This window comes from Pimelobacter sp. 30-1, assembly GCF_018831735.1.
GTDB lineage: Bacteria > Actinomycetota > Actinomycetes > Propionibacteriales > Nocardioidaceae > Nocardioides.
In genome coordinates this window covers 221948-275896 of record NZ_NHTS01000007.1, presented here as the reverse complement: position 1 = coordinate 275896, position 53949 = coordinate 221948, and the positions used below count along the sequence as shown (strand labels likewise).

Here is a 53949-nt window from a genome sequence, read left to right as displayed (position 1 = left end):
TCGAGGTGCTCGAGGCGCTCGACTACCTCGTCGGGGACGACGTCACCGAGCGTGGCCGCGGCCTGATGCGGATCTACTCCGACCTCGACCTGGTCGCGGCCGAGTCGCTGCGCACGGGCCTGTGGGACGACCTCTCACCGGCCCAGCTCGGCGCGGTGCTCTCCGCCCTCGTCTACGAGGCCCGCCGGCCCGAGGAGGGCCCGCCGAACGTCCCGGGCGGCGCGATCCAGGTGACCATCGACGCGATGACGCGGCTGTGGGGCGAGCTGGAGCGCCTGGAGCGCGACCACCGCCTCGACTTCCTCCGCAAGCCCGACCCGGGCTTCGCCTGGACGGCGTACCGCTGGGCCGAGGGTCAGGACCTCGACGAGGTGATCACCCGCAACGACCAGACCGCCGGTGACTTCGTGCGCCAGATGAAGCAGCTCATCGACTTCGCCGGCCAGATCGCCGACGCGGCGGCGGGGACGCCGGTGCGCGACACCGCGCGCCAGCTGGTCAAGCTCCTGCGCCGCGGGATCGTGGCGAGCGAGTGAGCGCCGGCCTCGTCGTCGCCGCGGCCGCCGTGCTGCGCGAGCGGCGCCTGCTCGTGGTCAGCAAGCACGCGGCGCCCGACGTGTTCTACCTGCCCGGCGGCAAGCTCGAGCCGGGGGAGTCGTTCGAGGACGCCATGCGCCGCGAGGTCCACGAGGAGCTCGGTGTCGTCGTGCGCGAGGCCGAGCACTTCCTGGACGTCGAGGCACCCGCCGCGATCGAGCGGGTCCCGATGCGGCTCACCGTCTTCGTGGTGAGCATCGACGGCGAGCCGGCCCTCCACGCCGAGCTCGCCGCGCTCGACTGGGTCGCGGACGCGGCCAAGCCCGGCCTCGGGCCGGCGATCCGGGACCACGTGATCCCGGCGCTCGTCGACGCGGGCCTGCTCGGCCCTGAGGGCGTCCCGGGCGCGTCCTAGCCCTCGGCGCGCGCCAGGATGCCGGTCAGCCGCTCGACCGCCGAGGACAGCGACCAGCGCTCCACCAGGTCGGCGAGGGCGTCCGGGTCGGCCGGCGTCACCGGGAGGGCCAGATGCTCGCGCGGCAGGTCGATGTCACGCGCGACCGCCACGACGGTCGGGGCCACGTCCAGGTAGGGCGCCGCGTCCTTGAGCTTGAGCCGCGGGCCCGGGCCGAGGTCGCTGGCCGGGTCCTCGGCAGCGGCGCGGATGCCGGCCAGGTCGCCGTACTTCTGGAGCATCGAGGCCGCGGTCTTCTCGCCGACGCCCTTGACGCCCGGCAGGCCGTCGGAGGCGTCGCCGCGCAGGGTGGCGAAGTCGGCGTACTGGTCGGCGCGGACGCCGTACTTGTCGAGCACCCAGGTCTCGTCGACGCGCTCGTGGCGGCCGACGCCGCGCCCGACGTACAGGACCCGGACGGCGGCCTCGTCGTCGACGAGCTGGAACAGGTCGCGGTCGCCGGTGACGACGTCGACCGGCATGCCGGCCCCGGTCGCGAGCGTGCCGATCACGTCGTCGGCCTCGTAGCCGGGCGCACCGACCACCGCGATGCCGAACGCCGCGAGCACGTCGCGGATGATCGGCACCTGGAGCTCGAGCGGGTCGGGCACCTCCTCGACGTCCGGTGCGCCGGCGACCTCGGTCACGACCCGGTGCGCCTTGTAGGTCGGGATCAGGTCGACCCGCCACTGGGGACGCCAGTCGTCGTCCCAGCAGCAGGCCAGGTGGGTGGGCTCATACTGCTCGACGAGCTGGGAGATGTAGCCGAGCAGACCGCGCACGGCGTTCACGTTGGTGCCGTCGGGCGCGAGGATCTCCGGCGAGCCGAAGTAGGCCCGGAAGTAGAGGCTGGCCGTATCGAGGAGTAGAAGGCGCTGAGTCATCAGGGCAGAGCCTATTAGGCTGCACGTTGTGAGTCAGAGCACCAATCCCGCGGTCGAGGCGACCGACCGGCAGATCCTGGAGCTTCTGGCCAAGGACGGGCGCATGTCGTACACCGATCTCGGGCGGGCCACGGGGCTCTCGACCTCGGCCGTGCACCAGCGGGTCAAGCGCCTCGAGCAGCGCGGCCTCATCCTCGGCTACGGCGCCACCGTCAACTACGCCGAGATCGGTCTGCCGCTGACCGCGTTCATCGCGATCCGCCCGATCGACCCCTCGCAGCCCGACGACTGCCCCGACCGGCTCGTCGACCTGCCCGAGATCGAGTCGTGCTGGTCGGTGGCCGGTGAGGAGTCCTACCTCCTCAAGGTCCGGATCACCACGCCCTTCGAGCTCGAGGGCCTGCTGAGCCGGATCCGCTCGGTCGCCAACGTGTCGACCCGGACCACGATCGTGCTCTCGACCTACTACGAGAACCGGCCCGTCAGCACCTGAGCCCGGCGCGTCGCCCGGCGACACGCCGTGGGCGCCGACTTTTTTCGGACTTTTTCGAGGGCCCGGCGGCCCCTTCTGACCTGCGAGAACGCGGATCGCCGCAGGTCAGCGGACGGTTGACAGTGCGGGTAAGGCTCACCAGAGTACGGAGACGTTCGCTCGTGCAGGTCGTGGCCGGCGGACCGACGTCCGAGTGGCCGTACGTTCGGGGGAGTAGCACCAGCTCCACCCGACCACGGTTCGCGGAGGTCGGTTCGCTCCTCGAGGGCGGACCGGAAGGGTCCGGGGCTCCCTAGACAACGTCGCTGCTTCTGCAGCCAGCCGGCGTCGCGATGGTCCGAAGGCGCCCCCGACCCTTCCGTCCTGCAGGGGAGGCCCGGCCGACTAGGCTCTGCGCGTGGTGCAACGCTTGTTCCTCGCGGCTCTCGGCGGCGCCCTGCTGACCGCGTCGTTCGAGCCGGTCGCGATGGGGTGGCTGCTGCCCCTCGGCGTCGCGCTCTACGCGCTCGCACTGCGCGACCTCAGCGTGCGCCGCTCCTTCCTCGTCGGGCTCGTCTTCGGCGTCGTCTTCTACTACAGCCACATCGCCTGGATGCGCGCCTCGATCGGCACCGACGCCTGGCTGGCGCTCTCGGCCGCCGAGGCGCTGTTCTACGGCCTGCTGGGCCTCGCCGTGCCCCTGCTGCGCCGGCTGCCGGCCTGGCCGCTGTGGCTGGCCGCGGCGTGGACCAGCATGGAGACGATCCGCAGCGGCTGGCCGTTCAGCGGGATGCCCTGGGGACGGCTGGCGTTCGCCGCGGTCGACACCCCGGCGGCCAACATGGTCGCCTACGTCGGGATGACCGGGCTCTCGTTCCTGCTGGCCCTGACCGGGTTCGCCCTGGCCCACCTGGTCGAGGCCCTGCTCGCGCGGCGCCGCGACACCACGGTGCCGTGGCGGCTGCCCGCGCTCGGCGCGGTCGGCGTCCTGGCGCTGCTGGTGACGCCCGCCGTCGTGCCCTACGACATCCCCCAGACCGGGACCGCGACCGTGGCCGTCGTCCAGGGCAACGTGCCCGGGCCGGGCAACGACATCCTCTGGGACTACCTCGGCGTCACCCGCAACCACGTCGACGCCACGGTCGAGCTCGCCGCCCAGGTCTCGGCGGGGGAGCGGCCGCGGCCCGACTTCGTGCTCTGGCCCGAGAACTCCACGGCGGTCGACCCGTTCGAGCCCGGCGAGGTCAACACCGGGATCACCGAGGCGGTCGCCGCGATCGGCGTACCGGTGGTGGTCGGCGGGATCGTCGACGACGGCCCGAAGCACGTCCTCAACCAGGGCATCGTCTGGGACCCGGAGACCGGGCCGGGGGACCGCTACACCAAGCACCACCCGGTGCCCTACGGCGAGTACATCCCGTTCCGCGACATCTGGAACCCCAAGTTCGGCAAGCTCGCGCTCATCTCGCGCGACATGCGGGCCGGCACCCGCACCACGCCGCTGCGGGTGGCCGGGATCGAGGTGGCCGACGCGATCTGCTTCGACGTCGCGTACGACGGCGTGCTGCCCCCGCAGGTCCGCTCGGGCGCCCAGCTGCTCACGGTCCAGACCAGCAACGCCAGCTTCATCTTCACCCACCAGATCGAGCAGCAGTTCGCGATCACCCGGCTGCGCGCCATCGAGGCGGGCCGCTGGCTGACGGTGGCCTCGACCAACGGCCGCACCGGCGTGATCGCCTCCGACGGCACCGTGGTCGCCTCGCTGACGCCGCGGACCACCGGGGTGCTCGACGAGGAGGTCGGCCTGGCCACGGCGCTGACCCCGGCGATGCGCCTGGGCCCCTGGCCGGCCCGGATGTTCACCCTCCTGACGCTCGGCGCTCTCGTGTCAGGTGCCCTCGCGTACCGTCGACGGCGAGAGTTCGATGGCCCTGCGCGGGTGAGCTCCACCGAGGGCGACCCCGCGCCGACCCCCACCACGAACACGAGCGAGGCATCCGTTGGCTGACACCGATCTCACCCTGGGCCGCACGGTGATGGTGATCCCCACGTACAACGAGGCGGACAACCTCGCCTGGATCGTCGACCGGCTGCGCACCGCCCAGCCCACCGTCGACGTCCTCGTGGTCGACGACGGCTCGCCCGACGGCACCGGCGCCATCGCCGACCGGCTCGCCGCGGCCGACCCCCAGGTCCACGTGCTGCACCGCACCGCCAAGGGCGGGCTCGGGGCGGCGTACCTCGCCGGGTTCGGTTGGGCCCTGGAGCAGGGCTACGACGTCATCGGCGAGATGGACGCCGACGGCTCCCACCAGCCCGAGCAGCTCCACCGCCTGCTCACCGCCCTGCGCGACGCCGACCTGGTGATCGGCTCGCGCTGGGTCCCCGGCGGCTCGGTCGTCAACTGGCCCTGGCAGCGCGAGGCGCTCTCGCGCGGCGGCAACCTCTACGTCCGGGTGCTGCTCGGCATCGACGTGCGCGACGCGACCGCCGGCTTCCGGCTCTTCCGGCGCACGACCCTGGCGAAGCTGCGCCTCGACGAGGTGCGCTCCACGGGCTACGTCTTCCAGACCGACCTCGTCTCGCGGACCCTGCGCGCCGGCCTGACCGTGCGCGAGGTGCCCATCGAGTTCGTCGAGCGGGTGCGCGGCGAGTCCAAGATGAGCGGCCAGGTGGCCGTGGAGTCGCTCAAGCGGATCACCGAGTGGGGTCTGCGCGAGCGGTGGGCGCGGCTGCGCAGCGAGCGCGGCCCGGCAGTGGCGGAGCGGGAGCTGCAACGACGATGAGGGAGAGACGCCGATGAGCAGGCGCGGACGCCGGACACTGGCCCTGGTGCTGCTGGGCTTCGGCCTCGTGGTGGCCCTCGAGGTGGTCGTGCTGGCCGCCGTGGGCCGGAGCATCGGCGTGGGCTGGACCGTGCTCCTGCTGTTCCTCGACGTCGTCCTCGGCATCGCGGTGATCCGGCGCGCCGGACGCCGCGCAGTCGACGCCCTGCGCACCCGGCTCGAGACCGGTCAGCTGCCCGACCGCGAGGTCGGCGACCGGGGGCTGGTCGTGGTCGCGGGCGTGCTGCTCGCCGTCCCGGGGTTCGTCAGCGACCTGCTCGCGCTGCTGCTCATCGTCCCGTTCACCCGGCCGCTGTTCCGCGGGCTGGTCGCCGGGCTCGCCGTACGGCGGGTCGGGACGTTCAGCGGCCCCTTCGGCCCGGCCGGCCCCGGAGACGCCACTCGCCCCGGACCAGTGGTGGTCCGGGGCGAGGTGATCGACGAGTCCGAGGACTGATCCTCGGTTCGTGGGCCGAGCGTCAGGCCTTGGCAGCCTTGCGCTTGCGGGCGTTGGCCCGGTGCAGGTGCGCCGGTCCGATCTCGCCGCCGCGCAGGAGCTCCAGGCGCTCGGTGAGGATCTCCTCGAGCTCCTTCTCCGAGCGACGCTCCAGCAGCATGTCCCAGTGGGTCCGCTGGGGCTTCTCCGCCTTGACCTCACGCTGGATGCCGGCCGTGGACTCGGCCTCGAGCCCGCATCGGGGGCACTCCCAGATGGCGGGCACCTCCGCCTCGATCGACATCGTGATCTCGAAATCGTGCCCCTGGGGACAGCGGTAGCCGACCTGCTGGCGAGCAGCGAACTCGATCCCCCGCTCGTCCTCGAACGACTGGCCGCCCAGTCGGGCACCGCGCAGTGTGCGCTCCGCCATGAGAACCTCACCTCCCGTGTTTCGCCTCTGGTCCTTTCAACGCTACCCACCGGTAAAAGGTTCCAAGCCTCGATGAGGCGCCTGACACCATCTGTCTGTACCAGTGCGTCACCGGAGCGCACCGGTCAGATGACCGCCGGCCGCTCGTTGCCAGCGTCCCGGATCCCACGCTCCGTGTCGACCCGCAGGAGCAGCAGCCCGCCCAGGACGAAGAACGCGATGAGGGCGAAGATCGCCGGCCGGTAGGAGTCGGTGATCTGGTAGACGATGCCGAAGGTCAGCGTGCCGAACCACGAGGTCCCGCGGTCCATGGCGTGGTAGAGGCTGAAGTACTCGGCCTCCTTGCCGCGCGGGATGAACAGCGAGAAGTACGAGCGGGCCAGCGCCTGGGTGCCCCCGAGGACGACACCGATGGCGACGCCGAGGACCAGGAAGGGCACCAGCTGCCCGTCCGGTACGACGAGCGCGACGCTCACGATGGCCATCCAGCCGACGAGCCCGGCCAGGATGACCTTCTTGGCGCCGTGGCGCGCGGCGGCCCGGCCGAAGCCGATCGCGCCGAACATCGCCACGAACTGCACGAGCAGGTAGGTGCCGAGCACGGTGCCCTCGCCGAAGCCGAGCTCCTCGATGCCGAAGGTCGAGGCGGAGGCGATGACGGTCTGGATGCCGTCGTTGAAGAACAGGTAGGCGACCAGGAAGGTCAGCGCGACCGGGTAGTTGCGCAGGTCGCGCAGGGTCGCGGCGAGCTGGCCGAAGGAGCGGGACATCAGGCCGCCGGCGACGTCCTCGACGTCGACCGGGGGGTGCTGCTTGATCCGGCGCCAGGGGATGACCATGAACGCCGCCCACCAGATCGCGGCCGAGAGCAGGGAGAGGCGCACGGCCATCTCCTTGTCGAGGCCGAGGGCGTCGTGGAAGGTGACGACGGCGAAGTTGACGGCGAGCAGGAGGCCGCCGCCGGCGTACCCGTAGGCCCAGCCGACCGACGAGACGCGGTCGCGCTCCTTCTCGTCGGAGATGAGGGGCAGGATCGAGTCGCTGACCACGATCGCGGCGCCACCGGCGAGGTTGGCGACCATGAACGCGATGCTGCCGAAGAGCCAGTTCTCGCCGCTCATGAAGAACAGCAGGCCCGCGGCGACCGCGCCGATCCAGGACAGGCCGACCAGCAGGTCGGGCTTGCGGGCGGTGCGATCGGCGATCGCGCCGACGAGGGGGAAGATCAGGGCGCTCAGGAGCGTCGACACCGTGATCACGTACGACGGCAGCGAGCCCGGCGCGATCGCCAGCCCGAGCACGTGGATCCGCCCGTGCTCGCCGACGGCGTTCTCGGCCACCGAGATCAGGTAGGGCGCGAAGAGCACGCCGGCGACGGTCGTCTGGAACGCCGAGGCGGCCCAGTCGGTGAAATACCAGGCGCGCTGCTCGCGGGCCCGGTTGAGCGGGCCCAGGTCCGCGATCGTCATGTCGTGCCTCCCCGCGCGGACCACCACTGGCCACGTCGCTGCAGCACATCCTTGAGCACGTCGGTGCGGTCCGTGAAGAGCCCGTCGACACCGCGGTCGAGGAGCGTGTGCATCTCGGCGGGCTCGTCGATGGTCCAGACGTGGACCTGGAGGCCGGCCGCGTGGGCGCGGCGCACGAAACTGGGCGTGGTCACCACGAACCGGCCGCGCCGGTGGGGCACCTGGAAGGCGGCGAAGCGCCCTCCGGCGAGGAGCCGGGCCAGCCGGACGCTGGGGGAGAGCCGAAAGGCGACGATCTGCCAGGGGTCGGCCGCGGTCGGCACCCGGCCGCCGGTGAGCTCGCGGAAGCGGCCGATCCGGCGGCGCGAGAACGAGGCGACGAGCAGCCGGTCCCACAGGTCGCGCTCGCGGACGAGCGCGGCGAGCGCCTCGGCCGCGCCCTCGGACTTGAGGTCGATGTTGAACCGCGCCTCGGGGAAGGCGTCGAGGAGGTCGACCAGGGTCGGTACCTCCTCGCGCCCGCCGATCCGGGCGCGGCGTACCTCGGCGAGGGTGAGCTCGCGGATCGCGCCCTGCTGGTCGGTGACCCGGTCGAGGACCTCGTCGTGGAACGCCAGCAGCACGCCGTCGGCGGTCAGGTGGACGTCGGTCTCGAGGTAGTCGTAGCCGAGCGCCGCGGCGTGCCGGAACGCGGCCAGCGTGTTCTCCAGGCCCTCGATCTCGGGGTGGTAGGCACCGCCGCGGTGCGCGAAAGCGAGGACCCTGCCGGGCTCCAGGTACATGGGGTGGCCTCTCAGAGGGTGCTGGGCCGCTCGGCCGGCAGCGCGGCGGGAGACGCCTCCCGGCAGCTCGCTGCCTCCCTGGCGGCGGAGACGCGCTCGGCCCATCGAGCTCAGATGTCGCGGAAGGTCTCGATCTCGGCGCCCAGCGAGCTGAGCCTCTCGGCGAGGTCCTCGTAGCCGCGGTGGATCACGTAGGTGCTCCGCAGCACCGAGGTGCCCTTGCTCGCCAGCATCGCCAGCAGGACGACGACCGCGGGCCGCAGCGCCGGCGGGCACACCAGCTCGGTGCCGGTCCAGGAGGTCGGGCCCTCGATCTGGATCCGGTGCGGGTCGAGCAGGGTGACCCGGCCGCCGAGCTTGTTGAGCTCGGTGAGGTAGATCGCCCGGTTGTCGTAGACCCAGTCGTGCAGGTAGGTCTGGCCCTCGGCGACCGCGCCGATGATGGCGAAGAACGGCAGGTTGTCGATGTTGAGACCGGGGAACGGCATCGGGTGGATCTTGTCGCGGGGGGCGACGAGGTCGGAGGGGTGCGTGGTGATGTCGACCAGGCGGGTCCGGCCGTTGGCCGCGAGGTACTCCTCGGTGCGGTCGTAGCGGAAGCCCATCTCCTCGAGCACCGCGAGCTCGATCTCGAGGAACTCGATCGGCGCGCGCCGGATGGTGATCTCGGAGCGGGTCACGATCGCGGCGGCGAGCAGCGACATCGCCTCGATCGGGTCCTCGCTGGGGGAGTAGTCGACGTCGACGTCGATGCTCTCGCGGCCGGTGACGGTCAGGGTGGTGGTGCCGATGCCCTCGACCTCGACGCCGAGCGCCTGGAGGTAGAAGCAGAGGTCCTGGACCATGTAGTTGGACGAGGCGTTGCGGATCACGGTCGTGCCGGGGTGCAGCGCGGCGGCCATGAGCGCGTTCTCGGTGACCGTGTCGCCGCGCTCGGTGAGCACGATCGGGCGGCCGGGGACGATCGCCCGGTTGAGCTGGGCGTGGTACCAGCCGTCGGTCGCCTTGACCTCGAGGCCGAACGGGCGCAGCGCGGACATGTGCGGCTCGACCGTGCGGGTGCCGAGGTTGCAGCCGCCGGCGTAGGGCAGCTCGAAGGTGTCGGCGCGGTGCAGCAGCGGGCCGAGGAACATGATCACCGAGCGGGTACGCCGCGCGGCCTCCTCGTCGATGCGGGTCAGGTCGATGTCCTTGGGCGGGATGATCTCGAGGTCGTTCTCGCCGTTGATCCAGCGGGTCTGCACGCCGATGCTGTCGAGCACCTCGAGGAGCCGGTTGACCTCCTCGATGCGCGCGACCTTGCGCAGCGTGGTGCGGCCCCGGTTGAGCAGCGAGGCGCACAGGAGCGCGACGCCGGCGTTCTTGGAGGTCTTGACGTCGATGCTGCCGGTCAGCGTCGTGGGTCCCTTGACCCGCAGGTGGGTCGGGCCCGCGCCGAGCGCGACGATCTCGGAGTCGAGCGCGCTGCCGATCCGGGCGAGCATCTCGAGCGAGAGGTTCTGGTGGCCCTTCTCGATCCGGTTGATCGCGCTCTGGCTGGTGCCGAGGCGCTCGGCCAGCTGCGCCTGGGTCAGCTCACGGTGCTTGCGAGCGTCCCGGATGAGGTTCCCGATCCGGCCCTTGTAGTCGTCGGTCGGCTCGTCGGAAGTCATGCCTCGACGGTAACTCATATATGAGATAAGGCAAGCACGCGGCGCCCCGGCGCGGCGGTTCCGGCCCAGGTGGAAGACTGCGGGACATGCGCGCGACGACGATCCACGGGACCCGTGACATCCGGGTCGACGAGGTCCCGGACCCTCAGCTCAAGCGTCCCACCGACGCCATCGTCAAGGTCACCGCCGGCTGCATCTGCGGCTCGGACCTGTGGCCCTACCGCGGGGAGAACCCGATCCGTCCCGGCGCCACCATCGGCCACGAGTGCATCGGCGTGGTCGAGGAGGTCGGTACCGAGGTGCGCGACTTCCGGGCCGGCGACTACGTGATCGTGCCGTTCTGCCACTGCGACAACACCTGCGCCCACTGCCGCAACGGCGCGCAGTCGGCGTGCGTCAACCTGTCGATGACCTCCAGCGGCCAGGCCGAGTACGCCCGGGTCGGCCAGGCCGACGGCAGCCTCGTCACCACCGGCGGTACGCCGCCTGAGGACCTGCTCGCCTCGGTGCTCGCGCTCACCGACGTGATGCCGACCGGGTGGCACGCCGCGGTCTGCGCGGGCGTCAAGCCGGGCGACACCGCGGTGGTGGTCGGCGACGGCGCGGTCGGTCTGTGCGCCGTGATCGCGGCCAAGGCGATGGGCGCCGAGCGGATCGTCGCGATGTCGCGGCACGCCCCGCGCCAGGAGCTGGCCCGGGCGTTCGGGGCGACCCACGTGGTCGCCGCCCGCGGCAAGGAGGCGATCGCCGAGGTGCTCGAGCTCACCGACGGCGTGGGCGCCGACGCGGCGCTCGAGTGCGTGGGCACCGGTGACGCGATGACGACCGCGATCGGGGTCACCCGGCCCGGCGGCGGCGTCGGGTACGTCGGCGTACCGCACGGGGTCGAGCTGCCCGTGCGCAAGCTCTTCGAGACCAACATCGGCCTGCGCGGCGGCATCGCCCCCGTGCGCCGCTACCTGCCCGACCTGCTGCGGCTGGTCCAGGACCGGGCCATCGACCCGGGCCGGGTCTTCGACCTGACCCTGCCGATGGAGGAATCGCCCGAGGGGTACCGGGCGATGGACGAGCGGCGCGCGATCAAGGTCATGCTTCGTCCATGACCCTTCTCGGCCCTGACGCCTACCTCGACCACATCCGCACCGAGTCCGCCCGGTTCGCCGACGTCCTCGCGACCTGCCCGCCCGACGCACGGGTGCCCTCGTGCCCCGACTGGACCGCCGCGGACCTGGTGGCCCACCTGAGCGGGGTCCAGCACTTCTGGACCGGCATCATCGCCGGCCGGCCGGTGGCGCCCGTCGACGAGGACGCCGAGGGGCGCGCCCCCCTCGCGTCGTACGACGACGAGCTGGCGCGCTTCCGGAGCACCCACGACACCTTCGTCGCCACGCTGGCGGCAGCCGACCCGGCCGAGCCGGCCTGGTCATGGTCGGGTCCGGACGACCAGAAGGTCGCCTTCACCTACCGCCGCCAGGCCCACGAGGCGCTGATCCACCGCCTCGACGCCGAGCTGGCCGCCGGACAGGTGACCCCGCTGCCCGCGGCGCTGGCCACCGACGGGGTCCACGAGGCCCTCGACGTGATGTACGGCGGCCTGCCCGACTGGGGCCGGTTCACCCCCGGCGAGCACGTCGTCGAGTACCGGATGACCGACACCGCGACCTCGATCTGGACCCGCCTCGGCACGTTCGCGGGCACCTCGCCCGAGGGCAAGGTCTACGCCGACGAGCCCGACCAGCACGTCGTGGCCGACCCGGGCACCGCGCCTGCGCTCGTGGTCGCCGCGACGGCCTCCGACCTCGACGCGTGGTTGTGGCACCGCGGCGACGACGCGCGGGTCGCGATCAGCGGGGACGACGCCGTCCGGGCGCTGGTGACCGGGCTGCTGGGCCAGTCGATCGACTGAGGTCTCAGGCGGGGTGGGTCGGGCCGTGGCCCGCCCCGCGCACCTGGGCGCGGCTGCTGGACCGCCCGGCCCAGTAGACGACCCCGAAGAGCGCGCCGACGGCGAGCGCGGCGACGACCAGGACGGCGACCAAGGTGAGGATCAGCGCGAGGCTCATGGCCTCACTCTGGCATGACCTGCGTCACACCCGGTCTATGACGTGCGTCACACGCCGGGTGATCGGGGCCGGCTCAGGACCGGGTCCGGACCTCGCAGCCGCAGTCGTGGTCGCACGGCAGGTAGTAGTGCCCGGCGTGCCCGCAGTAGGGGCAGGGCCGGTCGTGGGACAGGTGGCCCTGGTCGATGACGTTGGATTCCCGCATGGTGTGTCTCCCGGTGCTCTTCCTTCTTCGATCGGTCGGGCGAGGGCCGACCTGAGGCACCGGCGATCCCCGACCGTGGGAGGAAGACAGCCCGTCGTCACGACGGCGAGGATGCGGGCATGAGCGAGCTGCGCGGCAAGACCTTCCTGGTGTCCGGCGCCAACACCGGGATCGGCAAGGAGACGGTGCGGGTGCTGGCCGGGCGTGGTGCGCGGGTGGTGCTCGCCGGGCGCTCCGAGGACAAGACCCGGGCGGCGATCCGCGAGATCGCCGACGAGACCGGCAACACCGACCTGGACTACCTGCCGCTGGACCTGGGCGACCTCGCGTCGGTCCGGGCGGCGGCCGCGACCTTCCTCGCCTCGGGCGAGCGGCTCGACGTCCTGCTCAACAACGCCGGGCTGGCCGGCAAGCGGGGGATGACCGCGAGCGGCTTCGAGCTGGCCTTCGGCACCAACCACGTCGGGACGTTCCTGCTCACCGAGCTGCTCCGCGACCACGTCGCGGCGACCGGGCCGGGGCGGATCGTCAACGTCGCGAGCACCGGGCACTACCGCGCCAAGGGCATCGACTGGGACGCCGTGCGGCGCCCGAGCGTGACGCGCACGGCGTTCGACGAGTACTGCGTCTCCAAGCTCGCCAACGTGCTCCACGCGCGTGAGCTCGCCCGCCGGATGGAGGGCACCGGGGTCACGACGTACTCGCTGCACCCGGGGGCGATCGCCTCGGACGTGTGGCGCGAGGTGCCGTTCGGCGTGCGCCACGTGATGAAGCTCTTCATGAAGTCGACCGCCGACGGGGCCCGGACCTCGCTCTACTGCGCCACGTCGCCGGACGTGGCGGGCGAGAGCGGGCGCTACTACGACGACGAGCGGGTCAAGGAGCCGTCGCGGGTGGTGACCGACGAGCTGGCGGCCGAGCTCTGGTCGCGCAGCGAGGCGTGGGTGGCGGAGCCCGCGGCGTCCTGACGGCGGTCGACCCACTCGACGTACCCGCTGCCGGTGCACTGCGCACCGCGCCAGGTCGTCTCGTGCCGGAAGGCCGAGACGTAGCCGGTGCCGTGGCCGTAGCGGTACGGCGCGTCGACCTCGGCGTCCATCCGGAGCACCTCGGCGGCGCCGTCGCGGACGGTCCAGCGCATCCGGAGCGGCACCCGCATCGGGCGCCCGGCGGGGTCGCGGCGCGGCTCGGGATCCCAGGCGGTGACCTCGAACCGGACGTCGTCGTAGACCTCGGCGGCGCCACCGCGGGTGCGCACGTGGAGCAGCCGGCAGGCGGTGACGCCGTGGGCGCTGACGTCGGTCAGCAGCAGCTGGGTGTCGGCGTCGAGGTTGACGATCTGGTAGGTGAAGAAGTCGATCGGCAGCTTGGCCCAGCCGGGCAGCGGGCGCCGCAGGAGCGACTGCGGGGAGAGGCTGCGGGCGTACTCGACGGTGCCGAGTCCCGCGAAGGTGTGCTCGGTCGCGTCGTGACGCACGGTGGCGCGGTAGGGCGCGAGCAGGCTGACGTGGTCGTACGCCGGGCTGCGGACGAACCAGGACGCGAGGTCGGTGACGTCCAGCTCGACGTCGGCCTCGAAGGCCGCGTAGCGACCGGCGACGCGCACGCGGGGGAGGTCGACCTCGACGGTGAGGTCCTCGCCCCAGCGCAGCGGCCCGGCCTCGGCGAACGAGCACTCCGTGGCCGCGTCGTAGCCGGCGTGGTGGTGCTGCTCGCCGTGCGCGGTCGCGGAGAGCACCATCGCGGTGTCGCGGGCGTCGGGCGCGGCGATCCGGTCGTCGTCGAAGCAGGTGGTGCCGGTCGCGCCGATGAACGTCATCGTGTTGAGGAAGCGGTAGGGCGCCGGCAGGTCGGGCAGGAAGACGCCGACGTGGGTCCAGGCCCAGGTGCGCGAGCGGAGGTGCGGGCGGAAGAGGTCGGTCCGGCGGAACGGCTCGGTCGAGGCCTGCAGACGGCGGTCGGTGCGCAGGAGCGCGGGCACGAGGAGCGGCGCCGCGTGGCGCAGGAGGTTCACACCAGCACCCCGGGGTTGAGGACGCCGGCCGGGTCGAGCGCGGTCTTGGCCGCGCGCACCGCCTGGGCGAAGGGCTCGGGGCGCTGGGCGTCGTACCAGGGGCGGTGGTCGCGGCCGACCGCGTGGTGGTGGGTGATGGTGCCGCCGTGGGCGATGATCGCGTCGGAGACGGCGGCCTTGATCTCGTCCCACTGGGCCAGGGTGCTGCCCCAGCGGCCGCCCGCGTAGACGCCGTAGTAGGGCGCCGGTCCGTCGGGGTAGACGTGGGTGAACCGGCACGTGACGACGCCCTGGCCGCCGCAGACCCGGGCGATCGCGTCGGTGGCCGCGGCAGTGACGGCCGCGTGGAGGTCCGGGAACGCCGCCCAGGTGCACGCGGTCTCGAAGGTCTCCACGACCATCGCGCGGCGGGCGAGGGCGTCGCGCTGGTAGGGCATCCGGATGAACGCCGAGCGCCACGCCTGGGAGGCATCGCCGGCCTCGGTGGTCGCGCCGTGGTCGCCGGCGTCCGTGGCCCGGTCCCGGGTGGCGAGGACGGTGCCGCCGTGGTCGGCGACCAGCTCGAGGGCCCGGCCGAGCCAGGCGTCGACCGGGTGGTCCGCGGACTCGAAGGCGAGGATGAGCAGGCCGCCGTCGACCGCGGTCCCGGCGTTGATGAGGGCCTCGGCCGGGTCGAGGAGGCGGCAGTTGGCCGGGTGCAGGCCGGACTGGGCGATCGCGCGGGTGGCGGCGACCGCGGCGGCATACGAGGTGAACGCGACGGTGGCGGTGCGCTGCCAGGTGGGGCGCAGCTGGAGGCGCATCCACGCCTCGGTGATCACGCCGAGCGCCCCCTCGGAGCCGAGGAACATCCGGTCCGGCGAGGGGCCCGCGCCGGAGCCGGGCAGGCGGCGCGACTCGCTGGTGCCCGCGGGGGTGACCACGCGCAGCGACGCGGTGAGGTCGTCGATGTGGGTGGCGAGCGTGGCGAAGTGGCCGCCGGCCCGGGTCGCGAGCCAGCCCCCGAGCGTGGAGAACTCGAAGGACTGGGGGAAGTGGCGCAGGGTCAGCCCGTGCGGGCGCAGCTGGGCCTCGAGCGCGGGGCCGTAGGTGCCGGCCTGGATCCGTGCCGCGCGGCTGGTGGCGTCGATCTCGACGACCTGGTCGAGGTGCTCCAGGTCGAGGCTGACGGCCGGGCCCTCGAAGCGGGGCTCGACGCCGCCGACGACCGAGCTGCCGCCGCCGTAGGGGACGACGGGGGTGGCCGTCGAGGTGCACCAGTCGAGCACGTCGACGACGTCCTGCTCGGTGCGCGGGCGGACGACGAGGTCGGGCATCGGGCCGCGGACGCCGGTGAGGTTGCGGACCACGTCGCGGAAGGCCTTGCCGCGGGCGTGCGCGAGCCGGTCGACGGGATCGGCCGAGCAGAGCGCGGCGAGTGCCGCGGGCGGCGCGACCCGGGGCGCCGGTACGGCGAACGCGGCCGGGTCCGGCGGGGCGTGGTCGGTGAGGTCGTGGCCGGGCAGCAGCGCCGCCACGCGCCCGGCGAGGGTGTCGGCCTCGGCGGCCGTGAGCTGTCGGCCCTCGGTGCCCCAGCCCCACCAGGAGCGTCGGTCGGGAACGGTCATCGGTGGGTCTCCTGCTCGTCGAGCGCCGGGGTGCGGGACAGGGCGAGGAGCGCGCGGCGTCCGCGCTCGGTCATCTCGGCGGCGGAGCGGTCGGGGTGGCGCAGCCACCAGCCGACGAGCGCCGAGACGCTGCCCATCCAGATGTCGGTGAGGATCTCGAGGTCGTCGGCGTCGGCGACCGCGTCGAGCGCGGCGAGGGTCCCGACGCCCGAGCGGGCCTGCTCGGCGATCCGGACCCGCGCGGTCCGCGCCGCCCGGTGCGCGGCGGAGCCGGCCGGCGTGGTCCGGTCGTTGAGGACGTTCCAGTCGTGGGGCCGGGGCGCGAGCGCGGTGAAGATGGCCGCGAGCGTGCCCTCGGCCAGCGTGAGCGGCGGCCCGCCCGCGGCGAGGACGGCGTCGATCCGGTCGGCGATCGAGGCGCCGGCCCGGTCGGCGCAGGCGGCGAAGAGGGCGTCCTTGGAGCCGAAGTAGCCGAGGACGAGCTGCTTGGAGACGCCGGCGCCCGCCGCGATCGCAGACAGCGAGGCGCCCGCATGGCCGTAGCGGCCGAACTCGGCCGTCGCGGCGTCGAGGATGAGCTCCTCGCGCTGGGCGCGCGGGACGCGCTTGCTGCCGGGCATGGCGGACCTCCGTGGTTGACCGATCGGTAATTTACCGATCGGTCAACGAACGTCAACCCCCAGGCTCAGGACGCCAGCGCCGCGACCGCGATCAGCCCGAAGAGCAGGGCGAACAGCACCACCAGGCCGGCGATCAGCGGGACCAGGCCCGGCGTGCGCTGCTTCTCGAACCCGATCCGGCCGCTGATGAACGTCAGCGCCGGCGCCGCGTAGAAGACGTCGGCGGTCTGCCCCGGCGCCACCTGGAACTGCTGCTCGGCGTGGCCGTAGCGCCACATCCACTGCGCGTGGCCCGAGACCCGGTGCGGTCCGGGGGCGATCGGGTAGACGTTCTGGCCGTACTGCGCCGCGACCGGGTAGCCGTCGATCTGGATGCTCGGCGTGATCATCGCCAGCATCCGGTTGCCCTGGACGGTCAGGCGCAGGTACCCGGGCGGCGGCGGAGGGGGCGGCGGCATCTGGCTCATGGACTCACCCTAGGAAACCCGGCGCGCGGGCCGGGGAGGCGGGCGCACTACAGTTGTAGTGTGGCTGGTGCGCAGGGGCGTCTGCAGGACCGGAGGGCGACCGCGCTGGTGGCGGCGATCGACCTGCTGGCCGGCGGGGGAGCGCGCGCACTGACCCACCGGGCGGTGGACGAGCGGGCAGGACTGGCGCCGGGCTCGACGTCGAACTACTTCCGGACCCGGGCGAGCCTCGTCGCCGGCGTGGTCCAGCAGCTCCTCGACGAGGACCTGGCCCTGCTGGCCGGCCTCGGTCCGCTGCCGGCGGAGCGGGACGTCGCGCCCTTCCTGGTCGGCTACGTCGAGCTGAGCCGCACTCGGCGGCGGACCGCGGCGCTGGCCCGGCTGGCACTGCTCGCCGATCCCGACGCGGGCGAGCTCGCGGCCGGCCGGAGCCGGTTGCTCGAGGCTGCCACGAGCGCGCTGGCCGGGCTCGGGCTCGCCGATCCCCGCGCGACGGCCGGCGTCCTGGTCGACCTCGTCGACGGCGCGATCGCCGGCGCCGTCGCCTACGGCCACCCGACCTCCGCGGCCGCCCTCGGCCGCGCGATCGACGCCATCGTGACCACCGCCTCCGAGGAGCCGACATGACCACTACCTGCCGCACTGCCGCCTGCCGTACCGCGGGGTGGGGGCTCGCCGCCGCCGGAGCGCTCCACCTCCTCTGGGCGAGCGGGAGCCCGTGGCCGGCCGGCTCGCGCGAGGTATTGGCCGACGCCGTAACCGGGTCGCGTGCGGGCCTGCCGCCGGCGCCGCTCACGGTCGCCGTCGGCGCGGGGCTCATCGGCGCCGGCGTCGCGTCGGCGACGACCTCGGCCGGCGGGGACGCTCGCGCGCGCAACGTGCTGCGCGGGGTGGTCGGCGCCGGCCTGCTCGCCCGGGCGGTCCTCGGCGGACGCCGCGCGACCCAGGTGCTCGGGATGGCGGAGCCGTCGGAGAGGTTCCTCGGCCTGGACCGGCGCTGCTACCGGCCCCTCGTGGGCGTGCTCGGCGCCGGGGTGCTCGCGGGGATCGAGCGCGGCGGCCGCTAGCGGGTGGGTGCGACCAGGGCGAGCAGGGCGTCCCAGGCGGCTGCGCCGAGCCGGCGATCGGCCTCCTCGGTGCCGCCGCGGGCCATCCGCTGGCCGGCGGCCACGACGTCCTCGCCGGGCAGGATCGCGCGGTGCCCGGCCTCGGGGTCGGCGACGAGCGTCGTCGCCAGCCCGTACGACGCCCGCCGCAGCACGATCTCCTCGGCCTGCTCGCGAGCCGGCCAGACCTGGTCGTCGTCGCCCGCGACCACCAGGAGCTCGGGGATCCGCTCGACGGGGAGGGCCGCGGCGGCCACGCCGTCGGGATCGAGGGCGCGTGAGGCCCGGTAGAGCCCTACGTACGACGGCGGGTCGGCGTCCGGCGTCCAGCGCTCGTCGTAGCGAACGTGGGGGAGCGGCACGCCGTCCAGGGTCCAGTGCGCGGTCTGCCGCCCATCGGCGTCGAGACCCGCCCACATCACGTCGGTCGGGGCGAACGCCGCGACTGCGGCGACGGGCGCGTCGGTCAGGCACGCGGTCGCCAGCGCCGCCTCGGCGCCGTACGAGACGCCCGCGACGACGACCCGGTCGCACGCGGCGGCGAGCGCCGTGACCCGGGCCGCGAAGGTCTCGAGCGGGATCTCCCACGGGCCCTCGTGCTGCCCGGGCCCGCCGAACCACTGGATCGACTCGGCGAGCACGCCCTGCTCGGCCAGCAGGCGGGCGCGCTGCTCGTCGACGCGGCCGCTGGAGCCGCCGAGGACGAGCGCGCCCACGCCGTGGTGGGTGCCGGGGGTCCAGCGGACGCCGGCCGGGTCGCTCAGCTCGGTGCGGTGCACGTCACCGACCCTACGCACCTCTTTAGTGGCAGGATCTGCCACTAAAGGAGTACGCTGGAGCCATGGCCCGACGCCCTCCCGGCACCGCGACCCTGCTGGGGATCGCCCGGGCGTGCGCCGACGTGTTCGTCGCGGCTGGCGACTCCAGCCCGACCGTGGCCACCCTCGTCGCCGCGTCCGGGGTCTCCGAGCGCAGCTTCCACCGCTACTTCCCGACCAAGCCGGACTGCCTGCGCCCGCTGTTCGACGACGGCAACGCGGCCTATGCCGCCGCGCTCGCCGCACAGCCCGCGGACCTGCCGCTGGGGGAGGCGGTGACCCGCGCGTTCGTCGCCGCGAACCACACCATGAGCGACGCCGACTCCCGCGCGTTCATGCGCACGGTCTTCGGTGACCTCGCGCTGCGCCGGGTCTGGCTCGAAGCGAGCTATGCGACCGCCGCGGTGCTGCGGCCCGCCGTCGCCGCCCGGATCGGCGCCCCCGAGCACGCCGTCGCCACGACCGTCGCGTGCGGTCAGGCGATCGTGCTCGCCATCTCCGCCCTCGCCCACATGGTCGAGGACGGTCTCACCGCCCACGAGGCGGCGGCCGCGGCCGGCGCGGCACTCTTCGCCGGCGTACGCCACGAGTAAGCGGCGCCATCGCGCCGCAGGGAAAGGAAGCACCATGGATCTGCAGGACAAGGTCGTCCTCGTCACCGGAGGCGCCCGGGGTCTCGGCGCCGCGTTCGCCCGCGGCATCGTCGCCGCCGGCGGCCGGGTCGTGATCGGGGACCTGCTCGACGACGAGGGCGCTGCTGTTGCCGCCGAGCTCGGCGAGGCCGCCCGCTACGTGCACCTCGACGTCACCAGTGAGGAGTCCTGGGCCGCCGCTGTCGCCGCGAGCACCGACGCCTTCGGCCGCCTCGACGGGCTGGTCAACAACGCCGGCATCTCCGCCACCGGTCAGCTGACCGCCGACGAGCCGACGGACGTCTTCCGCCGGATCATCGAGATCAACCTGATCGCCGTGCACACCGGACTGCGCGCGGTCGTCCCCGCGATGCGCACCGCCGGCGGCGGCTCGATCGTCAACATCTCCTCGGCCGCGGGCCTGATGGGCATGGCGATGACGAGCGGCTACGGCGCCGCGAAGTGGGGCGTGCGCGGGCTCAGCAAGATCGCCGCGGTCGAGCTCGGCCGGGACCGTATCCGGGTCAACTCGGTGCACCCCGGCATGGTGCTGACGCCGATGACCGCGCCGACCGGGATCGTCGCCGACGAGGGCGCCTTCCCCAACAACCCCTACCAGCGTGTGGGCCGGCCCGAGGAGCTCGTCGGTGCCGTCGTCTACCTGCTCAGCGACGCCGCGTCGTACACGACCGGCGCCGAGCTGGCCGTCGACGGCGGCTGGACCGCCGGTCCGTCGGTGGAGTACATCGCCGGTCAGTGACCCCCGGAGCGAGGGACCGGTCGCTCCATCCAGACGTTGTCCGGTCCGCCGATCTCGTCGGCGGACCGGTGCGTCTCGGTGAAGCCCTGGCGCTCGTAGAACGCCCGCGCCGCCGTGTTGCCGTCCATGTGCGCCAGGCGCACCACCCGCAGACCCGCGGCGGGGCCGGTCGTCACGGCCTCGAGCAGCGCGTGCCCGGCGCCGGTCCCGTGCGCCTCCGGCACGACGTAGAGCCGCCACAGGTCGAGCGCGTCGCCCTCGACCGTGTACGCCGCCATGCCGACCACCGCGCCGTCCCGCTCCGCGACGAGCACCCGCCCCGCGGCGATCGACTGCGCCGTGCGCTCGCGGCTCCACCACTGCTCCAGCCCGGTCCGGACGTAGTCGGCCCCCGCGATCGGCGTGTACGTCGGCGGCCAGGTCCGGTGCCCGACCTCGCGCACCGCGTCGACGTCGTCGGCCTGGGCGGTGCGGACGGTGACGGGCTCCCGAGTCATGGCGCCACGCTATCCCCGTCGGCACGCGGGTTTGCGACAATGTCCGCGTGGCCAGCGAGACCCCGGGCATCGACCCCGAGCGGCTGCGCACGCTCGCGCTGCTGCGCAAGGTGCGCGACCGGATCGACCGCGAGTACGCCCAGCCGCTCGACGTCGACGCGCTGGCCCGCGACGTGCACCTGTCCTCGGGACACCTGAGCCGGGAGTTCAAGCGGGCCTACGGCGAGCCGCCGTACTCCTACCTGATGACGCGGCGCATCGAGCGGGCGATGGCGCTGCTGCGCCGCGGCGACCTCAGCGTCACCGACGTCTGCTTCGAGGTCGGCTTCTCCTCGCTCGGCACGTTCAGCACCCGGTTCACCGAGCTCGTCGGCATGGCGCCCAGCGCCTACCGCGACGAGGTCGCCAGCCGTGACGCGGCCCACGAGGGCGTGGTCGCCGAGCCGCCCTCGTGCGTCACCAAGAAGGTCACCCGACCGATCAGGAATCAAGAAGCGGACCCGTTCCCCACGCGACTAGCGTGACGGACATGGAGATCAGCATTCAGCACAGCTTCCTTCCACAGACCGACCCCGAGGCATCGCTGGCGTTCTACCGCGACGTGCTCGGCTTCGAGGTCCTCAACGACGTCGGCTACGGCGACATGCGGTGGATCACCGTCGCGCCCCAGGGGCAGTCCGGCCCGTCGGTGGTCCTCGCGCCGCCGGCCGCCGACCCCGGCATCACCGACGACGAGAAGCGCGTCATCGCCGAGATGATGGCCAAGGGCACCTACGCCACGCTGGTCCTCAGCACGCCCGACCTCGACGCGACCTTCGAGCAGATCCAGGCGACCGGCGCCGAGGTCATCCAGGAGCCCATCGACCAGCCCTACGGCGTGCGCGACTGCGCGTTCCGCGACCCGGCCGGCAACCACGTCCGTATCAACCAGGCCGTCTGAGCGCACGTGGCCGACCTGCCTCCCGCCCGCGACGGCGCCACCCGTCGTACCGACAGCCTGGCGCTGCTGAGCACCCCCGCGATCGACGTGTGGGTGGCGACGGCGTCCGCGGACGGCCTGCCGCACCTGGTGCCGGTGTCGCTGGCCTGGGCGGGGGAGCGGGTCGTGCTCGCGGTCGACGGCGCCTCGCTCACCGCGCGCAACCTGCAGGCCTCCGGCCGGGCCCGCCTCGGCGTCGGCCCGACGCGCGACGTCGTCATGATCGACGCGGTCCTGGAGCGCACCGCCGGGGTGGACGCCGACGCGGCGCTCGGCGAGGCCTACGCCGCCCAGGCCGACTGGGACCCGCGCGGCCTCGCCGGCTACGTCTTCCTCGTGCTGCGACCGGAGCGGCTCCAGGCGTGGCGCGAGGCCAACGAGACGGCCGGGCGGACCCTGCTCCGCGACGGCACGTGGGTCGTGTGAGCCTTTCCGGCGGAGGCTCTTCCTAGACTCACCCGGGTGAGTCACGAGTTCGTCCTCATCGCGGCCGCCGGCCTGGCGATCAGCATCGTCGCGTCGGTGTTCTCCCGGCGTACGGGCGTCGCGGCGCCGCTGCTGCTCGTCGCGCTCGGCATCGGCACGAGCTTCATCCCCGCGACCCCGCACCTCGAGCTGGAGCCCGAGCTCATCCTGGCCGGCGTCCTGCCACCGCTGCTCTACGCCTCGGCCGTGCAGCTGCCGGTGATCGACCTGCGCCGCAACCTCTCGCTCATCACGTGGCTCTCGGTGGTCATGGTGATCGTGTCGGCGGTCGTGGTCGGACTGCTGGTGCACCTGGTCTTCCCGGCGATCCCGCTCGCGCTCGGCATCGCGCTCGGCGCGGTGGTGAGCCCGACCGACGCGGTCGCCGCGACCGCCGTCGGGCGCCGGGTGGGCCTGCCACCCCGCCTGGTGACGGTGCTCGAGGGCGAGAGCCTGGTCAACGACGCGTCCGCGCTCGTCGTCCTGCGCTCGGCGATCGTCGCGGTCGGCGTGACCGGTGCGTTCAGCCTCGGCGAGACCTCGGTCGACTTCGTGTGGGCGGTCGTGGGCGCCGGGCTGGCCGGCTGGTTCGTGGCCTGGGTGACGGTGCTGGTGCGCGAGCGGCTCGACGACCCGGTGCTCAACACGACGATCTCGTTCGTGACGCCCTTCCTTGCCTACGTGCCGGCCGAGGAGATGCACGCCTCCGGCGTCCTGGCGGTCGTGGTGGCCGGCCTGGTCACCGGCGCGATGGGGGCCAAGCGGTTCAGCGCCCGCGACCGGCAGACCCAGACGACGACCTGGGCGACGATCAACTTCATCCTCGAGAACGGCGTCTTCCTGGCGCTCGGCTACCAGCTGCCCATGCTCATCGACGACGCGAAGGCCGAGACCAGCACCGGCGAGGTCGTCGGCATGGTCGCGCTCGTCCTGGCCGCACTGGTCGCGCTGCGCTTCGCCGGTCTCGCCTGGCCCGCCCTGGTCGGTCGCTACGGACCCTCCGACCGCAGCGAGCGGGTCCGCGAGCGGCTCGACCAGATCGAGCAGCGCGTCGACACCTGGGAGCCCAAGGACGACCGCGAGGAGACCCGCCTGCGCTGGGCCCGCCGCCGGATCGCGCGGGCCAGCGCCGACATCGCCTTCGAGGAGCGCGAGCCCATCACGGCCCGCGGCTACGTCGTCCTCGCCTGGGCCGGGATGCGCGGTGTGGTCACGCTCGCGGCCGCCCAGACCATCCCGAGCGGGACGCCGCACCGCGACACCGTCGTCCTCGTGGCGTGCCTGGTGGCCATGGTCTCGCTCGCCCTGTTCGGGCTCACCCTGCCCGCGCTGATCCGGCGGATGGACTTCCCCTCGGCCGATCCCGCCGAGCGCCGCGACGACCTGCTCACCCTGATGCGCCAGATCGCCGAGGACGCCACCGACACCCTCGGCCCGCTCGACGAGCAGCGCGTCGACGGCGAGCCGCTCGACCCCGCCGTCGTCGAGTCCCTCAAGGAGCGCTTCCTGCCGATGCTCCTCGCCGGCGTCCACCGCGCCGCCGAGAGCAAGCCGGGCCAGCGCGAGCAGGCGTTCATCGTGCAGCGCCGCTACCTCGACGCGATGCGCGAGGCCCTGCTCAAGGAGCGCTCCATCGGCGCCTTCAGCACCGAGACGTTCAAGCAGGTCGAGGGATTCCTCGACCGCGAGGAGCAGCGCTTCTCGGGCCAGCCCGGCTAGCCCGGCCAGCTCACAGCAGCGTCGCGAGGACCTGCGCGACACCCTCGTCCGCGCACGGCGGCGCGACGTGGTCGGCCACCTCCCGGACGCTCTCGTGCGCGTCCGCCATCGCGTACGACGTCCCCGCCCACGCCAGCATCGGGATGTCGTTCGGCATGTCCCCGAACGCCACCACGTCGGCAGCCTCCACCCCCAGCCCCGCGCACAGCGCGACCAGCGCGCTGGCCTTGGTCACGCCCGTGGCGCTGATCTCCATGAGGCCCGGCACCGACCAGGTCGGCGTGGCCAGGTCGCCGACCGCCGCGACGACCCCGTCGCGCAGTACGTCGGCGCTGCTGCCCGGCGCGCGCACCAGGAGCTTGACGGCGGTCGCGTCCCACACCTCGGCCAGCGGACCGCGGACCGCGTCCGCCGGCAGGTGGTAGGGCTCCTCCCAGTGCGGGTCCTGCCGGATCCCGTCGAGGCACTCCACCGCGAAGGACGCACCGGGCACGCTCTCGGCGATGGCCGCGACGAGCTCCAGGCCGGGGCCGGGGTCGATCCCGCTGACGGCCACGGGCGTGCGCCGGTGGACGTCGTACGTGATGGCGCCGTTGGACACGATGGCCCGGCCGTGCTCGCCGACGTAGCGCCACAACGGCTCCATCCAGCGCAGCGGCCGGGCCGTCACGAAGACGATCGGCACCCCGGCGGCGTCGGCGCGGCGCAGCACCTCGGCGGTGTACGGCGGCACGGAGTCGCTGTCGTAGGGGAGCAGGGTCCCGTCGAGGTCGGTCGCGACGAGGAGGCTCATCCGCGGAAGCCTAGACCGCACCGCGCGGCCACTAGCGTGGCGGCCATGATCCTGCCGCCGGTCCGGGACCCCCGGTTCACGACCCTGCGCCGGGGCGGGTCGCTGACCGACACCGACCACCACCTGCTCGCGCAGTGGGCCGCGGAGTGCGCCGAGCACGTCCTGCCGCTCTTCGAGGCGGCGCAGCCCGACGACCCCCGGCCACGCGCGGCGATCGCGGCGGTCCGCGCCTGGACCCGCGGCGAGATCACGATGACCGCCTCCCGCACCGCCGGAGGTCACGCGATGGGCGCGGCCCGGGACCTGCGCGGGGCGCCCCGGCACGCCGCCTACGCCGCCGGGCAGGCGGCGGTCGTCGCCCACGTCGCCGCGCACGAGCTCGGTGCGGCCGCCTACGCGATCAAGGCCGCGCGGGCCGCCGTACCGGACGAGAAGGGCGTGCCGGGCGAGGAGGCACGGCGGCGCGAGTGCGCCTGGCAGCGCTCGCGGTTGCCGGAGGCGATCCGGTACCTGGTCCTCGACGACCAGCGGCTGCGCAACGACCTGTGCTGGTCGGTGTTCGACGTCTGAGCCGGCCCGGCCCTAGCCGCCGGACGTCAGGTGCGCGGCGAGCCAGGCGTCGATCTCGGCCGTCGCCGCCGCGGCCAGGGGCGTCGGGTGCACGGTGAACCCGTGGGGCGCCTCGGGATAGATGCTCAGCGCGACGTCGACCCCGGCCGCGGCGAGCCGTCCGGCCATCGCCAGGTTGTCCTCGAGCAGGACGTCCTCCGCGCCGACGACGAGCAGCACCGGAGGCAGCCCGGTCAGGTCGGCATAGACGGGGGAGAGGTCGGGGTGGGTCCGGTCGGCGGCCGCGCCGGCATAGGCGTCGAGGAAGTACTCGTCCGCGATCCGGCGTCCGGCCGGGGTCTGCCCGCTGAGGTCGAAGGTGCCGAACTGCAGCACCGCCGTACGAAAGGGTGCGAGCCCGCGCTCGCGCATCCGGAGCAGGGTGGCCGCGGCCAGCGTCGAGCCCGCGGAGAAGCCGAGCAGTGCCAGCTCGGTGGTCCCGAAGCGGTCCGCGGCGTGCTCGGCGAGCCAGAGCGCGACGCTCGCGCAGTCGTCCGGAGCGGCCGGCCAGGGGTGCTCGGGGGCGAGGCGGTAGTCCACGCTCGCCACCACGACACCGAGTGCGTCGGCGAGCCGTCGGTTGCGGACGTCGCTCGCCGCGGCCGAGCCCAGGTAGAAGCCGCCGCCGTGCAGCTCGAGCACCACACCCGCGGGCGGTACGCCGGCCGGCAGGTGGATCCGCACGGGCACGGTGTGGCCGTCGGCACCGACGAGCTCGGTGAGCGGAGGCGGGTCCGCCGGGACGGGCACGGGCACCGCGGCGCGGAGGGCGTCGAGCTCGGCCGGGCCGGACGGACCGCGGCCCGGCACCCGGCCGTCGTAGAAGGCGCGGGACTGCTCCGCGAGCGGGAGCAACCGGGGGTCGACCAGGTGGGCGAGCCCGAGCCTCACCGGGCCTCCTCGCTGAGGAGGGCGGCCACCACGTGGGGGATGACGGTGTCGATCGCGTGGCGCACGGTGCCGTCGGTGTCTCCGGTCAGCAGCGCTCGTCGTACGGCGTCGTTGTAGATGCCGATGATCGTGTCGGCCAGCTCGGCGACCGGCAGCGACGCGGACGCGCCGGCCGCGGCCAGCACCTCGGTCGCGACCTCCTCGACGGCGGCGCGCATCGCGCGGTCGAGGTCGGCGATGGCCGCGCGCACGTGGGGCTGGTCGAGGCTGTGCACCTCGAACTCGGTGGTGAGCCGGAACCACGCGGGATCGAGCCGGAAGGTCGCCGCGACCGCACGGGCGAGGTGCTGGGTGAGCACGACCGGGTCGGGTGCGCGCTCCGGCGCGCCGAGGACGCCGGCGACGGCCTCGCGCAGCCGGCGTACCTGCTCGTCGGACTCGATCCGGTAGAGCTCGAGGAAGAGCTCCTCCTTGCTCGCGTGGTTGGAGTAGAACGCCCCGCGGGTGAACCCGGCGCGAGCGCAGATGGCGCTGACGCTGGCGCCCCGGATGCCGTGCTCGGCGAACACCTCGCGGGCCGCCGCGACCAGGCGCTGCTGGGTGTCGGCACGGCTGCGCATGGCGAGCAGTCTAGGTCGATCGGGCGTGCCTCTTCCCGTCGCCGCGCCTGCTCGATACATTGTGTATCCAATTCGCGGAGGGCAGGGGAGCGACATGAGGACTCGGGTGTGGCGGGGCTGAGCAGGCGCGCGTTCGTGCACGGGGTCGGGGCGCTCGCGGCCGCCGGCGGTCTCCAGGCGGACGCCTTCGGAGCCCAGGTCGCCCGGCGACTGGCCGCGGTCGGTCCGGCGGCGCGCCTCGACGACATCCCGTCGACGCTCCAGCAGACGTTGCTGCGCGGCTCGGTCGTGCAGGGGGAGTACCGCCGGCTCACGACCGGCGCCGGCGAGCCCTACCTGCCGCGCCTCGACCTGCTCCGCCGTACGCCGGACGCGGGCCGGGTGAAGGATCGCCGGTCGCTGCTCTACCTCGCGCACCTCTCGGACCTGCACCTCATCGATGCCCAGTCGCCGTGCCGCATGGAGCCGATGATCGTGCAGAGCGAGTCGACCTGGGCCGGCGCCTTCCGGCCGCACGAACAGCTCACCGTGGCGACCGTCGCGGCGATGGTCGACGGCTTCCACCAGGCTCGGTTCAGCCCGCTCACCCGGGCGCCGATGGGCGCCGCGGTGGTCACCGGCGACAGCGCCGACATGCTGTCGAACCTCGAGCTGCGCTGGTACATCGACCTGCTCGACGGCGGCACCGTCGACCCCGGCTCCGGCGGCGACCGCTACCACGGCGTCCAGGCGTGGGCGGACGCCGACTGGGCCTACCGTCCCGACGACCCGAAGGGCAGCGCGTACGCCCGCTACGGCTACCCGCGCCTGCCCGGCCTGCTCGACCAGGCCGTGGGCCGCAAGGTCCGCTCGATCGGCCTCGCCGCGCCCTGGTACGCCGTCTTCGGCAACCACGACGTCCTGCTGTTCGGCGCCTTCGGCGTGACCGAGCAGATGGAGCGGATGGCCGTCGGGAGCCGCAAGTCCTACTCGATGCCGACGACGCTCTCGACGATGCTGACCGACTACGCCGCCCAGAACAGCGCCTGGACGCAGGCCGGTAGCGTCGCCCGCGAGCTGCTCGGCGCGCCCGGCACGAAGTCGGTGCCGGCGAACCCGGAGCGCCGGCTCTTCGACCAGAAGGCCTTCATGGCCGAGCACTTCCGCACGGCCTCGCGCCCCGGCCCGGTCGGCCACGGCTTCACCGAGCGCAACCTGCGCACCGGCGAGACCTGGTGGCGTGCCGACCTCAGCAGCACCGTCCGGCTGCTCGGGCTCGACACCTGCAACGCCGTCGCCGGCCCGGACGGCGCCGTCGTCGAGAGCCAGCTCCAGTGGCTCGAGCGCGAGCTCCAGCAGGCCGAGCGCGACCACCGGCTCGTGCTCGTCGCCTCGCACCACAACAGCCGCACCCTCGACAACCCGTCGCACCGGCCCGGCGCGACCGAGCGCCTGCACCACTCGTCCGACGTGGTCGAGCTGCTGCTGCGGCACCCGGTCGCGATCGCCTGGCTCAACGGGCACACCCACGTCAACCAGATCCTCGCCCACCGATCGGGGGAGAGCGGGTTCTGGGAGATCACGACCGCCTCGTGCATCGACTTCCCCCAGCAGCAGCAGACCGTCGAGATCGTCGACAACCGCGACGGGACGCTGTCGCTCTTCACCACCGTCATCGACCACGCGTCTCCCGCCGTACCGACGGGGGACGGGTTGGCCGTGGACCTCGCCTCGCGCAGCCGCGAGCTCGCCCTCAACGACTGGGTCGAGTCACCCCTGATGCGCCGCGGCTCGCCGCTCGACCGCAACACCGAGCTGCTCCTGCCCGCGCCGTTCCCCCTCGACGGCGTCACCGACGCCACGCTCGAGGCGGAGCGGATGACCCACCTGGCCCGGATCACCGCGCACGAGCAGGCGGCCGGCCGATGAGCACCGCACCCTGGCCGGTCCGCGCCCTCGTCGCCGTCGCCGAGCGCGTGCCGCACACCCCGCGCGCCCGGCGCGCGATCCTCGCCGTCGCCGGACTGGCGACCGTCGGTGCGGTCGCCGTGGCCGCGAGCTCGGTCGACTCGGTGTACGAGGGTCTCGCGCCCGTCAGCGGCGACCGGGCCTCGAACGTCCGGGTCGCGACCATCGACTTCCTGCTCGCCGCGGAGACCTCGTTCCTGGTCGTCCCGGACTGCATCGCGTCGGCCGCCGGCGAGGTCACCTGCACCGGGACGACCGTCGACGGCGAGGTCCTCAGCTCGCGCTCGCCGGCCGACGACCCGGACGTCGTGGAGATCCGGGTGGGGGAGAAGGTCGTCTACGCGGGCTCGATCGCGGACGTGCTCGCGGACGCGGCGGAGGGCCGATGAACGCCGACACCGCCGCCACCGCCGCCACCACCGCCCGGCTGCCGATCGCCGGCGTCACGCTGACCCTGACCGCGCTGGTGCAGGCCGCGAGCGTCGTCCCGGCGCTGGGGCGGGGCCCCGGCGGCCTCCTGGTCCCGGCGCTCGTCGCCGGCCTCGCGATCGTGCTGTCCCTGGCGGTCACCGCATCCTGGACCGCCGCGCCCTCGGCCGCCGCCTGGACCGGACCCGACCTGCGGCTCCTGGCGTGGTCCGCCGGGTCCGTCGTCGCGGTCAGCGCCCTGCTCGTCGTGCTCCCACCCGCGGCGCTCCTCCTGCTGGCCGTGCTGCCGGGACCCCTGATGACCGTCGCCGCCGGACACCCGGTCCGGCGCGCGGGGGAGGCGTGGCGTCGTACGCCGGGGCGGGCGGTGGGCCGCACGCTCCTGACGCTCGCGCTGGCCGTCGTGGTCTGGCTGCTCGCCGTCGTCCTCGGGCTCGTCGACGCGGGTGTCGCGGGGGCGTTCGCGTGGTGGGTCGTCGCGGGCGTGGTCCAGGTGCGGGTGCTGCGGATGTGGTCGCGCGGCGCCTAGGGTGCTGACATGGCCGAGGTACTGCTGTTCCACCACATCCAGGGCCTGACCGACGGCGTACGGTCGTTCGCGGACGACCTGCGCGAGTCCGGCCACACCGTGCACACGCCCGACCTGTTCGACGGGCGCACCTTCGCCAGCATCGACGACGGCTTCGCCCACGCCCGCGACGCCGGCTTCGACGCGCTCCGCGCCCGCGGACTCGCCGCCGCCGACCCACTCGGCCCGGACCTCGTCTACGCGGGCTTCTCCTTCGGCGTCACCATCGCCCAACGCCTCGCCCAGACCCGCCCCGGCGCCCGCGGCGCGCTCCTCATGTACTCCTGCCTGCCTGTGGGGGAGTTCGGCAGCGCGTGGCCGGACGGCGTACCGGTGCAGGTGCACGGCAAGGAGGGCGACGAGTTCTTCGACGAGGACCTCCCGGCCGCCCGCGAGCTCGCCGCCTCGACACCTGACGCCGAGCTGTTCGTGTACCCGGGGGAGCAGCACCTCTTCGCCGACTCCTCGCTCGACGCCTACGACCCGGAGGCGGCCGCGTTGCTGCTCGATCGGGTGCGAACGTTCCTGGCGCTGCGTCCGCGCTAGGTCACGGCCGCCATTCCTTCCGGGGCGGCTTGTCCTTGTGCAGGATGAGGTAGGGGCCGTCGGCCGCGCCCGACCTGCCGGACGTGACCAAGGTCTGCACGAGCGTCCAGCCCTCGTTCTCCGCACCGTTGAGCAGTTCCTGGACGCGACTCTCGAAGGTGCCCACGCCGGGCACGTTCTCCAGATCGACAACTCGGTACGGCATCTCGTGCTCCTCTCGGTAGCGGATCCCGTCGGATCCCGCTGAAGACTAGCGACGCCGCCCCGCACCGCGAGGCGCCCGAGGAAGGCCAGGTCATGGCAGGCTGTCGTGGGTGAGCGGCAACTCGGGAGAAGGCACCGTCGGCTCGGAGTCCGGTCTGGCGGACGACGCCTACTCTCCGAAATGGACGGACGACGACCGCCCGCGCATCCCGCGCGTGGCCGGTGAGCGCGAGGCGCTGTCGGCGTACCTGGACCACTACAGGGCGACCGTGGAGCTCAAGTGCCGCGGCTTGACCTCAGAGCAGGCGCGCACCAGGTCCATGCCGCCGTCCACCATGTCGCTGCACGGCCTGGTCCGCCATCTCGCCGCGTGCGAGCGCTGGTGGTTCCAACAGAACTTCGAGCGACGCGACGTCCCGTTCCTGTTCTTCACCGAGGACAACCCGAACCTCGACTTCGACCTGCCCGCGGACGCCGATCTCGACGCCGACCTGGAGACCTGGCGCGCCGAGTGCGCGACCTCCCGCGAGATCATGGCGGCTCACGAGCTCGACGACACCGCGCGCCCGCTCGATTGGTACGAGGACGTCGACCTGCGCTGGCTTGTGCTCCGCATGATCACCGAGTACGCGCAGCACTGCGGTCATGCGGACCTGCTGCGGGAGGGGATCGACGGGCGGACCGGAGTCTGAGCAGCCCGTCGAGGAGTCCCTGACCAAACTGGCATGAACGGGAGCTGATAGGCAGGGAGTAGCGGTGCCGGACTCACCCGGATCGCGGCAGAGTCGGGCGACCGTGGGCCGCCCTCTGTGCGGCAAGCTGTGCGGCAAGCTGTGCGGTGATCAGCGGGCGCTACGCTGAGGCGCGTCCGTGCGTGACCTGGTTGAACCAGTGCGCAGCTACCTGCGCGGCTTGCTCGGCTGAGGAAACGCTCGCGACCAAGCCGTCTGGCGGCTCGAGGCTCATCCCTGTTGCGCGGCCTCGAACGCCGTCGTCCCAGTTCAGGTACGCGGGGCTCTTCCCGCCGACCAGTTCCAGCCCGTCAAAGTCGATGCGCCACGTGGCAGCCAGGACGCCGTCGATCATGTCGTCGTACGAGGCAGTCATCCAGAGTGTCCCGTCGTGGTCGACGTGATACCAGTCCTGAGCGTCCCGAACGAGCGCGCTGAGACGGTCGAAGAACTCCGACTCGCTTGCGGTTGGTGGGGCTTCACGCACGGCTACGAGTCTCTCAGGTGTCGACGGGAATCCTGGCTCTCGGAGAGTTTGATGCCCCGCAACTTCAGCAGCGGGCACCTACTCTTACCCTCGTTCCCTCGTCGCCGATAAGTGACATTATGTCATGTAGTGAAGGTTGAGCACTCCTGAGATTTGCCCCCGGGTCCCCTGGCCAGGTTCCGCTCGCTGCCTCTCCCTGAGGTACGCCGACCCGCTGGGACGGCCACGTCAAGTCTCTCGGCATCGCACTGAGCCCCGAGGACGGCGCCCCGTCGTTCGTTCTGACAGCGCCGTCCTACGGCATGTGCCGCGTCGACATCACGCCCGTGGACGGCGAGGTTCCCGGAGCGGGCGTCTCAGTGAAGCGGGCAGCCGACGCGGCCACCCACGACCACGCACGGCATCCGCACCCACGCCATGGCGGTCTAGGCCCGGACATGAGCGGCGATCGCGTCGACCACGACCCGTTCCGCGGCCTCGTGGCCCTGCAGCAAGCCGTCCGGCTCCCCGGTCCGGAGCCACTCCAGCACCTGCGCCGGCGCACAGTGCCAGCCGGCCTCCCACTGCGCCTCGACCAGGTCGAGCGGCTCCTCGCCGTCGGGCATTCGTGACCACCCCAGTCCCCCGTCGGCCGTGACGTAGACGAGCCAGGTCGGCGCATCGTCCATCGTCACGCAGGCGCAGATCCACAGCGCGTGCTCCACCGGGAGCCGGCGGCCGTCGGTGGGCAGCTCCGGCGCGGGCGAACGTGCGGCTGCCCGGCTGAGGGTCGCCTCGACCGGGGCCACGTCAGGGTCCTGCACGGGCCCACCCTAGGCCGCCCGAGGGTCCCGATCGCACCCGAATTCCCGCCGAGTCCCTTCCGCTCTCCCTGTGACGTGTGCAACACTCCCGTCCACCGAGCGATCGCTCGGTCGGCCCGATCAGGGCCGTCGAGGTCCACAAGGAGGGACTCACGTGAGGGTTGACACCGACTCGTCACCTGACGAGGTGAAGGCGGCCTTCCAGGCTTGGCTCACGGACTTCGCGGAGGCGATGGAGACGGCGGACACCGCCGCGGCCACGGCACTGCTCGACGCGGGCTGCTGGTGGCGCGACCTCCTCGCGCTCAGCTGGGACCTCGGGACCTACCACGGCACCGACAAGATCGCCGGGCTGCTCGACGAGCACCTCGCGGCGGCGAAGGTGACCGGGGTGCGGCTGGTGAGCGACTTCGGTCCGCGCTTCGTCGCCGAGGAGGGCGGCGGGGGCTCGATCGAGGGCTTCTTCGCGTTCGAGACGGCGGGTGCCTGGTGCCGTGGGGTGGCGCGCATCCGGCAGGAGGACGGCGGGTGGCGCGCCTGGACCGTGATGACGGGTGCCGAGGACGTCAAGGGCCACGAGCGGGCGCTGGGCGGACGGCGTCCGACCGGGCCGCGGCACGAGGTCGGCGCGACGACGCAGCGCAACTGGAAGGACAAGCGCGAGGACGCGCTGGCCTACGCCGACCGAGAGCCCGACGTGGTGATCCTGGGTGCGGGCCAGGGTGGGCTCGCGCTGGCGGCCAACCTGCGGCTGATGGGCGTCGACGCCCTGATCCTGGAGAAGAGCGAGCGGATCGGCGACGGCTGGCGCCGGCGCTACCACTCACTGGTGCTGCACGACCCGGTCTGGGCCGACCACCTGCCCTACCTGCCGTTCCCGCAGTCGTGGCCGATCTACTCCCCCAAGGACAAGATCGCCGACTGGTTCGAGTTCTACGCCCAGGCGATGGAGCTCAACGTGTGGTGCTCGGCCGAGATGACCGACGCCGTGTACGACGACCAGGCCGGCGCCTGGACCCTGTCGGTCCGGACCAAGGACGGCGAGCGCACCCTGCGTCCGCGCAACGTGGTGCTGGCGACCGGTGCGGCCGGCGAGCCCAACATCCCCGACTTCCCGGGGCGCGACGGCTTCGCGGGCACGGTCTACCACTCCAGCAAGCACGGCGCCGGCGGCAGCTGGGCCGGCAAGAAGGCGATCGTCGTCGGTGCCTGCAACAGCGGTCACGACATCGCCCAGGACCTGCACGAGGCCGGTGCGGACGTGACGCTGGTGCAGCGCTCGTCGACCCACATCATCAGCCAGAAGAACGGCATCCCGGCGATCTTCGGGGCCAATTTCACCGAGTCCGGTCCGCCCACCGAGTACGCCGACCTGCTGGCGAGCGCCTACCCCTGGCCGCTCGTGCTCCAGGACGCCAAGGAGGGCGTCAAGCGCACCGCCGAGCTCGACAAGGACCTGCTCGCCTCGCTCGAGGCGGTCGGTTTCCAGCTCAACGACGGCCCCGACGGCACCGGCCTCATGGGCTTCGCGCTGGCGAAGGGCGGCGGCTACTACATCGACGTCGGTGCGTCCGGCCTCATCGCCGAGGGCAAGATCGGGCTCGCCCAGGGCGCCGGCCTCGCGGAGTTCACGTCGCACGGGATCCGGCTCGACGACGGGCGCGAGCTCGACGCCGACCTGGTCGTCCTGGCGACGGGCTACTCCAACATGCGCGAGACCGCGCGTCGTCTCTTCGGCGACGTCGTCGCCGACAAGCTCCCCACCGTGCTGGGCATCGGTGAGGACGGAGAGATCGGCGGGCTCTACCGCCGTACCGGCCAGCCGGGGTTCTGGTTCATGGGCGGCCCGCTGGCGTGGGTCCGCGTCTACTCCAAGCACCTCGCGCTCCAGATCACGGCCGACCTGCACGACGTACGCCCCTGACCACTCCCGGTCACCGCACCCCACGAGTCGGCTCGGGCGCTCTGGGCGACACCCTCGAAGGAGAAAACAGATGCAAGGCAGTAGAAAGGCCCGGGCCAAGATCGGTCTGGTCGCGATCGTGGCGGGGCTCAGCCTGGTGACGGCGGCCTGCGCCGACGACGGCGGCTCCGGGGGCGACTCGTCCTCCGGCAAGAAGCTCGTCTACTTCATGGCGCCCAACACGACGCCGACCCGCTACATCCAGCAGGACGGACCGGACTTCGAGAAGGCCATCAAGGCCCTCGACCCCGACGTCGAGGTGAAGTTCGTCAACGGTGGCGGCGACTCCGCGACCCAGCTGTCGCAGGCGAACGCCGCCATCGCGGCCGGCGCCAAGGCGCTCGTCGTCGTCGCGGCCGACCCCAACACCAGCGCGGGTCTGCTCCAGGCCGCCGCGACGGCGAAGGTCCCGGTGATCGGCTACGAGAACCCGCCGCTCAACGGCCCGCTCTACGCCCAGGTGATCTTCGACCCCTACAAGGTCGGCATCCAGCAGGCGGAGTACTTCAAGAGCCAGGTCGAGGCCGGCGCGTTCGGCAGCGGCTCGGTCGACCTCGCCCGCCAGTACGGCAACAAGGGCGACGTCTACACGACCGAGATGCTCAAGGGTCAGGACGAGGTGCTCAAGCCCCTCATCGACGACGGCACGCTCAACGTGGTCTGCGAGGACTACATCAAGGACTGGGCGCCCGACAACGCCCAGAAGGCGGCCGAGCAGTGCCTGACCAAGACCCAGGGCAAGATCGACGCCTTCCTCGGGTTCTACGACGGCAACGCGTCCGGCATCATCGCCGCGCTCAAGGGCAAGAACGCCGACATCCCCGTCTACGGCGGGCAGAACCCCGAGCTGACCGGTCTGCAGTACCTGCTGACCGGTGACCAGCAGGACACCGTCCTCAAGGCGTTCTCGGTCGAGGCCGAGGCCGCGGCGAAGATCGCGCTGGCCGCGATGAAGGGCGAGGACCCGCCGTCCGACCTGGTCAAGGACGAGGTCAACAACGGGACCGACGACATCCCGACCGCCAAGCTCGACACCACGCTGATCCACCTCGAGGACGGCAAGGACCCGGGCGAGATCGTCCAGCAGGCCGTCGACCTCGGCATCTTCACGTGGGAGCAGATCTGCGACGGCGGTCCCGCCGCGAGCACGCCCACCTGCAAGGCGAAGGTCGGCTGACCGACCGTCCACGTCAGGAGTGCGGCCGCCGATCCACCCATCCGGCGGACCGGCGGCCGCACCCCACCCGAACCACCCCTACTCAGGGAGGAAATCCCCCATGCCTGACGCCGGTGAGCTGCTGCTGCAGCTGAGCCAGGTCTCGAAGTACTTCGGTGGCGTGCGTGCGCTCCACGAGGTCGACCTCGAGCTCCACCGCGGTGAGGTCGTCGCCCTCGTGGGCGACAACGGAGCCGGAAAGTCCACGCTCATCAAGGTCATCTCGGGCGTCGAGCACCCCGACGCGGGTGCGATCCGGGTGCGCGGCGAGTCCGTGCGCCTCGACACCCCGCGCGCCGCGCAGAGCGCCGGGATCCACACGGTCCACCAGGACCTGGCCCTGTGCGACAACCTCGACGCGGTCCGCAACCTCTTCCTCGGCCAGGAGCTCACCGGAGGACTCCTGCGCGGCCGGCCGCTGAGCCGGCACCGCATGGAGGTCGAGGCCCGCAAGGTGCTCGACAGCCTCGCCGTACGCCTCCGCTCGCTCACCGCGCCCGTCGGCGGGCTCTCCGGCGGCCAGCGCCAGGGCATCGCCATCTGCCGCGCCCTCATCTCCGACCCCAGCCTGGTGCTGCTGGACGAGCCGACCGCGGCCCTGGGCGTGACCCAGCGCGCCGAGGTGCTCGACCTGATCCTGCGCCTGAAGTCCCAGAACCGCGGCGTGCTCGTGATCTCCCACGACCTCAAGGACGTCCAGGAGGTCGCCGACCGCGTCGTCGTCATGCGCCTGGGCAGCAAGGTCGCCGAGTTCGGCCGCGGCGACTACACCTCCAGCGACCTGATCGCCGCAATCACCGGGGCCCACGAGGCTCCTCGAACCCGTGAGGGCAGCCGATGACCACGCAGCAGATCCCGCTCCCGCCGACCACGGCCGCGCCCGGCGAGGTGGACACTCCCCTGCTCTCGCGCCTGGTCGAGGGACTCAGCGGCAAGTACCGCAGCATCCCCGTGCTGCTGGTGCTCGGTCTGATCTGGACCTACTTCTACTCGCAGAACTCGGCGTTCCTGACGTCCGGCAACATCACCACGCTGACGCTGCAGATCGTCACGACCGCCATCCTCGCGCTCGGCGTGGTGTTCGTCCTCCTCGTCGGCGAGATCGACCTGTCGTCGGCCATGCTGTCCGGCGTCTGCGCGACGGTGACCGCGCAGCTCGCGATCAAGAGCGAGTGGCCGCTGTGGCTGGCGATCCTCGGCGGGGTGGCCGTCGGGCTGCTGTTCGTCCTGGCCGAGGTGCTCGCCGTGATCTTCGGGGTGCCGTCCCTGATCGTCACCCTCGGCGGCATGGTCATCCTCCAGGGCCTCCTGCTCGTCGTGCTGCCGCCCGAGTTCACGATCAACGTGGCCGGCACCGACTACGCCAAGATCTCCTCCACCTACATCCCGTCCGGCTGGAGCATCGCGCTCGGAGCCGTGGGCTGGCTGCTCTTCTGCGCCACCCGCTACCGCGCCCAGCGCGAGCGCGGCGCCGAGGCGACGTCCTCCCTGCTCGTCGCGGTCGGCGTGCCCGCCGTGGTCAGCGGCGTCGTGATCTTCGGCGCGATCGCCGTGCTCGGCGGCGGCCCCGGACTCCCCCTGCCGGTGCTGATCCTGGTCGGCATGCTGCTCCTGGCGGCGTACGCCACGGGCCGGACCCGCTACGGGACGCACCTGTACGCCGTCGGCGGCAACCGCGAGGCCGCGCAGCGCGCCGGCATCCCGGTCTCCCGGATGGTCGTCTACTCCTTCCTCGTCCTCGGCGTGTGCGCCGCGGTGGCCGGCATGGTGGAGGCCTCGCGCCTGCTCGCCGTGTCCAACTCCTCCGGCGGCGGCCCCCTGATGCTCAACGCGATCGCCGCGGCGGTGGTCGGCGGGGTCAGCCTGTTCGGCGGCCGCGGGACCGTGTGGGCCGCGCTCCTGGGCGCGCTCGTCATCGGGTCGATCAACAACGGCGTCCAGCTGCTCGGCATGTCCACCGAAGTCCAGAGCTTCGCGACCGGCGGTGTCCTTATCCTTGCTGTTGCGATCGACGTCGTGATCACCCGTGGGTCACTGCTGCCGAACCGCCGATGAGCAGCGAACGAGCAGATGTGGCAATCGAAAGGGGATGTGCGGACGTGACTGTCGAGGCAGCGTGGCTGCCCACAGACGACCAGATCGACAGCTCTCGGGTGGTGGACTTCGCTCGCTGGCTCGGCAAGGAGGGCGTCGTCACGCTCGCCGACCCGCGGGACTTCCGTGAGCTGCAGGCCTGGTCCGCCGCCGAACCCGCGCGGTTCTGGGAGTCGGTCGCCCGCTACTTCGGCGTCGACTTCGCGACCGAGGCGACGGAGGTGCTCTCGTCCCACGAGATGCCGGGGGCACGCTGGTTCCACGGCGCGACGCTGAACTTCGCCCGGGAGATGCTCAAGCACGGCGCCGCGGAGCGCGAGGCGATCGTCCTCGTCCGCGACGACGGGCACCGCGAGTCGATCACCTTCGGCCAGCTGCGGGACCAGGTCGCCGCCGTCGCCGGGGCCCTCGCCGATCGCGGCGTCGGCCAGGGCGACCGGATCGTGGCCTACCTGCCCAACTGCATCGAGGGCGTGGTCGCCTTCCTCGCCTCCGCGACGCTGGGCGCGGTCTGGTCCCAGACCGGCATGGACTACGCCCCCGCTGCGGCGATGGACCGCCTCGGCCAGCTCGACCCGACCGTCTTCATCGCCGGCACGGGCTACCTGTTCAAGGGCGAGAAGCAGGACCGGCGCGAGGCCGTGGCCGAGCTCCGCGTGCTGCTGCCCGTCGACGCGCTGGTCGTCTCGATCGAGACCGGCGGCGTCTACCGTGACGACACGACGCCGTGCGACGTCACCTGGGAGCAGCTCCAGCGGTTCAGCAAGCCGGTGGCGACGCCGGTCGACGTACCGTTCGACCACCCGCTGTGGGTGCTCTTCACGTCCGGCACCACCGGACGCCCCAAGGGCATCGTGCACGGGCACGGCGGCGCGTTGCTGGAGCAGCTCGTCTCCCCCGGCTTCCACATGGGGGTCGACGAGGCCGACGTCTTCTTCTGGTTCACCACCCCCAACTGGATGATGTGGAACGCCCAGATCTGCGGGCTCCTGCACGGCGCGACCATCGTGCTGTTCGACGGCAGCCCGACCCACCCCGACACCGGTCTGCTCTGGCGGGTAGTGCAGGACCTCGGGGTCACGGTGTTCGGCACCAGCCCCGGCTACCTCCAGGCCAGCGCGCGCGACGGGCTGGAGCCCGGCCGCGACCTCGACCTGTCCGCGCTCGAGCTGATCGGCGTCACCGGCTCGGTCCTTCCGGCCAGCAGCAACCACTGGGTGCGCGACCATGTGCGGGCCGACCTCCAGGTCGGCTCGATGAGCGGTGGCACCGACATCGTCGGCATCTTCGTGGCCAGCGCCCCCAACCTCCCCGTGTACGACGGCGAGATCAGCGGGACCGCTCTCGGCGTCGCGCTGGAGGTGTGGGACGAGAAGGGCAACCGGCTCCCCGACGGCGAGACCGGCGAGATGGTGATCACCCAGCCGATGCCGTCGATGCCGATCGCGTTCTGGGACGACCCCGAGGGCGAGCGCTACCGCGACGCGTACTTCGACGTCTTCCCCGGCGTGTGGCGCCACGGTGACTCGATCACGATCTCCGAGCGCGGCACGATCATGATCCACGGGCGTACCGACTCCACCCTCAACCGCAACGGCGTCCGCCTCGGCAGCGCCGAGATCTACGAGGCGCTGGACTCGCTGCCCGAGATCAGCGACAGCCTCGTGGTGGGCGTCGAGCTCGCCGAGGGCGGCTACTGGATGCCGTTGTTCGTGGTCGCCGAGGGCGTCGCCGACGACTCCGGGCTGCGCTCGCGCATCGTCGAGACGATCGCCGGGCGTACCTCGCGCCGGCACGTCCCCGACGAGATCATCGTCGCCCCCGCACTCCCCCGGACGCGCACCGGCAAGCGGCTGGAGGTGCCGGTCAAGCGCATCCTCCAGGGGACCTCCCCGCGCCGGGTCACCAGCACGGGCGCGGTCGACGACGTCGACGCGCTGCAGTGGCTCATCGACTTCGCGCGCAAACGCAACGGCGACTCGGCCGCGGCGACGACGGTGCTGCCGACGGACACCTACGAGGACTGGCGGATCTACCACGAGCAGGACCTGCCGCGGGTGCTCGCCGCCGCGCTCGACGTGTTCACCGAGAAGGGCTACCACGGCACGACGACCCGGCAGCTCGCCGATCGCTCGGGCCTCTCGGTGCCCGGGATCTACCACCACTACAAGTCGAAGCAGGACATCCTCTTCGACCTCATGATGGTGATCGTCGACGAGCTCGTCGAGCGCAGCCGGTTCGCGGTCGCCCAGGCCGAGTCCGACCCGCGCTCGCAGTTCGACGCCCTGGTGTCGAGCATGCTGCTGTTCCACGTCTACCGCCGCAAGGGCGCGATCGTGTCCACCAGCGAGCTGCGCAGCCTGGAGCCCGGCAACCGGCGCAAGTACGTCGACCGCCGCGACGAGCTGCAGGCGCTGCTGGACCAGATCATCGAGCGCGGCGTCACCGACGGGGTCTTCCACACCCCCTACCCCGGGGACGCCGGGCGGGCGATCGCGTCGATGTGCGCGGGCGTCGCGACCTGGTACCGGCCCGAGGCGCCGCTGAGCTTCGACCCGCTGCTCGACCGCTACCTGTCGATCGCCGAGTCGATCGTCGGCGTGCGCTGACCGGGCTGAACGACCTCACGACCTGAACGAAGGAGGAACGAGCATGGGACGTGTCGACCAGAAGGTCGCACTCATCACCGGTGCCGGACGGGGCCAGGGGCGCGCGCACGCCGTACGACTGGCGGAGGAGGGTGCCTCGGTCATCGCGTTCGACATCTGCGCCCCGGTCGCGTCGGTGAGCTACGACATGGCGACCTCCGCGGACCTCGAGGAGACCTGCGCCCTGGTCCGGGCGGCCGGCGGGCAGGTGTACTCGGCCCAGGTCGACGTCCGCGACCTCGACGTCCTGGAGCGCGAGCTCGCGGCCGGGATCGCGGCGCTGGGTGGGCTCGACATCGTCGTCGCCAACGCCGGCATCGCCAGCTATGCGGCCGGGCACGAGATCTCCGAGGCCGCGTGGCAGGAGATGATCGACATCAACCTCACCGGGACGTGGCACACGATCAAGGCCGCCGTACCGCACCTCGTGGCGGGCGGCCGCGGCGGCTCGATCGTGCTGACCAGCTCGGCGGCCGGACTACAGGGAACGCCGAACCTGGCCCACTACGTCGCCGCGAAGCACGGTGTCACCGGTCTGATGCGGACGTTCGCCAACGAGCTGGCGCCGCACTGGATCCGCGTCAACAGCGTGAACCCGACCCAGGTGGACACGCCGATGATCATGAACGACGAGATCTTCCGCATGTTCCGCCCCGACCTGGACGCCCCGGGCCGCGACGACATCGTCGACGTCTCGATCTCCACCAACGCCCTGCCCGTGCCGTGGGTCGAGGCGAGCGACGTGGCCAACGCCGTGCTGTTCCTGGCCTCGGACGAGGCCCGCTACATCACCGGGGTGGCCCTGCCCGTCGACGCGGGGATCCTCGCGAAGGTCTAGCCGGGACTCAGCGGCCGCCGGCCACGTCCAGGTGGGCCCCGGTCGTGTACGACGCCTCCTCGCCCACCAGCCAGCAGATCGCGGCCGCCGCCTCCTCCACCGTCCCCGCCCGCCCGAGCGGGACCGACGGCGCGAGGCGGTCGAGCCGGTCGGGTGCGCCGTTGCGGGCATGGATCTCGGTCGCCATCAACCCCAACCGGACGCTGTTGACCCGGATCCCGTCGCCGGCGACCTCGACCGCGAGACCCGTGGTCACGGCATCGACGGCGGCCTTGGCGGCGGCGTAGTCGACGTACTCGTGGGGGGAGCCGAGCACGGCCGCCCGCGACGACACGTTGACGATCGCCCCACCCGCTCCCCCACGCCCGGTCGCCATGACGCGGACGGCATTGCGCGCGCAGAGCAGCGTCCCGACCACGTTGACGTCGAGCGTGCGCCGGATCCGCTCGGCACCCATGTCGGCCACGTCGGAGGCCGGCGCGACGATGCCCGCGTTGTTGACCAGCGCCCGGAGCGGGCCTGCCTCGGCCTCGGCCGGGAGTCCGTCGTACAGGGCGTCGACCTGGGCCTCGTCGGCGACGTCGGCCCGGACCGCGCTCGCCCAGGCGCCGGCGGCCACGCAGTCGGCGACGACCTCGCGGGCGGCGTCCTCGTCGGAGTGGTAGGTCAGCAGGACGTTCCAGCCCTCGCGGGCGAGGCGGCGGGCGGTGGCGGCGCCGACGCCGCGGCTGCCTCCGGTGACGATCGCGAGTCGGGAGGCCATGAAGGTCACGCTAGCGGCGGACTCAGCCCAGCAGCCCGTCGCACGCCGTCGCCGCCGCCGACGGGTCACCCGCCACGATCGCGTCCGCCAGTACGTCGAGCCGCGCGCTGACCTCGCGGCTGTCGGCCGGTGCCGGCGCGCTCGCGGCGAGCATGTCGTCGAGGTCGGCCAGCAGCGAGACGCCGGCGAGGCGGCGGATGCAGCGCCAGGTGTGGTCGAAGGTGCGGGCCCGGCCATCGTCGGCGAGCATCGCGATGCGCAGGGAGCCTTGGTGGTGGGCGGCGGCGGCCCGGGCGAGGCCGGCGAGGACGGCCTCGCGGGCGGTGAGGACCTCGGCCGGGGCGCTCTCGGCGCGCTCGGCGACCTGGCGCTCGATGCCGCTCCCCCGGTTCGGCGGGTCGATGTCGGGCTCGCGGACGAGGGCGCCGATGCCGTGGCGTACCTCGATCCGGCCGCGGGTCTCGAGGGCGGCGAGGGCCCGCGAGAGCGTCGCCCGGCTGACGCCGAGCTCGGCCGCGAGCTGTCGCTCCGGGGGCAGCCGGTCACCGCTGACCAGGCCCTGGGCCTCGATGAAGTCGGAGATGTGCGCCACGAGGCTCTCGTACAGCCGCTCGCGCCGCAGGGGCGGCAGCGCGCGTCCTGATCCCGCATCCATGCCGGGAGCCTAGTGGAGAAGTGTCCGGGTTGCCAGGTGGCTCATCCACTGACATGATCCGTCGACATGACCGCCGTCACATGACCCCGGTCACACGTACCCCGGCCCTCGGAACGGACTCCCTGTGTCACATGAACTGATCTCCCTGGCGGTCCTCGTGATCGTCTTCCTCGTCGCCACCGTGCGCGGCGTGAACATGGGCGCCCTCGCCCTGGTCGCGTCGTTCATCGTCGGCCTCTCCGTGTACGACGCGACGGTGGACGACGTCCTCGCCGGGTTCCCGAGCGACCTGTTCGTGATCCTCGTCGGCGTCACGTACCTCTTCGCCCTGGCCAAGAACAACGGCACCGTCGACTGGATCGTCCATGCGGCGGTCCGCGCGGTCGGTGGGCGCGTCGCGCTCGTGCCGTGGGCGATGTTCCTGGTCTGCGCCGTCGTGACGTCGGTCGGCGCAGTGAGTCCGGCGGCGGTCGCGATCGTCGCGCCGGTCGGCATGGGCTTCGCGGTGCGCTACCAGATCCACCCCGTGATGATGGGCATGATGATCGTGCAGGGCGCGACGGCGGGCAGCTTCTCCCCCATCGGCATCTTCGGCAGCATCACCAACGGCGTCGTCGACGACCGCGACCTGCCGGGCAACCCGGGGCTGCTGTTCGTCAGCACCTTCCTCGCGGCCACCCTGATCGCGGTCATCACCTACCTCGCCTTCGGCGGACGCCAGCTCATCGCCCGCGGCCGCGAGGACGCGCACGTCGCCGCGATGGCAGCCACCGCCGAGACCGCGTCGTACGCCGCCACGCGGACCACGGGCTCCGGCGAGCCCCACTCGGCGGCCGAGGTCAAGGCCAACGCCGCCGTACCGGCCCAGGACGACCCGCACCGCCTCGACGCCCAGCGCTCCGTCACCCTGCTCGGCCTGCTCGCCCTCATCGTGGGCGCCCTCGGCTTCGACCTCGACGTCGGCTTCACCGCGCTCACCATCGCCGTCGCCCTGACCCTCGCGTTCCCGCAGTCGGCCAAGGGCGCGGTCGAGAAGATCAGCTGGGGCACGGTCCTGCTCATCGGCGGCATCGTCACCTACGTGACCCTGCTCGAGAACCAGGGCGTCGTGCAGTGGCTCGGCGAGGAGGTCGCCGGCGTCGGCGCCGCCGTGATCGCCGCGCTCCTCATCTGCCTCATCGGCTCGGTCGTCTCGGCATTCGCCTCGACCACGGGCATCATCGGCGCGCTCATCCCGCTCGCCGTACCGTTCCTGCTCACCGACCAGGTCAACGCCGTCGCCCTCATCGCCGCGCTCGCGATCTCGAGCTCGGTGGTCGACTGCAGCCCGTTCTCGACCAACGGCGCGCTCGTGGTGGCCAACGCCGAGCCCGAGGACCGCGAGCTGGTCTTCAAGCGGCTGATGCAGTGGGGCATGTCGATCGTGCTCATCGCGCCGCTGGTCGCGTGGGGCGTCCTGGTCCTGCCGACCACCTGAGGAACACTGATGAGCATGGCGGACGAGAGCGCGCTCCTCGTCGCGTGCCCGGCGGCGGTGCCCACGGTCCGTGGGCGCCGCCTGGGCGTGCCTCCGCACGCGCGCCGTTGGTCGCCCTGACCACGGCGGTCGCGGAGGCCTTACCGGAGCACCCGCCCTGCGGCGGCGCGTTCGACGGCGTCGAGCTCTGGTCCGGGCCCGCGCCTGCCACCGCTCCGGACGACAGCTGGCACCGGGGCGCGCCGTACGACCTCGGCTGAGGCCCGCGACCCCTGGCGGTCCGCGGCCGGGCGGGTCAGAATCGACGTTCCCGGCCGCACCGACTCGGTGGTGCGGCCGACGATCTCGGGAGGTCCCCCATGTCCCGCACCCGGTCCGCGCTCGCCGCGGCCCTCGCCGCCGCCCTGGCGGCCACGCTCACGGTCGGTGCCGCCACTCCCCCGGCGACCAGCGCCCCCACGAGCACCAGCGCCCCCACAAGCGCAGGCGCCGCGACGAGCGCCGACATCGCCGATCGGATCGCGGCGCTGCCCGGCGTCACGTCGGTCACGGAGGCGACGGCACCGGCCGGCTACCGGTTCTTCCGGCTCACGTTCCGCCAGCCCGCCGACCACCGCAACCCGCGCGCCGGCACGTTCGAGCAGCGCCTGACGCTGCTCCACAAGGACACGAGCCGCCCGATGGTGATGTACACCAGCGGCTACAACGTCTCCCTGAACCCCAGCCGCAGCGAGCCGACGCAGATCGTCGACGGCAACCAGCTCAGCATGGAGTACCGCTACTTCGAGCCGTCGATCCCGGCGCGCACCGACTGGCCGAAGCAGCTCACGATCTGGCAGGCGGCGGCCGACCAGCACGCGATCATCCGCTCGTTCCAGCGGCTCTACCGCGAGAACTGGATCACCACCGGTGGCTCCAAGGGCGGGATGACGGCGACCTACCACCGCCGGTTCTTCCCCGACGACGTCGACGGCACCGTCCCGTACGTCGCGCCCAACGACGTCGACAACGACAAGGACGCCTACAACACCTTCCTCGCGAACGTCGGCACCGATCCCCAGTGCCGGGCCGCGCTGACCGCCGTCCAGCGGCGGATCCTCGGCCCCGACCGCGCGTGGTTCCTCGAGCGCACCCGGCAGGACGCCGAGGCGACCGGTGACGGCTGGGAGATCCTCGGCAGCCTCGACCGGGGCATGGAGACGGCGGTCGTCGATCTCTACTTCACGTTCTGGCAGTACTCCCCGCAGTCGGCGTGCGCGGACGTGCCCGGTCCCGACGCGACCAACGAGCAGGTGTGGGACTGGACCCAGGGCGTCGTGCCGCTGACCGGCTACCTCGACCAGGGGCTGCGCGGCACCTTGGCGTACTACTACCAGGCGGCCTACCAGCTCGGCTGGTACGAGGCGTACGAGAAGCCGCTCGCCGGCGTGCTCCGCTACCCGGGCGGCTGGGGCGGCGCGAACTTCGTGCCGCGCGAGCTGCGCCCGATCCGCTTCGACAAGCGCGCGATGGCCGACATCGACCGCTGGGTGCGGACCAGGTCGACCCAGATGCTCTACGTGTACGGCGGCAACGACCCCTGGGGCGCCGAGCAGTTCTCGTGCGGCAAGCCCGCCAAGCCGGGGCACCACGGCAAGCCGGGCAAGCGTCGCGAGTGCTCGGTCCACGTCGTCGCGGGCGGCACCCACGGGGCCCGGATCGCGCAGCTGCCCGAGGCCGAGCGGGCCGCGGCGACGGCGCAGATCCGGGAGTGGGCCGGTCTGGACGACAGCACGGTCCGGCCCGCGCGCAACGCCGCGCTCGACCGGAGGCCGGACTACCTGCGCCCGCCCGGCGCGCTCCGCTGAGCAGGCAGGACGACGCTTGCTCCCCACCTCGGTCCCGCGGATCGACCACCCGCCCGTCGTGCTCCGCCCCTTCGCGGAGCACGACGCGGCGCTGGTCGCCTCGGTCGTCGACGACCCGGTGATCCCGCTGATCACGACGGTCCCCACGACCGCAGACCCTGCGGCGATCGCGGCGTACCTGCGCCGGCAGCACGACCGTCTCGCGCAGGGCGTCGGCTACTCCTTCGCGGTGGCCGACGCGGTCACCGGCGAAGGGGTGGGCCAGATCGGGCTGTGGACGGCCGACCTCCCCGCCGGCCGTACGACGACCGGGTACTGGATCGCGCCCCAGCACCGCCGCCGCGGCTACGCCCGCGCCGCGCTCGCCGCGGTGACCTCGTGGGCGCTGGCCCACGACGAGGTCGCCCGCGTCCAGCTGCACGTCGAGCCGGTCAACGAGGCGTCGTGGCGCACCGCCGAGGCCTGCGGCTACGAGCGCGAGGGGCTGCTGCGCTCGTGGGAGCGGGTCGGCGCGGAGCGCCGCGACATGTACGTCTACGCGGCCGTGCGCCCCGACCGGACGCTCAGGTGAGGTTGAGCCCGCCGTCCGAGAGGAGCACCTCGCCGGTGAGGTAGTCCGACGCGACCAGCATCGCGACCGCCTGGGCGATGTCCTCGGGACGGGCGGCCCGGCGCATCGGCGCGCGCTCGCGCCACAGCTCCTGGGCCGCGGTCCAGTCGGCGGTGAGCGGGGTGTCGACCAGGCCCGGGGCGACGGCGTTGACCCGGATCTCCGGGGCGAGCGCGACGGCGAGCAGCCGGGTCGTGTGGTTGAGCGCCGCCTTGGTCGCGGCGTACGGGATCGAGGCGCCCTTGGGCCGGACGCCCGCGTGCGAGCTGATGTTGACGACGCACCCGGCGCGGCCGCGGCCGTCGCGAGCGGCCCCGCGGAGGTGCGGCTCGGCCTCGGCCACCAGGTGGAACGGGGCGATCACGTTGACCTCGTGCAGCTCGCGCCAGAGCGCGGGAGTCGCCGCGGCGAGGTCGGCGTGCGGGACGACGCGGCTGATGCCCGCGTTGTTGACGAGGACGTCGAGACGCCCGGCGTGGGCGGCGGCCTCCCGGACCAGCCGGACGCGGTCGTCCTCGTCGGCGAGGTCGGCCTGCACGTAGACGGCGTCACCCAGCTCGGCGGCCATCGCCTCGCCGGCGGCGACCGAGCTGCGCGAGTGCAGGACGACGGTGTACCCGTCGGCGACGAGGCGGCGGGCGACGGCGGCGCCGATCCCGGAGGTGGATCCGGTGACCAGGGCGACCGGGCGCTCGGCGGCGGTCGGCACGGCGCTCACGCCTCGTCCGGCCGGATCCAGCCGCGGCGCAGGCCCTCGTCGACCAGCTGCCCGGTGAAGGAGCCGAGCGAGGTCGAGCCCGCGACGACACCGGCCTCGCGCGCCCGGACGGTGCTCTCGGTGGCGCCCGGCAGCTGCCAGGTGCCGCCGCGCGCGAGCCAGTTGAGGAGCATCGGCTGGAGCCGGTCCATCGCCTTGCCGAAGCGCGCCTCGGGCGACCGCCCGGCCTCGAACTCGTCCCACAGCGCGCGGATCTCGCCGGCCTGGTCGGCGGGCAGCAGCCCGAAGAGCCGCTCGGCGGCGGCCTCCTCGCGCTCGGCCTGGTCGTCGGCGGCACCGGGCACGAACACCGGGCTGTCACCGGCGTAGATCTCGACGAGGTCGTGGATGACCACGAGCTTGACCGCGTGACCGACGTCGATCGGCTCGTCGGCGTACTCGGCGAGGAGGACGACCATGAGCGCGAGGTGCCAGGAGTGCTCGGCGTCGTTCTCGCGGCGCTCCGCGGCGGCCAGCGGCGAGGCACGCAGGATCGTCTTGAGCTTGTCGGCCTCCGCGACGAACCGCAGCTGGGCGGCCAGCCGCTCGCCGACCCCCTCGGGGAGCGGCGAGCGGTCGAGGATGAGGGGGTCGTCGGTCAGCGGGACGTCGGGCATGCGCCCAAGCCTGCCAGCACCCGGCCGACCTCCGCCGCGACGGCGACCGCGAGGTCCGTGGCGGAGTCCCCGTCCCGCTCCGGTACGACGACCTGGATGCTCCCTGCCGCGAGCAGGTCACTCGCCCGGACGTGCTGCGCGCGCGCCATCGCGGGCGCGTGGTCGACGTCCCCGTGCATGATCACGCTGGCGCCCTCGGGCGGCAGCGGGGTGAGCCAGGCCCGCTCGGCCGCGACGATCGTCTGGGCCGGCAGCAGCGCGAGGGCGCCGCCACCGCAGCCCTGGCCGAGCAGGACCGACACCGTCGGCACGCTCAGGGTGGTCAGGGTGGCGATGCAGCGGGCGATCTCGCCGGCCATCGCGCCCTCCTCGGCGCGCTGCGAGAGCTCGGCGCCGGGGGTGTCGATGACGGTGACCAGGGGCAGCCGGAGCTCCTCGGCGAGCCGCATCCCGCGGCGGGCGGCCCGCAGGGCGGCCGGTCCGAGGGGCTGGGTCTCGCTCTGGCGGGCGCGGTCCTGGCCGACGACGACGCAGGGCTGGCCGTCGATCCGGGCGAGCGCGACGAGGACGGAGGAGTCCCGCTCGCCCTCGTCGGTGCCGTAGAGCCGCACCCGCTCGGTCGCGCCGTGGCGCAGGAGGTCGCGGACGCCGGCCCGGCCGGACGCGCGCGTGGCCACGATGCTGTCCCAGGCGTCGCGCTCGACCAGGTCGCCCTCGCGTCGCGGCAGGGCCGGTGCGGTGGGGGCGTCGACGAGGACGTGGAGCGTCCGGTCGACGAGCGCGGGCAGGTGCTCGGTCGGGACGACCGCGTCGATGATGCCCTTGGCGACGAGGTTCTCCGCGACCTGGACGCCGGGCGGGAACGGCTTGCCGTTGAGCGCCTCGTAGACCTTGGGACCGAGGAAGCCGACGAGCGCGCCGGGCTCCGCGACCGTGACGTGGGCCAGCGAGCCCCAGGACGCGAACACCCCGCCGGTCGTCGGGTGGCGCAGGTACGCCAGGTAGGGCAGGCCCGCGGCACGGTGGTCCATCAGCGCGCGGGAGATCTCGACCATCTGCAGGAAGGCGGGGGTGCCCTCCTGCATCCGGGTGCCGCCCGAGGCGGTGGCCGCCAGGAGGGGCAGGCCCTCGGCGGTCGCCCGGCGTACGGCGGCCACGATGCGCTGCGCCGCGGCCCGCCCGATCGAGCCGGCCAGGAAGCGGAACTCGTTGACGACGACCGCGACGGGACGCCCGTGCACCAGGCCGCGGCCGGTGAGCACGGACTCGTCGGTGCCCGCCTTCTCGGCGGCCGCGCGCAGCTCGGCCTGGTAGGCCTCGGGGTGAGCGCTGATGTCGACGGGCGCGTCCCAGGAGGTGAAGGTCCCGGGCTCGAGGACGAGGTCGAGCAGGTCCCGGGCGCCGAGCCGGGCGCTCACGCCTCGCCCCGCACCCAGTCGCGGACGGCGGTGCCGTGCTGGTCGAGCGTCGGCGGCGCCCGGTGCCCGGTGGGCGTCTGCTCGGCGCCGTCGGCGCCGAAGAAGCGCAGCGGCGGACCCGGCAGGGTGACCGTGCCGAGGGTGGCGTGCTCGACGTCGAGCAGCAGTCCCTGGCTGGCGGTCTGGTCCCAGTCGTAGACCTCGTCGAGGGTGCGCACCTTGCCCGCCGGGATGCCCGCGTCGGCGAGCTTGGCGAGCAGCTGCTCGGCGTCCCAGTCGGCGAAGACGCCCTCGACGAGCGCGATCGTCTCGGCCCGCCGGCTCACCCGCTCGGGGTTGGTCGTGAAGCCCTCCTGGGCCGGGTCGAGGTCGAAGGCCGCGCAGAAGCGGGCCCACAGCGCCTCGGAGCCGACCGCGATCTGCACGGCGCCGCCGGAGCAGCGGAACAGCCCGTAGGGCGCGATCGACGGGTGGTGGTTGCCCTGGGCCTGGCCGAGCTCGCCGCCGACGGTCCAGCGGGTGCCCTGGAAGGCGTGGACTCCGACGACCGCCGCCAGCAGCGAGGTCCGTACGACGGTCCCGCGGCCGGTCCGCTCGCGCTCGTGGAGCGCGGCGAGGACGCCGTAAGCGCCGTACATGCCGGCGAGGACGTCGGCGATCGGCGTCCCGACCCGCTGCGGGTCCTCGGGACCGGAGCCGGTCAGCGACATCAGACCCGCCTCGCCCTGGGCGATCTGGTCGTAGCCGGCCCGACCGCCCTCGGGGCCGTCGTGGCCGAAGCCGGTGATGGAGAGGGCGACCAGGCGCGGGTTGCGCTCCTGGAGCCGGTCCAGGCCGAGCCCGAGGCGCTCGAGCACGCCGGTCCGGAAGTTCTCGACGATGACGTCGGCACGGTCGACCAGGTCGAGCAGGACCGCACGGTCGGCGGGGTCCTTGAGGTCGAGCGCGATCGACTCCTTGTTGCGGTTGGCGGAGAGGAAGTACGTCGACTCCCGCTCCCCTCCCCCGTCGGGCGTGACGAACGGCGGCCCCCACCCGCGCGTGTCGTCGCCGTGGCCGGGCGCCTCGACCTTGACGACCCGGGCGCCGAGGTCGCCCAGCATCATCGTGGCGTGCGGGCCCGCCAGCGCGCGGGAGAGGTCGACCACCAGGACGTCGGACAGCGGTCCTGACAGCGACGACGGAAAGCCCTCGACGTCCGGCCGTGCGGCCTGGTCAGCTCCCATGGTGGTCCACCTCTCCCGTGCACGCCGGCGAGCCCGGCACCGACCCAACCGGCTGGGAGGTTGGATCAGTGGCCTAGCCAATAGGACAATGTCGCCGGCTGTCAATAGGATGCGGACATGGCCGACGGACGACCGCTCCCCCCGAAGGTGACCCGGACCCGCCTGTACGAGCAGGTCGCCGAGCAGATCACCGAGTGGATCACCGCCACCGGGCTCGCCGTCGGCGACCGGCTCCCGCCCGAGCGCGAGCTCGCCCAGCAGCTCGGCGTCAGCCGGGCCACCCTCAGCCAGGCGCTCGTCGCGCTCGAGGTCGTCGGCGTCGTCACCGTCCGGCACGGCGACGGGACCGTGCTCACCCGGCCCACCGAGGGCACGATCGCCCAGGCGATCCGCGCCCACGCCGACCGGCTGCCCGAGATCATCGAGACTCGCGACGCGCTGGAGACCAAGATCGCGGCGCTGGCGGCCGAGCGCCGTACGGACACGGACCTGGCCGAGATCGAGGCCGCGATCGCCGCCATGGAGACCGACGTCGCCGCGGGCGGGCGCGGGGTCGAGGGCGACGAGCGCTTCCACGCCGCCGTCACCGCGGCCAGCCACTCCGCGCTCCTGGCCCGGCTCATGCTCGAGATCGGCCCGCTGGTGCGCGAGACCCGGCTCGAGTCGCTCTCCCAGCCCGAGCGCCCGCACGCCTCGCTCGCCGGTCACCGGCGCATCGCCGACGCGATCGCGGCCGGCGATCCCGCGGCGGCCGCGGCCGCGATGCACGCCCACATCGGTCTGGTCAGCGACGTCGCCCTGATCCGTACCGACGGGTGAGCGGCCTCGAGCAGCTCGCCGTCCTGGCGGCCGGCTTCGGCGCGGGCATCCTCAGCTCGACCGTCGGCGTCGCCTCGCTGCTGAGCTTCCCCGTCCTGGTGGCGCTCGGGCTGCCGCCGGTCGTCGCCAACGCCTCCAACACGGTCGGGCTAATCCCGGCCGGGCTGAGTGGCTCCTTCGGCTACCGCGCCGAGCTGCGCGAGCACCCCCGGGTCACCCGCGTCGTCCTGGCCTGCTGCGCGCTGGGCGCCGTCGTGGGCGCGATCCTGCTCCTGGCCCTGCCGGCCGCGGCCTTCGAGACCGCGGTGCCGTGGCTGATCCTGCTCGCGTGCGGCCTCGTCGGCGCGCAGCCGTGGATCGCGCGCGGGCTCGCCCGCTACCGCGACGCCGAGGACGGACCCCGCCACCACCTGTCGCCGCTGACCACGGTTTTCGCCGGCCTGACCGGCATCTACGGCGGCTACTTCGGCGCCGGAGCGGGCGTGATGATGGTGGCGGTCCTGGGCATCGGAACGGACGTCGAGCTGCGCGTGGTCAACGCGCTCAAGACCCTCTCGCTCCTGGCCGGCAATGTCGTGGCGGGGCTGATCTTCGTCGTTGTCGCCGACCTCGACTGGGCGGCCGTCGGGCTGCTCGCGGCCGGCTCGATCGGCGGTGGCTACCTCGGCGCGCGGATCGGGCGGCGGCTGCCGTCGGGGGTCTTCCGGGCGGCCGTCGTGGCGGCCGGCGTGGTCGTCGCGATCGTGATGCTCTGAGCGCTCAGCGCCGTCCGGCCAGCCGCAGCAGCCGGTCCTGGAGGCTGTCGCCGGGACCGGCCAGCGCCGTCGCCGGCCCGTAGTAGCCGTGCCCGCGCAGCCGCTCGATCGTCGCCGCGGACCCGATCAGCCGGGCGCAGAGGTCGTCGCCCAGGGCCGGGTCGGACCCGGTTGCGACCGCGATGTCCCAGGCGTGCAGGGTCTGCTCCAGGAGGCGCAGCTCGAGCAGGTCGCGGCCGGTGATGTCGCCCGCGGAGTGGCGCGCCGTGCGGTCGAGCGCACCCGGCTCGGCGAACGCGGCGCGCAGCGCACCCTGGATCTCGTCGAGCGCGGCGACCGGGTCGTCGCCCAGGAAGGTCAGCGCCCGGGAGGCGGTCACCTCCTCGGCCGGCGCCCCGATCACCCAGAGCCGGTAGCGGACGGCGTCGCCGATGACGTGCTCGGCGACGTCGCGCGCGGTCCAGCCCTCGCACGGTGACGGCGCATCCCACTGGTCCGGGGCGACGTCCGCGAGGCGGGCGCGGAGCAGCGCGGTGGCGGCGTCGAGGTGCGCCAGATCGGCCTGGTCGGCCAGGTCAGTCACCGGCGACCACCAGCGAGCCGCCGTCCCAGGTCGCGACCAGGCGGGCGCCGGCCCCCTCCCCCTCACGCCGTACGACGACCGAGCCGGGCAGCCGGTCGACCAGCTCGCCGGCGTCCCAGAGCTCGAGCACGGCCTGCTCCTGCTCGCCGGCCAGCGCGCGCTCGTAGCAGCCGAGCGCGACCGGGTCGGTCGTGCCGTCGTAGACCCAGCGGGTGCCGAGCACCGAGTGCTCCAGTGTGCCGACGAGCGTCGCGCTCTCGTGGGGCGCGCCGCGGTAGGTCAGCGGCACGTGGCGCACCTGGTCGCCGACGCGGAGCAGGAACGCCTCGACGCCGACCTCGCCGGCCGGGTCGTCGTACCGGAAGGCGCCGAGGACCTCGACGTCCACGGCGAGCCAGCCGGACAGCAGCTCGGCCTTGCTCGGGGTCAGCGTCGCGCGGTGGATGATCGCCATGACCCGACCCTAGAGCGCGCCGCCGACAGGCGGGCGCGATCCGGCGGTCGGCTCAGCGCACCCGCAGGCCGTCGACGACCGCGGTGACGAGCCCCTCGACCCAGGCGTCGTCCACGGCGTCGTGCCCGCGTAGGACCATCGCGACCAGCGTGGCCCCGAAGACCATCTCGACGAACACACCCAGGTCGATGTCGGGTCGCGCCTCGCCGCGCTCCGACGCCTCGGCCAGCCGGCCGGCCAGGGACTCCCAGCCGGAGGCCAGCAGCCGGGCGCTGAGCTCCTGCTCGAGCGCGTGGTCGGCCATCATCTCGCTCATCAGCGCCGGGGTCGCGCGCCGGCCCGCGGGCGAGCCGACGATCGCCAGGCAGCGCTCGACGACCGCGCGGACCTCCGCGCGCAGGTCGGCGGCCCCGGTCGGGGCGCCGACGGCGTCGGTGGGGTAGACCGCCTCGTGCACGAGGTGGGCCTTGGAGGCCCAGCGCCGGCGGATGGCGGGCACCGACGTCCCGGCACGCTGGGCGATCGCGCGGAAGGTCAGGTCGGCGTACCCGAGCTCGGCGACGAGTTCGCGCGTGGCGACGAGCACGGCCTCGTCGATCCGGCTGTCGCGCGGACGGCCGGCGGCGGCTGCTGCCTCGCTCATGGGTACCTCCTCAGATCACCAGACCCTTGACGGTAGGGCGGA

Annotated in this window: 62 protein-coding genes (1 of these 62 running past the window's edge); 34 read left to right on the top strand and 28 right to left on the bottom strand. The window is 73.1% G+C overall.

Going from position 1 to position 53949, the window contains the following annotated elements; genetic code table 11:
• Both CCO04_RS20100 and CCO04_RS20095 read left to right on the top strand, forming a co-directional pair.
• Window positions 1-536: the 3' portion of an RNA helicase gene (locus CCO04_RS20100; RefSeq protein WP_215815934.1), read on the top strand. The gene continues 2260 nt to the left of window position 1, outside the view; 536 of the gene's 2796 nt are visible here — the last part of the coding sequence; its start codon lies off the left edge, out of view; it ends in the stop codon at window positions 534-536.
• Window positions 533-952, top strand: coding sequence for an NUDIX domain-containing protein (locus tag CCO04_RS20095; RefSeq protein ID WP_215815933.1), 420 nt, complete (start codon window positions 533-535; stop codon window positions 950-952). The genes CCO04_RS20100 and CCO04_RS20095 overlap by 4 nt, the downstream gene beginning before the upstream one ends.
• Here CCO04_RS20095 and CCO04_RS20090 read toward each other — a convergent pair.
• Entirely contained in the window at window positions 949-1875 is a 927-nt protein-coding gene (locus CCO04_RS20090; protein ID WP_215815932.1) for a 5'-3' exonuclease, read from the bottom strand. The two genes, CCO04_RS20095 and CCO04_RS20090, sit on opposite strands and share 4 nt — an antisense overlap.
• Before the next feature lie 28 nt (window positions 1876-1903).
• Here CCO04_RS20090 and CCO04_RS20085 point away from each other — a divergent pair, with 28 nt between their 5' ends.
• The 4 genes from CCO04_RS20085 (at window position 1904) to CCO04_RS20070 (ending at window position 5629) form a co-directional block, all read left to right on the top strand.
• Window positions 1904-2368 carry an Lrp/AsnC family transcriptional regulator gene (locus CCO04_RS20085; RefSeq protein WP_257750852.1) on the top strand — a complete coding sequence of 155 codons (465 nt, stop codon included), beginning with the start codon at window positions 1904-1906 and terminating at the stop codon, window positions 2366-2368.
• 397 nt (window positions 2369-2765) lie between these two features.
• Window positions 2766-4355, top strand: a complete 1590-nt coding sequence (lnt, locus tag CCO04_RS20080) for an apolipoprotein N-acyltransferase (protein ID WP_308281385.1) — start codon at window positions 2766-2768, stop codon at window positions 4353-4355.
• A gap of 28 nt (window positions 4356-4383) precedes the next feature.
• Window positions 4384-5133 carry a polyprenol monophosphomannose synthase gene (locus CCO04_RS20075; RefSeq protein WP_215816095.1) on the top strand — a complete coding sequence of 250 codons (750 nt, stop codon included), beginning with the start codon at window positions 4384-4386 and terminating at the stop codon, window positions 5131-5133.
• 13 nt (window positions 5134-5146) lie between these two features.
• Window positions 5147-5629: an FxsA family protein gene (locus CCO04_RS20070; protein ID WP_215815931.1), complete on the top strand. Its 483-nt coding sequence runs from the start codon at window positions 5147-5149 to the stop codon at window positions 5627-5629.
• A 22-nt stretch (window positions 5630-5651) separates the two neighbouring features.
• Here the strand turns inward: CCO04_RS20070 and CCO04_RS20065 are convergent, their stop codons facing one another.
• From CCO04_RS20065 to CCO04_RS20050, 4 genes are all read right to left on the bottom strand, one after another.
• Entirely contained in the window at window positions 5652-6041 is a 390-nt protein-coding gene (locus CCO04_RS20065) for an RNA polymerase-binding protein RbpA (RefSeq protein ID WP_038678948.1), read from the bottom strand.
• Between the two features lie 125 nt (window positions 6042-6166).
• On the bottom strand, window positions 6167-7510 hold the full coding sequence (locus CCO04_RS20060; RefSeq protein WP_215815930.1) for an MFS transporter: 1344 nt from the start codon (window positions 7508-7510) through the stop codon (window positions 6167-6169).
• Window positions 7507-8292 carry a glycerophosphodiester phosphodiesterase gene (locus CCO04_RS20055; RefSeq protein ID WP_215815929.1) on the bottom strand — a complete coding sequence of 262 codons (786 nt, stop codon included), beginning with the start codon at window positions 8290-8292 and terminating at the stop codon, window positions 7507-7509. The genes CCO04_RS20060 and CCO04_RS20055 overlap by 4 nt, the downstream gene beginning before the upstream one ends.
• A 110-nt stretch (window positions 8293-8402) precedes the next feature.
• Entirely contained in the window at window positions 8403-9944 is a 1542-nt protein-coding gene (locus CCO04_RS20050; protein WP_215815928.1) for a UDP-N-acetylglucosamine 1-carboxyvinyltransferase, read from the bottom strand.
• Between the two features lie 86 nt (window positions 9945-10030).
• Between CCO04_RS20050 and CCO04_RS20045 the strand changes: the two genes are divergently transcribed.
• Both CCO04_RS20045 and CCO04_RS20040 read left to right on the top strand, forming a co-directional pair.
• Complete coding sequence (locus CCO04_RS20045) at window positions 10031-11047, top strand: zinc-dependent alcohol dehydrogenase family protein (RefSeq protein WP_215815927.1); 1017 nt, start codon at window positions 10031-10033, stop codon at window positions 11045-11047.
• Window positions 11044-11850 carry a maleylpyruvate isomerase family mycothiol-dependent enzyme gene (locus CCO04_RS20040; protein ID WP_215815926.1) on the top strand — a complete coding sequence of 269 codons (807 nt, stop codon included), beginning with the start codon at window positions 11044-11046 and terminating at the stop codon, window positions 11848-11850. Before CCO04_RS20045 ends, CCO04_RS20040 begins: the two co-directional genes overlap by 4 nt.
• Before the next feature lie 4 nt (window positions 11851-11854).
• Here the strand turns inward: CCO04_RS20040 and CCO04_RS20035 are convergent, their stop codons facing one another.
• Window positions 11855-12007: a hypothetical protein gene (locus CCO04_RS20035; RefSeq protein ID WP_215815925.1), complete on the bottom strand. Its 153-nt coding sequence runs from the start codon at window positions 12005-12007 to the stop codon at window positions 11855-11857.
• A gap of 73 nt (window positions 12008-12080) precedes the next feature.
• Complete coding sequence (locus CCO04_RS29310) at window positions 12081-12212, bottom strand: hypothetical protein (protein ID WP_256448603.1); 132 nt, start codon at window positions 12210-12212, stop codon at window positions 12081-12083.
• Between the two features lie 119 nt (window positions 12213-12331).
• Between CCO04_RS29310 and CCO04_RS20030 the strand changes: the two genes are divergently transcribed.
• Complete coding sequence (locus CCO04_RS20030) at window positions 12332-13180, top strand: SDR family oxidoreductase (RefSeq protein ID WP_215815924.1); 849 nt, start codon at window positions 12332-12334, stop codon at window positions 13178-13180.
• Here CCO04_RS20030 and CCO04_RS20025 read toward each other — a convergent pair.
• The 4 genes from CCO04_RS20025 to CCO04_RS20010 all read right to left on the bottom strand — a co-directional run bounded on the left by CCO04_RS20025 (window position 13072) and on the right by CCO04_RS20010 (window position 16920).
• On the bottom strand, window positions 13072-14226 hold the full coding sequence (locus CCO04_RS20025) for a DUF6670 family protein (RefSeq protein WP_215815923.1): 1155 nt from the start codon (window positions 14224-14226) through the stop codon (window positions 13072-13074). The two genes, CCO04_RS20030 and CCO04_RS20025, sit on opposite strands and share 109 nt — an antisense overlap.
• A complete protein-coding gene (locus CCO04_RS20020; RefSeq protein WP_215815922.1) occupies window positions 14223-15833 on the bottom strand; it encodes an FAD-binding oxidoreductase in 1611 nt (536 codons plus the stop codon). Before CCO04_RS20020 ends, CCO04_RS20025 begins: the two co-directional genes overlap by 4 nt.
• On the bottom strand, window positions 15830-16453 hold the full coding sequence (locus CCO04_RS20015; protein WP_215815921.1) for a TetR/AcrR family transcriptional regulator: 624 nt from the start codon (window positions 16451-16453) through the stop codon (window positions 15830-15832). Before CCO04_RS20015 ends, CCO04_RS20020 begins: the two co-directional genes overlap by 4 nt.
• A gap of 65 nt (window positions 16454-16518) precedes the next feature.
• On the bottom strand, window positions 16519-16920 hold the full coding sequence (locus CCO04_RS20010; protein WP_215815920.1) for a hypothetical protein: 402 nt from the start codon (window positions 16918-16920) through the stop codon (window positions 16519-16521).
• Between the two features lie 60 nt (window positions 16921-16980).
• Between CCO04_RS20010 and CCO04_RS20005 the strand changes: the two genes are divergently transcribed.
• Window positions 16981-17547 carry a hypothetical protein gene (locus CCO04_RS20005; RefSeq protein WP_308281383.1) on the top strand — a complete coding sequence of 189 codons (567 nt, stop codon included), beginning with the start codon at window positions 16981-16983 and terminating at the stop codon, window positions 17545-17547.
• Window positions 17544-17987, top strand: a complete 444-nt coding sequence (locus CCO04_RS20000) for a DUF3995 domain-containing protein (protein WP_215815919.1) — start codon at window positions 17544-17546, stop codon at window positions 17985-17987. The genes CCO04_RS20005 and CCO04_RS20000 overlap by 4 nt, the downstream gene beginning before the upstream one ends.
• Here the strand turns inward: CCO04_RS20000 and CCO04_RS28730 are convergent.
• The gene (locus CCO04_RS28730) at window positions 17984-18805 is read right to left on the bottom strand and encodes an alpha/beta fold hydrolase (RefSeq protein ID WP_215815918.1); all 822 of its coding nucleotides are present in this window, start codon (window positions 18803-18805) and stop codon (window positions 17984-17986) included. The genes CCO04_RS20000 and CCO04_RS28730 overlap by 4 nt on opposite strands.
• Before the next feature lie 62 nt (window positions 18806-18867).
• Between CCO04_RS28730 and CCO04_RS19990 the strand changes: the two genes are divergently transcribed.
• Both CCO04_RS19990 and CCO04_RS19985 read left to right on the top strand, forming a co-directional pair.
• The gene (locus CCO04_RS19990) at window positions 18868-19437 is read left to right on the top strand and encodes a TetR/AcrR family transcriptional regulator (RefSeq protein ID WP_215815917.1); all 570 of its coding nucleotides are present in this window, start codon (window positions 18868-18870) and stop codon (window positions 19435-19437) included.
• 34 nt (window positions 19438-19471) lie between these two features.
• On the top strand, window positions 19472-20236 hold the full coding sequence (locus tag CCO04_RS19985) for a glucose 1-dehydrogenase (protein ID WP_215815916.1): 765 nt from the start codon (window positions 19472-19474) through the stop codon (window positions 20234-20236).
• Here CCO04_RS19985 and CCO04_RS19980 read toward each other — a convergent pair.
• A complete protein-coding gene (locus CCO04_RS19980) occupies window positions 20230-20733 on the bottom strand; it encodes a GNAT family N-acetyltransferase (protein ID WP_215815915.1) in 504 nt (167 codons plus the stop codon). The genes CCO04_RS19985 and CCO04_RS19980 overlap by 7 nt on opposite strands.
• Before the next feature lie 47 nt (window positions 20734-20780).
• Here CCO04_RS19980 and CCO04_RS19975 point away from each other — a divergent pair, with 47 nt between their 5' ends.
• From CCO04_RS19975 to CCO04_RS19960, 4 genes are read left to right on the top strand one after another with little or no spacing between them, the layout of a single operon-like run.
• Window positions 20781-21257, top strand: a complete 477-nt coding sequence (locus CCO04_RS19975) for an AraC family transcriptional regulator (RefSeq protein WP_308281382.1) — start codon at window positions 20781-20783, stop codon at window positions 21255-21257.
• Window positions 21258-21262: 5 nt separating this feature from the next.
• Window positions 21263-21673 carry a VOC family protein gene (locus CCO04_RS19970; protein ID WP_215815914.1) on the top strand — a complete coding sequence of 137 codons (411 nt, stop codon included), beginning with the start codon at window positions 21263-21265 and terminating at the stop codon, window positions 21671-21673.
• A gap of 6 nt (window positions 21674-21679) precedes the next feature.
• The gene (locus CCO04_RS19965; RefSeq protein ID WP_215815913.1) at window positions 21680-22138 is read left to right on the top strand and encodes a pyridoxamine 5'-phosphate oxidase family protein; all 459 of its coding nucleotides are present in this window, start codon (window positions 21680-21682) and stop codon (window positions 22136-22138) included.
• A gap of 36 nt (window positions 22139-22174) precedes the next feature.
• Window positions 22175-23896: a sodium:proton antiporter gene (locus CCO04_RS19960; RefSeq protein WP_215815912.1), complete on the top strand. Its 1722-nt coding sequence runs from the start codon at window positions 22175-22177 to the stop codon at window positions 23894-23896.
• A gap of 10 nt (window positions 23897-23906) precedes the next feature.
• On the opposite strand, the gene CCO04_RS19955 is transcribed toward CCO04_RS19960, so the two are convergent.
• On the bottom strand, window positions 23907-24689 hold the full coding sequence (locus CCO04_RS19955; protein ID WP_215815911.1) for an HAD family hydrolase: 783 nt from the start codon (window positions 24687-24689) through the stop codon (window positions 23907-23909).
• 45 nt (window positions 24690-24734) lie between these two features.
• On the opposite strand from CCO04_RS19955, the gene CCO04_RS19950 reads away from it, so the two are divergent.
• Entirely contained in the window at window positions 24735-25259 is a 525-nt protein-coding gene (locus CCO04_RS19950; protein WP_215815910.1) for a putative immunity protein, read from the top strand.
• 12 nt (window positions 25260-25271) lie between these two features.
• On the opposite strand, the gene CCO04_RS19945 is transcribed toward CCO04_RS19950, so the two are convergent.
• Both CCO04_RS19945 and CCO04_RS19940 read right to left on the bottom strand, forming a co-directional pair.
• Entirely contained in the window at window positions 25272-26189 is a 918-nt protein-coding gene (locus CCO04_RS19945; protein ID WP_215815909.1) for an alpha/beta hydrolase, read from the bottom strand.
• Window positions 26186-26809 carry a TetR/AcrR family transcriptional regulator gene (locus tag CCO04_RS19940; RefSeq protein ID WP_215815908.1) on the bottom strand — a complete coding sequence of 208 codons (624 nt, stop codon included), beginning with the start codon at window positions 26807-26809 and terminating at the stop codon, window positions 26186-26188. The genes CCO04_RS19945 and CCO04_RS19940 overlap by 4 nt, the downstream gene beginning before the upstream one ends.
• Window positions 26810-26917: 108 nt before the next feature.
• Here CCO04_RS19940 and CCO04_RS19935 point away from each other — a divergent pair, with 108 nt between their 5' ends.
• The 4 genes from CCO04_RS19935 to CCO04_RS19920 are packed head-to-tail and all read left to right on the top strand — an operon-like array spanning window position 26918 to window position 30299.
• The gene (locus CCO04_RS19935; protein WP_215815907.1) at window positions 26918-28717 is read left to right on the top strand and encodes a TIGR03767 family metallophosphoesterase; all 1800 of its coding nucleotides are present in this window, start codon (window positions 26918-26920) and stop codon (window positions 28715-28717) included.
• Complete coding sequence (locus CCO04_RS19930; protein WP_215815906.1) at window positions 28714-29145, top strand: hypothetical protein; 432 nt, start codon at window positions 28714-28716, stop codon at window positions 29143-29145. The genes CCO04_RS19935 and CCO04_RS19930 overlap by 4 nt, the downstream gene beginning before the upstream one ends.
• A complete protein-coding gene (locus CCO04_RS19925; RefSeq protein WP_215815905.1) occupies window positions 29142-29714 on the top strand; it encodes a hypothetical protein in 573 nt (190 codons plus the stop codon). Before CCO04_RS19930 ends, CCO04_RS19925 begins: the two co-directional genes overlap by 4 nt.
• A gap of 9 nt (window positions 29715-29723) precedes the next feature.
• Window positions 29724-30299: a dienelactone hydrolase family protein gene (locus tag CCO04_RS19920; protein WP_215815904.1), complete on the top strand. Its 576-nt coding sequence runs from the start codon at window positions 29724-29726 to the stop codon at window positions 30297-30299.
• 1 nt (window position 30300) lies between these two features.
• Here CCO04_RS19920 and CCO04_RS19915 read toward each other — a convergent pair whose 3' ends face one another.
• Complete coding sequence (locus CCO04_RS19915; protein WP_215815903.1) at window positions 30301-30504, bottom strand: hypothetical protein; 204 nt, start codon at window positions 30502-30504, stop codon at window positions 30301-30303.
• A 109-nt stretch (window positions 30505-30613) separates the two neighbouring features.
• Here CCO04_RS19915 and CCO04_RS19910 point away from each other — a divergent pair, with 109 nt between their 5' ends.
• Window positions 30614-31195, top strand: coding sequence for a DinB family protein (locus tag CCO04_RS19910; RefSeq protein ID WP_215815902.1), 582 nt, complete (start codon window positions 30614-30616; stop codon window positions 31193-31195).
• A 160-nt stretch (window positions 31196-31355) separates the two neighbouring features.
• Here the strand turns inward: CCO04_RS19910 and CCO04_RS19905 are convergent, their stop codons facing one another.
• Together CCO04_RS19905 and CCO04_RS19900 are read right to left on the bottom strand one after the other, a co-directional pair.
• Window positions 31356-31721: a hypothetical protein gene (locus CCO04_RS19905; RefSeq protein WP_215815901.1), complete on the bottom strand. Its 366-nt coding sequence runs from the start codon at window positions 31719-31721 to the stop codon at window positions 31356-31358.
• A 425-nt stretch (window positions 31722-32146) separates the two neighbouring features.
• A complete protein-coding gene (locus CCO04_RS19900; RefSeq protein WP_215815900.1) occupies window positions 32147-32524 on the bottom strand; it encodes a hypothetical protein in 378 nt (125 codons plus the stop codon).
• Window positions 32525-32678: 154 nt separating this feature from the next.
• Between CCO04_RS19900 and CCO04_RS19895 the strand changes: the two genes are divergently transcribed.
• The 6 genes from CCO04_RS19895 to CCO04_RS19870 all read left to right on the top strand — a co-directional run bounded on the left by CCO04_RS19895 (window position 32679) and on the right by CCO04_RS19870 (window position 41283).
• The gene (locus tag CCO04_RS19895) at window positions 32679-34448 is read left to right on the top strand and encodes an NAD(P)/FAD-dependent oxidoreductase (protein ID WP_215815899.1); all 1770 of its coding nucleotides are present in this window, start codon (window positions 32679-32681) and stop codon (window positions 34446-34448) included.
• Window positions 34449-34518: 70 nt separating this feature from the next.
• Window positions 34519-35664 carry a substrate-binding domain-containing protein gene (locus CCO04_RS19890; RefSeq protein WP_215815898.1) on the top strand — a complete coding sequence of 382 codons (1146 nt, stop codon included), beginning with the start codon at window positions 34519-34521 and terminating at the stop codon, window positions 35662-35664.
• Window positions 35665-35764: 100 nt separating this feature from the next.
• On the top strand, window positions 35765-36544 hold the full coding sequence (locus CCO04_RS19885) for an ATP-binding cassette domain-containing protein (protein WP_215815897.1): 780 nt from the start codon (window positions 35765-35767) through the stop codon (window positions 36542-36544).
• Window positions 36541-37758, top strand: coding sequence for a sugar ABC transporter permease (locus CCO04_RS19880; RefSeq protein ID WP_215815896.1), 1218 nt, complete (start codon window positions 36541-36543; stop codon window positions 37756-37758). Before CCO04_RS19885 ends, CCO04_RS19880 begins: the two co-directional genes overlap by 4 nt.
• A 44-nt stretch (window positions 37759-37802) precedes the next feature.
• Complete coding sequence (locus CCO04_RS19875) at window positions 37803-40406, top strand: acetoacetate--CoA ligase (protein WP_215815895.1); 2604 nt, start codon at window positions 37803-37805, stop codon at window positions 40404-40406.
• Window positions 40407-40449: 43 nt separating this feature from the next.
• Entirely contained in the window at window positions 40450-41283 is an 834-nt protein-coding gene (locus CCO04_RS19870) for a mycofactocin-coupled SDR family oxidoreductase (RefSeq protein ID WP_215815894.1), read from the top strand.
• Between the two features lie 7 nt (window positions 41284-41290).
• Here the strand turns inward: CCO04_RS19870 and CCO04_RS19865 are convergent, their stop codons facing one another.
• On the bottom strand, window positions 41291-42046 hold the full coding sequence (locus CCO04_RS19865) for an SDR family oxidoreductase (RefSeq protein ID WP_252373571.1): 756 nt from the start codon (window positions 42044-42046) through the stop codon (window positions 41291-41293).
• Between the two features lie 22 nt (window positions 42047-42068).
• On the bottom strand, window positions 42069-42701 hold the full coding sequence (locus tag CCO04_RS19860) for a FadR/GntR family transcriptional regulator (RefSeq protein ID WP_215815892.1): 633 nt from the start codon (window positions 42699-42701) through the stop codon (window positions 42069-42071).
• A gap of 124 nt (window positions 42702-42825) precedes the next feature.
• Here CCO04_RS19860 and CCO04_RS19855 point away from each other — a divergent pair, with 124 nt between their 5' ends.
• The 3 genes from CCO04_RS19855 to CCO04_RS19845 all read left to right on the top strand — a co-directional run bounded on the left by CCO04_RS19855 (window position 42826) and on the right by CCO04_RS19845 (window position 46596).
• Entirely contained in the window at window positions 42826-44178 is a 1353-nt protein-coding gene (locus CCO04_RS19855) for an SLC13 family permease (protein ID WP_215815891.1), read from the top strand.
• Between the two features lie 359 nt (window positions 44179-44537).
• Window positions 44538-46025, top strand: coding sequence for a S28 family serine protease (locus tag CCO04_RS19850; RefSeq protein WP_215815890.1), 1488 nt, complete (start codon window positions 44538-44540; stop codon window positions 46023-46025).
• Window positions 46026-46041: 16 nt separating this feature from the next.
• Window positions 46042-46596: a GNAT family N-acetyltransferase gene (locus tag CCO04_RS19845; RefSeq protein ID WP_215815889.1), complete on the top strand. Its 555-nt coding sequence runs from the start codon at window positions 46042-46044 to the stop codon at window positions 46594-46596.
• Here the strand turns inward: CCO04_RS19845 and CCO04_RS19840 are convergent.
• From CCO04_RS19840 to CCO04_RS19825, 4 genes are read right to left on the bottom strand one after another with little or no spacing between them, the layout of a single operon-like run.
• Window positions 46589-47353, bottom strand: a complete 765-nt coding sequence (locus tag CCO04_RS19840; RefSeq protein WP_308281378.1) for an SDR family oxidoreductase — start codon at window positions 47351-47353, stop codon at window positions 46589-46591. The genes CCO04_RS19845 and CCO04_RS19840 overlap by 8 nt on opposite strands.
• Window positions 47350-48009: an HD family hydrolase gene (locus CCO04_RS19835; protein WP_215815888.1), complete on the bottom strand. Its 660-nt coding sequence runs from the start codon at window positions 48007-48009 to the stop codon at window positions 47350-47352. Before CCO04_RS19835 ends, CCO04_RS19840 begins: the two co-directional genes overlap by 4 nt.
• Entirely contained in the window at window positions 47991-49427 is a 1437-nt protein-coding gene (locus tag CCO04_RS19830) for a carboxyl transferase domain-containing protein (protein WP_215815887.1), read from the bottom strand. The genes CCO04_RS19835 and CCO04_RS19830 overlap by 19 nt, the downstream gene beginning before the upstream one ends.
• The gene (locus CCO04_RS19825) at window positions 49424-50653 is read right to left on the bottom strand and encodes a CaiB/BaiF CoA-transferase family protein (RefSeq protein WP_252373570.1); all 1230 of its coding nucleotides are present in this window, start codon (window positions 50651-50653) and stop codon (window positions 49424-49426) included. The genes CCO04_RS19830 and CCO04_RS19825 overlap by 4 nt, the downstream gene beginning before the upstream one ends.
• Window positions 50654-50770: 117 nt before the next feature.
• Here CCO04_RS19825 and CCO04_RS19820 point away from each other — a divergent pair, with 117 nt between their 5' ends.
• Window positions 50771-51472 (top strand): FadR/GntR family transcriptional regulator, encoded by a 702-nt coding sequence (locus CCO04_RS19820; protein ID WP_215815886.1) that lies wholly within the window; start codon window positions 50771-50773, stop codon window positions 51470-51472.
• Window positions 51469-52227, top strand: a complete 759-nt coding sequence (locus CCO04_RS19815; protein WP_215815885.1) for a sulfite exporter TauE/SafE family protein — start codon at window positions 51469-51471, stop codon at window positions 52225-52227. Before CCO04_RS19820 ends, CCO04_RS19815 begins: the two co-directional genes overlap by 4 nt.
• Before the next feature lie 4 nt (window positions 52228-52231).
• Here the strand turns inward: CCO04_RS19815 and CCO04_RS19810 are convergent, their stop codons facing one another.
• Genes CCO04_RS19810 through CCO04_RS19800 form a run of 3 tightly spaced genes read right to left on the bottom strand, consistent with a single transcriptional unit; the run spans window position 52232 to window position 53907 of the window.
• The gene (locus tag CCO04_RS19810; protein WP_215815884.1) at window positions 52232-52810 is read right to left on the bottom strand and encodes a TIGR03086 family metal-binding protein; all 579 of its coding nucleotides are present in this window, start codon (window positions 52808-52810) and stop codon (window positions 52232-52234) included.
• Window positions 52803-53264, bottom strand: a complete 462-nt coding sequence (locus tag CCO04_RS19805) for a hypothetical protein (protein WP_215815883.1) — start codon at window positions 53262-53264, stop codon at window positions 52803-52805. The genes CCO04_RS19810 and CCO04_RS19805 overlap by 8 nt, the downstream gene beginning before the upstream one ends.
• A 52-nt stretch (window positions 53265-53316) precedes the next feature.
• Window positions 53317-53907, bottom strand: a complete 591-nt coding sequence (locus tag CCO04_RS19800) for a TetR/AcrR family transcriptional regulator (RefSeq protein ID WP_215815882.1) — start codon at window positions 53905-53907, stop codon at window positions 53317-53319.
• Window positions 53908-53949: the final 42 nt, after the last annotated feature.

Excerpts from the sequence above, each read along its gene's own strand:
- CCO04_RS19800 (WP_215815882.1), bottom strand. The coding sequence starts at position 53,907 with ATGAGCGAGGCAGCAGCCGCCGCCGGCCGTCCGCGCGACAGCCGGATC.
- CCO04_RS19920 (WP_215815904.1), top strand. The coding sequence starts at position 29,724 with ATGGCCGAGGTACTGCTGTTCCACCACATCCAGGGCCTGACCGACGGC.
- CCO04_RS19820 (WP_215815886.1), top strand. The coding sequence starts at position 50,771 with ATGGCCGACGGACGACCGCTCCCCCCGAAGGTGACCCGGACCCGCCTG.
- CCO04_RS20055 (WP_215815929.1), bottom strand. The coding sequence starts at position 8,292 with ATGTACCTGGAGCCCGGCAGGGTCCTCGCTTTCGCGCACCGCGGCGGT.
- CCO04_RS19970 (WP_215815914.1), top strand. The coding sequence starts at position 21,263 with ATGGAGATCAGCATTCAGCACAGCTTCCTTCCACAGACCGACCCCGAG.
- CCO04_RS19985 (WP_215815916.1), top strand. The coding sequence starts at position 19,472 with ATGGATCTGCAGGACAAGGTCGTCCTCGTCACCGGAGGCGCCCGGGGT.
- CCO04_RS20075 (WP_215816095.1), top strand. The coding sequence starts at position 4,384 with ATGGTGATCCCCACGTACAACGAGGCGGACAACCTCGCCTGGATCGTC.
- CCO04_RS20065 (WP_038678948.1), bottom strand. The coding sequence starts at position 6,041 with ATGGCGGAGCGCACACTGCGCGGTGCCCGACTGGGCGGCCAGTCGTTC.
- CCO04_RS19950 (WP_215815910.1), top strand. The coding sequence starts at position 24,735 with ATGATCCTGCCGCCGGTCCGGGACCCCCGGTTCACGACCCTGCGCCGG.
- CCO04_RS19915 (WP_215815903.1), bottom strand. The coding sequence starts at position 30,504 with ATGCCGTACCGAGTTGTCGATCTGGAGAACGTGCCCGGCGTGGGCACC.
- CCO04_RS19955 (WP_215815911.1), bottom strand. The coding sequence starts at position 24,689 with ATGAGCCTCCTCGTCGCGACCGACCTCGACGGGACCCTGCTCCCCTAC.
- CCO04_RS19850 (WP_215815890.1), top strand. The coding sequence starts at position 44,538 with ATGTCCCGCACCCGGTCCGCGCTCGCCGCGGCCCTCGCCGCCGCCCTG.
- CCO04_RS20090 (WP_215815932.1), bottom strand. The coding sequence starts at position 1,875 with ATGACTCAGCGCCTTCTACTCCTCGATACGGCCAGCCTCTACTTCCGG.
- CCO04_RS29310 (WP_256448603.1), bottom strand. The coding sequence starts at position 12,212 with ATGCGGGAATCCAACGTCATCGACCAGGGCCACCTGTCCCACGACCGG.
- CCO04_RS19880 (WP_215815896.1), top strand. The coding sequence starts at position 36,541 with ATGACCACGCAGCAGATCCCGCTCCCGCCGACCACGGCCGCGCCCGGC.
- CCO04_RS20000 (WP_215815919.1), top strand. The coding sequence starts at position 17,544 with ATGACCACTACCTGCCGCACTGCCGCCTGCCGTACCGCGGGGTGGGGG.
- CCO04_RS19870 (WP_215815894.1), top strand. The coding sequence starts at position 40,450 with ATGGGACGTGTCGACCAGAAGGTCGCACTCATCACCGGTGCCGGACGG.
- CCO04_RS20010 (WP_215815920.1), bottom strand. The coding sequence starts at position 16,920 with ATGAGCCAGATGCCGCCGCCCCCTCCGCCGCCGCCCGGGTACCTGCGC.
- CCO04_RS20015 (WP_215815921.1), bottom strand. The coding sequence starts at position 16,453 with ATGCCCGGCAGCAAGCGCGTCCCGCGCGCCCAGCGCGAGGAGCTCATC.
- CCO04_RS19930 (WP_215815906.1), top strand. The coding sequence starts at position 28,714 with ATGAGCACCGCACCCTGGCCGGTCCGCGCCCTCGTCGCCGTCGCCGAG.
- CCO04_RS19980 (WP_215815915.1), bottom strand. The coding sequence starts at position 20,733 with ATGACTCGGGAGCCCGTCACCGTCCGCACCGCCCAGGCCGACGACGTC.
- CCO04_RS19865 (WP_252373571.1), bottom strand. The coding sequence starts at position 42,046 with ATGGCCTCCCGACTCGCGATCGTCACCGGAGGCAGCCGCGGCGTCGGC.
- CCO04_RS20035 (WP_215815925.1), bottom strand. The coding sequence starts at position 12,007 with ATGAGCCTCGCGCTGATCCTCACCTTGGTCGCCGTCCTGGTCGTCGCC.
- CCO04_RS20060 (WP_215815930.1), bottom strand. The coding sequence starts at position 7,510 with ATGACGATCGCGGACCTGGGCCCGCTCAACCGGGCCCGCGAGCAGCGC.
- CCO04_RS20070 (WP_215815931.1), top strand. The coding sequence starts at position 5,147 with ATGAGCAGGCGCGGACGCCGGACACTGGCCCTGGTGCTGCTGGGCTTC.
- CCO04_RS19860 (WP_215815892.1), bottom strand. The coding sequence starts at position 42,701 with ATGGATGCGGGATCAGGACGCGCGCTGCCGCCCCTGCGGCGCGAGCGG.
- CCO04_RS20045 (WP_215815927.1), top strand. The coding sequence starts at position 10,031 with ATGCGCGCGACGACGATCCACGGGACCCGTGACATCCGGGTCGACGAG.
- CCO04_RS19890 (WP_215815898.1), top strand. The coding sequence starts at position 34,519 with ATGCAAGGCAGTAGAAAGGCCCGGGCCAAGATCGGTCTGGTCGCGATC.
- CCO04_RS19990 (WP_215815917.1), top strand. The coding sequence starts at position 18,868 with ATGGCCCGACGCCCTCCCGGCACCGCGACCCTGCTGGGGATCGCCCGG.
- CCO04_RS19835 (WP_215815888.1), bottom strand. The coding sequence starts at position 48,009 with ATGCCCGACGTCCCGCTGACCGACGACCCCCTCATCCTCGACCGCTCG.
- CCO04_RS19925 (WP_215815905.1), top strand. The coding sequence starts at position 29,142 with ATGAACGCCGACACCGCCGCCACCGCCGCCACCACCGCCCGGCTGCCG.
- CCO04_RS19805 (WP_215815883.1), bottom strand. The coding sequence starts at position 53,264 with ATGGCGATCATCCACCGCGCGACGCTGACCCCGAGCAAGGCCGAGCTG.
- CCO04_RS20030 (WP_215815924.1), top strand. The coding sequence starts at position 12,332 with ATGAGCGAGCTGCGCGGCAAGACCTTCCTGGTGTCCGGCGCCAACACC.
- CCO04_RS19885 (WP_215815897.1), top strand. The coding sequence starts at position 35,765 with ATGCCTGACGCCGGTGAGCTGCTGCTGCAGCTGAGCCAGGTCTCGAAG.
- CCO04_RS20040 (WP_215815926.1), top strand. The coding sequence starts at position 11,044 with ATGACCCTTCTCGGCCCTGACGCCTACCTCGACCACATCCGCACCGAG.
- CCO04_RS19940 (WP_215815908.1), bottom strand. The coding sequence starts at position 26,809 with ATGCGCAGCCGTGCCGACACCCAGCAGCGCCTGGTCGCGGCGGCCCGC.
- CCO04_RS20020 (WP_215815922.1), bottom strand. The coding sequence starts at position 15,833 with ATGACCGTTCCCGACCGACGCTCCTGGTGGGGCTGGGGCACCGAGGGC.
- CCO04_RS19825 (WP_252373570.1), bottom strand. The coding sequence starts at position 50,653 with ATGGGAGCTGACCAGGCCGCACGGCCGGACGTCGAGGGCTTTCCGTCG.
- CCO04_RS20050 (WP_215815928.1), bottom strand. The coding sequence starts at position 9,944 with ATGACTTCCGACGAGCCGACCGACGACTACAAGGGCCGGATCGGGAAC.